This is a genomic window from Terriglobia bacterium (assembly GCA_020072815.1).
Taxonomy (GTDB): Bacteria; Acidobacteriota; Terriglobia; order Terriglobales; family Acidobacteriaceae; genus Angelobacter.
Window position 1 is genome coordinate 1 of the sequence record JAIQGE010000013.1, and the last position, 56,577, is coordinate 56,577.

The window sequence follows — 56,577 nt, forward strand, 5'->3', positions numbered from 1 at the left end:
CTACCACCCCGACTTCGCCGCTTTCCGGCAGCGTTTGCGCGCTGCGGGAAAACCCAAAAAGGTCATCCGCATCGCTCTGGCCCATAAGCTTCTGGTCCGCCTCAACGCCAAAGCCCGTGAAGTACGCAATCAGTTCCCGAGGTGGCTCCCTGCGTTCTCGCTCTGAGTTAAATATCGCCAGCCGTAGTTGGGATGGTGGGGAAAGTGGGAAACGCGCCAGCGTTTTCCAAGGCGGCCTTGCCGCCGTCTTTTCCACCATCCGCTTTCCCTTGGCCCTTGACAAACCAGACAGTCGCTCCCCCTTCATCCCAATATCTAAATGACTTACGCGATTCATCCCAATAGAAACTCTTTTTCGAGCGCAGGCGCCCCCGCCTGCGATGTCCAAGTCTAAATTCCATATAAACATAAGCAAACAAACAGCTTACATTACCACAACCACAAGCGAAAGTCAAGCGAATTCGGCTCCTGTTCGGGCCAAACAGCCCGCAATCCAACATCTTGGGATGGCTCACCTTAGATCAATCCAACATCTTGTGGTTTTGCTGGAAGAGCCTTCCAGGGCCGCGTGGAGGACTCTAAAAAGAGAGTCCCCGATGAAACCCGATGACCCCGATGACCCCGATGTCCCGATGTCCCGATCTACCCCACCCTCACCGCCGCTCCTTCATCCTTCAGCACTTCCGTCGCCGATGTGTACCGTCCCAGCGGCGCGGCCACCTGCGCTCCCTGGACCAGGCCGCGGACTTGTCGCAGCATCTCACGGGCGATCTGGATGCCCTCCGCACGGGCGGCGTCCGCGTTGGGCGCGCGGGCCATGCGATCAATGATGGCGTCCGGCACGGAGACCCGCAGTTCGTTCTTCATAAACTCAGCGTTGCGGACGCTGGTCAGCGGCCATATGCCGGCCAGAACGGGGATGCGGCAGTGCTCGATGCGTCGCAGGAATTGCTCCAGCAGGGTGATGTCGAATACCGGCTGGGTTACGGCGAAGTCGGCGCCGGCTTCCACTTTGTATTCGAAGCGGCGGACCTCCTCGTCAATGTTGCCGATGCCGGGATTGGCGCCCACGCCGATCACGAATTTCGTCCCGCTGCCGATGGGGTTGCCGCCAATGTCCAGCCCGAAATTCAGGTTGTGCACAATGTTGACCAGCCCAATGGCGTCCACATCGAACACCGCAGTGGCGTCAGGGTAATTGCCCAGCTTGGGCGGATCACCGGTAATGCAGATCAGGTTGTGGATGCCCATGGTGTCGCAACCCAGCAGCTCTGATTGCATGCTGAGCACGTTGCGGTCGCGGCAAGTGAAATGAAGAACGGTTTCTATCTCCGCCTGCTGCTGGACCAGCGTGCATAAGGCCAGGTTGCTCATACGGGCTGAGGCCCGCGGGCTGTCCGGGATATTGATGGCGTCAATGCCTGCGGCTTTCAGGTACTTGGCGCCTTCCACTTCCTTGCGGAAGTCAACGCCTTTGGGCGGTACGATCTCGACCAGGGTGACGAACTCTCCACCGGCCAGTTTGCGACCGAGGCTGGAACGCTGGCCCAGGGGCGGAGGTTCAATGCTGGATTCGCGCTTGCGCTCGGTGACCACGGCGAACGCTCCGCCGCTTTTGCCTTTGGCGTCACTCATGCGCAGGGCGGACTTCATGGCCTTGATATGCTCCGGCGTGGTCCCGCAGCAGCCGCCCACCAGACCCACGCCGGCGTTGACGAACTTGCGGGCGTAGCTGGCCATGTATTCCGGCGAACAGAGATAGATGTTGCGTCCTTCAATGCTGCGCGGGATGCCGGCGTTGGGCTGGGCTGACAGGGGTTTGTCCGTCTGGCGGCGTATGCGTTCCACCGCCTCCAGCATGGCCACCGGGCCTACGCTGCAATTGCAGCCGATCACGTCCGCGCCCCACTCATCCAGCTTGGCGACAAAGGTTTCCGGGCTGGCGCCGTCCAGACAGTTGCCGTCTTCGTCAATGGTGACCTGGGCGACAACCTGCGTTTGTGGCGAGACGTCGCGCGCGGCCAGCAGGGCCTGATGCAGCTCTTCCAGATAGCCGAAGGTCTCCAGCATGATTACGTCCACGCCACCTTCAATCAACGCTCTTATCTGCTGACGAAAAGATTCGCGGGCTTCTTCGCGGGACGTTTTGCCCAGCGGTTCGATCCTCACGCCCAGCGGGCCTACCGATCCGGCCACCAACACGGCGACCGCCTTCTTCAGATTGAAGGCGTCAGCAGCTTCGCGGGCCAACTGTGCGCCGCGCAGGTTGATTTCGCGTACTTTGTCGGCCAGTCCATGGTGGGCCAGGCGAAACGAGTTGCCGCCAAAGGTATTGGTCTCAATCACTTCAGCGCCGGCGTTGAGGTATTCCTGATGCACTCCGCGAATCAGGTCGGGCTGCGTGAGGTTCAGCTCGTCGTAACACTTATTAATGAAGACGCCTTTTGCGTAGAGCAGCATGCCCATGGCTCCGTCACAAAGTACGGGGCCTTGCTTCAAACGGCTTACAAGGTCTTGTGGCATGGTGCAGTGACTTCAGAATACCCCAGCCCAGCCGTTCTGGCCATGCCGGGCAAAAATTTGCCGCAAAAAGACGGCAATAGACGCGTTCTAGTTCCACGGCGAGGTGTGCCGGTCCCATAGGCCTGGGAGCGAGGACTTCTAGCGCCGGCGGGGGTTCGCGGGTGCGCAGAGCGTCGCCGCGAAATTTGCTCTGCTATAATTTCGGATTCATTCCAAAAGGGATAAGGGTCATCAATCAAGAATGGACGGAAAGAAGTATGTCCGGGAAGCACTCATCATTCTGCTGGCGTGCACGCTGGCAGGTTGTGGTTCAAACTCGTCCACTAACAACACGCCTCCGCCCACCGGAATCACCAAGCGCGTGCTGATTTCCAACACGTCAACCAACACGGTGAACATGCTTGACGCCCAAAAAGACAAGCCGGCCACCAAGACTTTCGGGGCATCCGCCCCCACCAAGATGGTGACCGCGGGCGGCAAGACCATTGTCCTAAACAGCAATGCGGCTGAGATCTCGATCATTGACAACGCCACGGAAGCTGTAACTTTTACTCCTCTCCTGGCCGACCTTCCCTTTGATATTGCCATTACGCCGGACGGAAAGACGGCGTGGGTCGCAGTGCGAAATCCGGGGTTTGTGCAGGCCGTGGACACCGCCACCGGAGCCGTCACGCACAGCGTGATCGTGCCCAGTGTGAGCCGGCTGGCAATGAGTCCCAGCGGCAGCAAGCTGCTGGCCTTCAGCGATGACCCCCAAAATCTTCCCACCAACGCCAATTCTTTCTTTGCGATTGATACCGCCAATCCTCCCGCCAACGGGACGCCATTCGCAATGACCGCTGGCGACCAGCCGATTACAGGCGTCTTTGGCAGCAGTGAGACGCAGGTTTTTGTTTTGAACTGTGGCGCCGAGTGCGGCGGAACCAAGGCGCCCAGCGTGGTGCGCGTGGACCTGACCGGCGCCACTCCGAACGCCGCGGTTACCGGGACCATCAAAGGCGCCACCGTGGGACTCCTGAACACCGGGAAGCTGTTTATTGCAGGGACCCCCGTCGGCAGCCCCACGGGAACTTTGCAGGTGATTGACACAGCGTCGTTGACCGCCGGACCCGACATCGCCATTACCGACGGGCGCCACACCATCATGTCTCTGGCCAGCAACAATCACCTTTACATCGGAGCATCCGGATGCACCCCGGGGCCAATCAACGCGCAAAACCTGGTGCAAGGATGCCTGAGTATCTTTAATACAGGCGCGGCGGCTGGCCCGGGCAATCCGGTTCTTCCGCTGGAGTCAGCTTTCCGCCAGAACTTTGACGTCACGGCCTTCCAGCCCATCTCCGGGCGCAACGTCCTGTACGTCTGCCAAGGCGCGGAACTGGACATCTTCGACATCACTGCAGACGCGCCCGCCGCCAGCATCCAGCAGATTGACATTGTGGGCAAAGCGTATGGCGTTGTGCAGATCGATCCCTAGGGCTTTTTCAAATTCCCTCTCATTGATCCAGTCTCGTTAAGCGAAGCGCACTGCGCTTGCGGTGATGATGGAATGCTTTTTGAATTTCACATCATCGTGGGCGGGATAGTCCGTGCGGTAGTGGGCCCCGCGGCTTTCCAGGCGGGCCAGCGCCGAGCGGGTGATGAGGGTCGCCGCAGTGTGGATGTTTCCGGCTTCGCAATGGCGGCGTGAGACCGGAGGCGGCACTCGCTGGGACGCAGCTTGCAACTGCTCCAAAGCTTCCGTCATGCCCTTGCGCGTTCGCACAATGCCTACTTTGTTCCACATCAACTGCTGGACTTCGCTGATCAAGGCTTCCGCGTCCGCAGTCGGGTTGCCGGCAGAAGCAGAGGCTGTCGTTCCGTTGGAAGCCGTGCTGGTTTCGCCGGTGTCCCTCCGCATCGCGGTTGCTGCCCGCGCGCCGAACACCAAGCCCTCCAAAAGGGAATTGCTGGCCAGACGATTCGCGCCGTGGACGCCGGTGCACGCGGTTTCTCCCGCGGCGTAGAGTCCGGGCAGGCTGCTGCGTCCGTAAAGGTCCGTGCGCACGCCGCCCATCAGATAGTGGGCTGCCGGACGGATGGGGATCAGGTCCACGGTGATGTCCACGTTGTACTGCAGGCAAGTCTGGTAAATGCGCGGGAAACGGGCCTTGATGTGGTCTTCTTTCAAATGGGTCAGGTCCAGGTAGACCACAGGTTCTTTCAGGGGGCTGACTTCCAGTTCGTGAGCGATGGCGCGGGCCACCACGTCCCGCGGGGCCAGTTCGCCCATTTCATGATATTTCGGCAGAAAGCGGTGCAGCTCAGCGTTGCGCAGCACCGCGCCTTCACCGCGCAGGGCTTCAGACAGCAGGAAGCGCGGCGCCTTCTTGACGTAAAGCGCCGTGGGATGGAACTGCACGAACTCCATGTCACTGATTTCCGCTCCGGCCCGGTAGGCCATGGCCACGCCGTCGGCCGTGGCCACCGCCGGGTTGGTGGTGTTGCTGTAGACGTTGCCGGCCCCGCCGGTGGCCAGCAGAATTGCGGCGCAGCGCACCAAGTGTTGCGGCCCCTTGGTGGAAATCAGGCTGACCCCGCAAACCCGGCCGTCTTCCATGTGCAGGCCGGAGGAGAACTCATACTCGCAAAAAGAAATGTTTTTGAGAGTGGAGGCCTTGGCATGCAGGGCGCGGCCGATCTCACGGCCCGTGGAGTCGCCGTGCGCATGCAGGATGCGGTCACGGCTGTGGGCCGCTTCGCGGGTAAACGTCAGCTTGGTCCCTTTGCGGTCAAACTCCGTGCCCCAGTCAATCAGTTCCTGGATCCGGTGCGGACCTTCTTCCACCAGGGTATGGGCCGCGTCGGTGTTCACAATTCCGTCGCCAGCGCTCACGGTGTCCTGAAAGTGCAGGCTGATTTCATCTTCGTCGCTCAGCGCCACGGCGATGCCGCCTTGCGCGTACTGGGTGGCAGACTCGGTCAACTCCTGCTTGGCCAGGACCAGTACTTTGCCCCCTTCCGCCAGCGTAATGGCCGCACGCAGGCCGGCCACGCCCGACCCGACCACGATGAAATCCACGTGCTGTGGAAGTTTATTCATGAATCGGCAATGGTAACAAAGGGAGGGAACGATTGAGAAATTGCCCAGCCTAAAAGACAGTTCCTTGGGACCGCAGAACAACACAGATTTCAATTGCATTTGGTCCTGCCGTCTATTAATTTCGTGAAAATTGCCGGAGTTTTCTGCTCTGGCAAGAAAGCAACTTGAGTGAAGATGCCTGCCAGGTCCTACGACTGCTCATGGCATCCTCAACCTTGAATCCCTTCCGGGAGGCGACATGACCGCACGACAACTGCATCTCGGGCTCTGTTTGATTTGCTTTTCCTTGTTAAGTTCCAGTTTGGTTTTCGCTCAGGCCCCAGCCTCCCTGGGCGAGTACGTGTACGCCTTACCGCCAGGATGGAATGCCACGCAGTATTCAGACGGAATTGTGCTCATGTCGCCTCCCTCGGTGACCAACGAGCGGTGTGTGGTCACCCTCTGGCCCATGCGACCGGCTGGCGCCAACCTGCTAAGCGATGCTTACAACCTCTTTAGCGACATATACAAAACTTATGAGCTGCGAAACCAAACCAACCGCGGCTCTCCCATGCCGTCATCCGTCGTGCGTGGCACTTCAGGGCAGGGGTGGGACTATGTGGTCGTAAGGAAGGGCGTTGCTCCTCCGGGCTCGCCTGAGTCCCGCCTGGCTTTTGTTTTCGTCGCGAAGCTCAATAATCGCCTGGCGGTTATCTCAGGGGTTTCCAAAGATCCCCTGGTGAGCACTTGTTTTGGGGAACTCGCCTACAACGCGTGGCCCCGGTTCTTCTATAGCTTGAGGTTCAAGACCTGGACCCCGGTTGATCAGGCTCCCGCGCTGCGCAAGAAACTGGCGGGAGTTTGGACCATTGCGACGGGGAGCGTCGCCGACCAATTCACCTTTGCCGCCAACGGCCGCTATGCTGGCGCGTCCGCCCGCCAGACTTACGGCAGGATCTCCAATTCAGAAGTGGTGACGACCACGCAAGGGTTCTTCGGCAACGGAGCGTACACGCTCAAAGAGGACACCATCACGCTTACGCCGGACGACCACAGCCGCCGGCCGGAAAGCGGGCTCATCCGCGTGGAGGAAGAAAGCAAAGACGACGGGAGAAGCTGGGTTGAAATTCTCTACCTGTTGAGGACGAGTTCGGTTGACGGCAAGGACTACGAGGTTCGCTATCAAAAGAAATAATCCCGCATCTGGTTAGGGAAGCCTGGCCGGTCTGCCAGTTCGATGGAATTGTCTTCTCCCCTGGCTGCTTCATTTATCATCAGAAGCAGCGTGAAGAGAATCAAAGTCAGGCTGAAATCCCAAAGTTACGACGTGCTGATCGCCTCCGGATTGCTGCGGCATGCCGGACGCGAGGTGCGCCGCTTGCTGCCGTCGCGGGAGAGCCGCGTGTTTGTGGTCACGTCGCCGAACGTGCGGCGGCGCTGGGGAGGTCCGCTGGAGAAATCTTTGCAGCAGGCCAAGTTGCACTATCTGGTCCTGGAGATGAATGACGGCGAGCCGTCTAAGCATCTGGCCACCGTGGAGCAACTGGCCGAACAGATGGTGCGCGCCGGCGCGGACCGCAAATCGCTGGTGGTGGCTTTTGGCGGAGGCGTGGTGGGCGACAGCGCCGGATTTCTCGCCGCCATCTTCCTGCGCGGCGTTCCTGTGGTGCAAATTCCCACCACGCTTCTGGCGCAAGTGGACGCCAGCATCGGCGGCAAAACCGGCGTGAATTTGCGCGCGGGCAAAAACCTGATTGGCGCGTTTCATCAGCCGCGGGCCGTGCTGGTGGACCCGGAAGTGCTGAGCACGCTGAGCGACCGCGAATTTCGCGCGGGGCTGTTTGAGTCGCTCAAGTGCGGCGTGATCCGCGATAAGAAGCTCTTTGATTTCATGGTCAGCCGAGCGCCGCAGATATTGAAGCGCGATAGCACGGCGCTGCGGCGGATCATCACGGATTCTATTCAGGTGAAGGCTCAGGTGGTTGCTGCCGATGAAAAAGAATCCGATCTTCGCCGTATCTTGAATTTTGGACATACCGTTGGCCACGCGCTGGAGGCCGCGACCGGGTACTCGCATCTTCTCCACGGCGAAGCGGTGGCCTGGGGCATGATTGCGGCGGCGATTATCGCCAGTGACGCCGGTGTTTGTTCGGAAGAAACTGCAAAGCAGATCAAGTCCGCCGTGCTGGCTTACGGACCGTTGCCGCCGGTCACCTGCGCGACGGACGAAGTGCTGGACCGCATGGCCGCGGACAAGAAGACCGTGGCGGGTTCGGTGCACTTTGTGCTGCCGCAGAAGATTGGCAAAGTGAAGATTAGCAGTGACATTCCTGCCGAAATCGTCAGGCACGCCGTGGAGCAAATCACAAGTCATGCCTGAGGCCAAGACATCCATGGAAGAAACGGGAACGGTCCGCCCAGGCGGAGCCGCAGGCGAAACGCAAACCGGAGTGGGCGGAACGCAGTCTGCAACGGGCACAACGCCTGTTGGAACCGCAGGCGCAAAGCCTGCTGGAATTGAAGACGAGCGCGCCGCGGCGCAGGCCGTGCGCCAGATGTTTGACGAAATCGCTCCCCGCTACGACTTTGCCAACCACACGCTCTCCCTGAACGTGGACCGTCTATGGTGGCGGCGCACCGCGCGGACTTTTTCGCATATCCTCAAGCGCGATGACGCGCGGGTGCTGGATCTTTGTGCCGGCACCGGAGACATGGCCGTGGCTTTGCGCTCGGCCGCGAGTCGCGAAAAGAGTTCTACCGCCATCTGCGCGCTGGATTTCTCCCACCAGATGCTGCAGCACGGCCTGGACAAATACGCCAGGAACCAGATTCAGCCGGTGGAAGCCGACGCGCTCCGGCTTCCGTTGAGCGATGCCAGCGTGGACCTGGTGGTTTCAGCGTTCGGGTTCCGTAATCTCGCCAACTACGACGCTGGTTTGCGCGAGATCTTTCGCGTGCTCAAGCCCGGCGGGGAAGTAGGCATCCTGGACTTCGGCGAGCCGGGCGGCTTGCTCGGCAAACTCTATGGTTTCTATTTCCGCAAAATCCTGCCGCGCATCGGCACGTTCATCTCCGGTGTGCGCGGGCCGTACGAATACCTGCCTGCATCGGTCAAGAAATTTCCCGCTCCCCAGCAGATGCTCGGCCGCATGGAGTCCGCGGGCTTCCAAGACGTGAGTTGGACGCCCTACACATTTGGGATTGCCGGTCTCTATCGCGGGAAAAGATGATTCTCACCGCGGAGGCGCGGAGACGCTGAGAAGAGCGAAACTCTGCGGACGGCTAGGCACCCAGTGCGCCAGTGTAAATCGCCATTCCGACCACGGCGTCCGCGCCGATTTTATCCAGCGCATTGATTTCCTCCATGGAGCGAATCCCGCCGGCGACAATCAGTTGGCGGGTTGTGCTTGCACGAAGCCTGCGCGCAACGTCCATGGGAAAGCCGCTCATGGTGCCTTCCGTATCAATGTGTGTGTAGAGAAACGCGTTGCAATAATCCTCCAGCGCGCGCATCACGTCCAGCGGAGCAATGCGGGTGCTTTCCTTCCAGCCTTGAATCGCCACTTTGCCTCCGCGGGAATCAATCGCAAACGTCAGGTGCTCCGCGCCTAGCGCCTGCGAGCACTCTTCAGCAAGAGCGGTATTGATGGCGCCGTCCTTGATCAGCGCAGACCCGAAGATCACGCGGCGCGCGCCGAGCACCAGCAGCTCGCGAGCGCGGTCCACGGTGCGAACGCCGCCGCCAACCTGACAGCCGAGCCGCTTGCAGATCATGGCGATCAGGTCGTGGTTGCTGCCATTGTTCATGGCCGCGTCGAGGTCTATCAGTTGGACCAGCGGGTATTTTGCGAAGCGCTCAATCCAGTAATTGAAGTCGTCAAACTCCAGGGCCTTCTTCTCGCCCTGGACCAACTGCACGATCTTGCCGCCCATGAGGTCAATGGATGGGATCAGCATGGCCACCTCATGGGAATGCCTGCGGCCAGCAACGCTTTCTTGAGTTCGGCAATGGGATTCGCGCCGGACTGCTGCTTTGACGAGGGAAGATTTGGAAAATGAAAGATGGAAGCAGCCAGCGCAGCGTCAGCCTTGCCGGCGGTGAAGACTTCAATGAAATGCTCTGCGTTGCCCGCGCCTCCGGAAGCGATCACCGGAATGGAAACCGTCCGGGCGACCGCAGCAGTGAGTTCGCAGTCAAAGCCCAGCCCAGTGCCGTCGCGGTCCATGGAGGTAAGAAGGATTTCGCCGGCCCCGTGCTCTTCGGCTTCCCGCGCCCACTGCAAGGCCTTGCGTCCTGTCGGTTTGCGTCCGCCGGCGACGAAGACTTCGGCCGCGTCCGGCGGGCCCGCGCCGCGCTTGGCGTCAATCGCTACGATCACCGCCTGCGAACCAAAGCGTCCGGCGATTTGCGTGATCAAGGCGGGATCGGCCACGGCGGCTGAGTTAACGCTGACTTTGTCAGCGCCGGCGTCAAAGACCTTGGCCGCGTCGTCCAGTGTGCGTATGCCGCCGCCCACCGTGAACGGAATAAAGAGTTGCCGGGCGGCGCGGCTCACGGTGTCAAGGAGAGTTTTGCGGCCGCCGGAAGTCGCCGTGATATCGAGCATCACGATCTCGTCGGCGCCGGCGTCGGCGTGCATGCGGGCGAGCGCCGCGGGATCTCCGACATCGCGCAGTTGCTGAAACTGAATGCCTTTCACCACGCGTCCGGCATCCACGTCCAGGCAGGCGATGATCCGCTTGGTGAGCCGGCCGTTTCTCGACGAATCAGAGGGCACAGAAGTTCTCCAGGACCTTCAAGCCGGCGGCGCCTGATTTTTCCGGATGAAACTGCACCCCGAATACGTTGTCGTGTTCCACAGCAGCAGAAAACTCGCCACCGTATTCGCTGGTGGCGACGGTGCCCTCCGTGACTGGCGCGCGATAGGAATGGGTGTAATAGACGAACGACCCGCTGGCGACTCCGCGCAGCAGGCGCGAGCCGTTGCGGACGTCAATCTGGTTCCAGCCCACGTGCGGCGACTTCACCGAAGCAGGGAAGCGTTCGCACTCGCCGGGGAATAGCTTGGCGCCGGGAGTCTCCGGCGATTCCGTGCTGCCGGCAAACAGCCACTGCATGCCAACGCATATGCCCAGGAACGGCTTGCCTTGGGCGATGGCGTCCAGCACGGGCCGGCGCAGGTTCTGGTTCAGCAGCTTGCAACGGGAGAAATGCCCGACGCCGGGGACAATGATCTTTTCCGCCGCAGCGATGACCGCGGGATCGGCGGTGACTTGTGATTCCACGCCCAGATGCGTCAGGGCCTTTTTTACGGAGCTGATGTTGCCCGCGCCGTAGTCAACAATGGCGATCATAGCAATCCCTTGGTGCTGGGAAGCATTTTGGCCAGTTGACGGTCGCGCGAGCAGGCCACGCGCACGGCGCGCGCGAAGGCTTTGAACAGGGCTTCGACTTTGTGGTGGTTGGAGCGGCCATACATGGTCTTGAGATGAACGTTGGCATGGGCGCCGCGGGCAAAACCTTCAAAGAAGTCGTGGACCAGTTCAGATTGCAGGTCGCCAACCTTGGTGGAACGGACCCCGGTCTGGATGACCCAGGCGGCGCGTCCGCTGAAGTCCACGGCGGCGATTCCCAGAGTTTCGTCCATGGGCATCAGGAAATATCCGGCGCGCATGATCCCCCGTTTGTTGCCTAATGCCGAATGAAAAGCTTCGCCCAGGGCGATGCCCACGTCTTCCACGGTGTGGTGCTGGTCCACGTCCAGGTCGCCCTTGGCGCGCAGCTTCAGGTCGAAGGCGCCGTGGCGGGCAAAAAGCTCCAGCATGTGGTCGAGAAAGCGGATGCCGGTGGCAACGTCATAGCGTCCCTGGCCTTCAATGGTGAGCGCCAATTCGATGTCCGTCTCCGTGGTGGAGCGGTGAAGCTTGGCCTTTCTCACGGCTCAGCCTCAGGCGCGGCTTCAGGCCCAGGGGTAGCCTGCGGCTCGGTCGTGGATTCGGAGGCGGGTGTGGACTCGGTCTCGGGAGCGGCCTGCAATTCGGGATGCTCAACGGCGGTGATGCGCGAAGTAATTTCCTTGAGCAGGTAGAGCACGTGCTCCATTTCCTTCTGCGTGCCAATGGAGATGCGGACGCAGCCTTCGCAGTCCGGGCGGTCGCGCAGGGAGACGCCGCATTCCAGCATGGTCTCCAGAATGGCGGCTTTGTGTTCGCCCAAGCGGCAGAGAACAAAGTTGCCCTGGCTGGGCCAGCACTTGAAGCCGAGTTCCTCCAGTTGTTTCTGCGTCCACTCGCGGGTTTCGCGCACCTGCTTGACGTAGTCGGCGACAAACTGCCGGTCAGTGACGGCTTCCCGCAGGCACTCCAGTGCGCAGGCGTTCACGTTGAAGGGCGGGCACATCCGCCGCAGCACGCCGATGTGTTCATGCGCGCCGGCCAGGACCCCCAGCCGCATTCCCGCCATGCCGAACGCCTTGGAAAACGTCCGCAGGACAAAAATATTCTTGATCTTGCCCACCTGGTCGAGCACGCTCTGGCCGCAAAATTCGAAATAGGCTTCATCCACCAGGATGGCGGCGTCGGGCGCAGACGTAGCGATTCGAACAATGGCGAATTTGTTCACCGTGACGCCGGTGGGATTGTTCGGGTTGGTGATAAAGATGATGCGGGTCTTGGGCGTGACTGCCTGGATTACTTCTTCCACAGGAAAAGCGAAGTCCTCTCCGGCGGGTATGCGGACTACGTTGGCGCCCGCAGCCCGGGCGAGGACTTCATACATGGCGAATGTGGGCGGAACGATGATGACGTCATCGCCGGTTTCCAGATAGCCGCGGCACACCAGATCAATGCCTTCGTCGGCGCCATTGGTGAGGATGACCTGGGACGCGCCCACGCCAAGAAACGCGGCGACAAGTTTTTCTCCGGGCTCACGCGGAGGATAAAGCGCCAGCTTCTTGGCGTCCATGGATTGCAGCCTGGCGAGCACCCGCGGAGAACAGCCGGTGGTGCTCTCATTCATGTCCAAACGCAATTTGACCTCAGAGCCCAGCGGGGAATGATATTCGCGGATTTCCAGGAGACATTTTCGGGGCTTAAGCAATCGGGCACCTCACTCGGATGGATTCGGCATGGGCGGCGAGCCCTTCGGCTCCGGCAAGCGTGATCACGGCGGGAGCAATGCGCTCCAGGCCGTCACGCGAAAGCTGCTGTACAGAGATGATTTTCACAAAGTCCAGGACGCTGAGCCCGCCGCGCGAGCGGGCCATGGCCCCGGTGGGCAGAACATGGTTGGGCCCGGAAGCATAGTCGCCGGCAGCCTGCGGGGAATAGTCGCCGATGAAAATTGACCCGGCATTGCGGATGGCGGGCAGGTCCTCTTCATTCACCGTGATGTGCTCCGCTGCGATGCGGTTGGCGAAGTCCACAGCCTGGGTGTGCGAGGCGGCCAGAAGGACAGCGCCGTTCTCCTTTAAAGATGTTCGCGCAATGGCGTTGCCGGCTGCGGCGGAAACAACTTCGCGCGCGACGGCAGCAGCAAGCTCGGAAGACGACGTCACAAATACCGCCAGCGCGTCAGGATCATGTTCCGCCTGAGCCACCAGATCAGCGGCGATGAAGCGGGCTTCGCCGTGATCGGCGAGAACGACCACTTCGGTCGGGCCGGCAAGAAAATCAATGCTGCAATCGAAAGCCACCATCTTCTTGGCAGCGGTGACAAAGAGATTGCCGGGGCCGACGATTTTGTCCACGCGCGGGACGGATTTGGTCCCGTAAGCGAGCGCGGCAACGGCTTGCGCGCCGCCGATGCGATAGAACTCGTCGATTCCCAGAAAATGCGCGCAGGCCAGAGTCTCAGGCGCGGGTCGCGGAGATACCACGCGGATGCTTTGCACGCCGGCCACCTGCGCGGGAATCACGGTCATGAGAACAGTGGAGGGAAGCGGGTAGCGTCCGCCGGGCACATAACATCCGGCTGACTCCAGCGGCCGCACCACTTGCCCGACCCGGATGCCTTCCAGCGGAGTCTGCCGCCATTCATGGGGTTTCTGCCACTCGCAATAGCGGCGAATGTTTTCCGCGGCAACCTTCAAGGCTTGCTTGAAGTCCTGGGAAACCGCATTCCATGCCTGTTCAAGTTCTACTTGAGGTACGCGCAGCGGCTGCCGCGGACGAAGGCCGTCCCATTTTTCGGCGTAGCGGCGCAAGGCGCGGTCGCCATTCTTGCGAACATCGGTGACGATGCGGCGCACGGCCTTTTCCACGCGCGCCAGGTCACTGGCTCCGCGCTGCTCCAGCTTGCGGACGAAGGCTTCCGCGCCGCGGCCTTGCAGAACGCGGAAGCGCATTACACAACCACCTTGTTTAACGGGTACTCCACGATTCCTTCCGCCCGCGCGGCCTTGAGCTGCGGCATGATCCTCCAGGCTGTGGTCTCTTCAATGATTGTATTCACGGCGACCCAATTTTCGTCACTGAGTTGGGAGATGGTGGGTTTCTGCAACGCCGGCAATACCGCCAGCACCGCGGGCAGGTCGGCCTTGCGGACGTTGAGCATCAGGCCGACGCGGCCCTGGGCGTAGATGGCGCCGCGGAGCATGAGGCTGAGATTTTCAATCTTGTTGCGCTTTTCTTTGTTGTCCCACGCCTGCTTGTTGGCGATGAGCTGCGTCCATGATTCCATGACGGTTTCCATAATGCGCAGTCGGTTGGCGCGGAGAGAACTGCCGGTTTCGGTGATTTCCACGATGGCGTCGGCCATCATCGGCGGCTTGACTTCCGTGGCGCCCCAGGAGAAATCCACTTGCACGGGGACCTTGCGGGCGGCAAAGTAATTGCGGGTCACGTTGACCAGTTCGGTGGCGACAATCTTTCCTGCCAGGTCTTCGGCTTTCTGAAACGGAGAATCTTCGGGCACAGCGAGCACCCAGCGGACTTTGCCCAGGCTCTGCTTGGCATACACCAGATCAGCAGCGGCAACCACATCCAGGCCGCTTTCCACCACCCAATCCTTGCCGGTGAGGCCGCAATCGAGCACCCCGTGCTCCACGTAGCGCGCCATTTCCTGCGCGCGGATCAGCATGCATTCGATCTCAGGATCGTCGGTGCCGGCGAAGTACGAGCGGCTGCTGGTGTAAACGGTAAGCCCGGCGCGCTTGAGCAAGGCGATGGTGGAATCCTGCAGGCTGCCCTTGGGAACGCCAACGCGCAGCTTCATTGCCGCACCTCCGGCGTCTTCACCGCCAGCGGCTCGGTGAAGCACGATTTTGTGCCGGTGTGGCAGACCAGGCCATCGCCTTCCACAAACACGCGGAAGAGGAGCGTGTCGCGGTCACAATCGGTCATGGCGGAGAGCACGCGCAGGCGATTGCCGGACGTCTCGCCTTTCATCCACAGCTTCTGCCGGGTGCGGGAATAAAAGGTGACATAGCCGGTTTCGGCGGTCTTGCTCCAGGCCTCGGCGTTCATGAAGCCGACCATCAGCACTTCGCCGGTCGAGTCTTCCTGAACGATGGCCGGAGCCAAGCCGTCCATTTTGTCAAAGTCAATCTGCATAAGTCCCTCTCGCAGGCCATTCAAGTTTAGGGCAAAAACCGCGCACAACAAAAAAGAGCCCGCCGATTTTTGTGTTTCGCGCCGGCGGGCTCTCAATTTCTTATGATTGCTTGAGTTAGCTGCTGCAGGCCGCTGCTGACACGTTCGCCGCGTGATGATGATGGTGGCGGTGATGCGTCCGGCAGGGCATTTCGTTGTTCATCGTAGCCAACGGGCCTTTGTCTGTCAAATGAAAACCTGAGCTGCCGATCTAAGAAGCCAGCGCGCGATTCGCCATCGGTTCCGCTTCCGGGACGACGATACAGACCGAAGGATTGGATTCACGGAGGAGGCTGATGAAGCTCCGGCCGTAGAGGGTGGTCATGCTGGCGGCCACGACAATGATAGAAGGCTGGTACTTCTTGGCCATCTCCAGCGCTCCGGTCTGCGATCGCGCGACCAGGATCTGGGTTGGCTGGCTGCCAACCAGACGAAGGGCAAAGTCGAACAACGCAGGGCTGTGATCGTGCACGATAAGCAGGCGTTTTTGCGGAAGCAGCAGCATATCTAGCCAATGTATTTCCCAGTCGCCGGCCTGGTCTGTGAGATTTGTCACAGGTCTTTACCGGGGAGGCAGCGGCCCCAACCCTTGATCGGCCGCGCGGGTGTGCTTAAATCAATAGATGCTGCACGTTCGCGAAATTCGCCAGGAGTTCGGTCCCATGCTGCGTCTGGCGGCGCCCATGGCGCTGACTGAACTGGGCTGGCTGACCATGGCGTTCATTGACACCGTGATGGTGGGGCGGCTGCCGGACAGCGCGACGGCCATCGGTGCGGTCAGCCTGGGCAGCACGCTGTTTTACACCATTGGCATCTTCGGCAGCGGCATCATGCTGGGCCTGGACACGCTGGTGGCCCAGGCTTACGGCGCAGGCAATCTGGAAGAATGCCATCACACCCTGTGGAACGCGCTCTACCTGGCGGGCATGATTTCCCCGCTGGTGATGGGCGCGGCGCTGCTGTGTGTGCCGTTTTTTCCTTATTTCGGACTGGCGCCGGCGCTGGTGGCGCAGACCGTCCCGTTCCTGAAAGCGCTGGTGTGGAGCACGTTTCCACTGGCGCTGTACTTTGTGTTTCGCCGCTATTTGCAGGCCATGGGAATCGTGAAGCCGGTGGTCTTCACGCTGATCTCGGCGAACCTGGTTAACCTGGCGGGAAACTGGGCGCTGGTCTACGGCCACTTGGGACTCCCGCGCATGGGCGTGGTGGGCGCAGGCTGGGCGACGTGCGCTTCGCGCGCGTACATGGCCGCGGCGCTGGCTGTGGCCGTGGTGTACTACGACCGCAAGCGCAACAGCGGATTCTGGCTGGCATCGCGACGGCTGGAGCTGAGACGGCTTCGCCTGATTCTGCACCTGGGATTCCCGGCGGCGCTGCAGCTCCTGATGGAGATTGGCGCATTCATGTTTGCCACCTTCCTGATCGGCCAACTCGGGCCGATACAGCTCGCCGGGCACCAGATCGCGCTGAATGTCGCCAGTTTCACCTACATGGTGCCTCTGGGGATCGGTGGCGCGGCCGCGATCCGCGTGGGATACGCCATTGGCGCGCGCGACGTTGCCGGCGCAGCCCGCGCAGGGTGGACTGCGTTGTTCTTGGGCGTTTGTTTTATGTCTTGCGCCGGCTTAGGGTTGCTGCTTTTTTCCCATCCGATTGCGCGAATTTATTCGCCGCAAATCCAGGTCGTGAACGCCGGCGCGACTCTGCTGCTGGTGGCGGCGGTGTTCCAGTTGTTCGATGGTCTGCAAGTGGTGGCCACGGGCGCTCTCCGCGGCGCCGGTAACACGCGCACGCCTTTTCTGGCGAACCTGGTGGGCTACTGGGCCATCGGGCTGCCGCTGGGCGGCTGGCTGTGTTTCAAGATGAAGCTGGGCGCATTGGGGATGTGGATCGGGCTGTGCCTGGCGTTGGTCCTGATTGGCAGCGTGCTGGCGTTGGTCTGGCAGTTGACCATCAAGAACATGTCTGCTCCTGACGGTCCTGCGGCGGAGCTGGATCCAAGTCCGGAGCAATAAGGAAGGCGGGTCCGGAGACCCGCCTTTCAGGTTAAACGCGCGTTGCTTAGAAGCGCGCGTGGAATGAGAGTTGCAGTTTCCTCGGACCGATGCTGCCATCCACCGACGCCGGATCGCCGAGCAGCCCGAACTTCGGATTAGTAAAGTCCGAACTGACTTTGCCGCTCCGCAGGTCCTGGATCTTCAGGATCTGGCCGCTGTTGCCGGCGAAGGTGCCATTGGTTCGCTGGCAGTTGGTGCAATTCGGATCGAGCGATAACGGCAGGAGCGTGAGCACGTCATTGCTGTTGAAGGACGCCCAGTTGCTATGGTTGAAAACGTTGAAGGCGTCAAACCGCAACTCCAGCTTCACGTTTTCGTACCTGGGCATGGTGAATGATTTGTGTACCGAGGAGTCAAACCTGACGAAGGCCGATCCCCGTCCTGCATTCCGTTCCAGGCTGCCGTTGGCCAGCTTGAAGTCAACAACATCAGACGGGTTGAGAGCATCCACGGGACCAAATGGCGAGGCTGAGGCCGGCGCCAGGAACGTGTTCTGCAGTGAATTGCAGAACGCTGCTGGATTGCCGCCGGCGATGCAGGCTGCAACTCCACCAGGACCAATGTTCCCGATGCTGCCGAAAGCGGAACCGATGCCGGCCACTGAGATGGTGCCGTCAGACAGCACGTTAGGCCGTTGTTGGGTTTCGCTACCGGCGCCGAAGAAACGGCTGCCGTTGGCGAAGGACGAGTCGCCGGTGGATAGCGGATAAGGCCGCCCGGACTGGAGCTGGCCAACCCAGCTCAGACCCAGGTTGTTGCCCACCCATCCCATGAACTGATTGGTGAACATCTTGCCGGAATCCAGCACCACTCCCATATTCACGGCGTGGCGAACGTCGTTATAGGCCGGCCCCATCTCCGCGCCGATATTGCGGAAATCGCCGGGCTCAGAGATGCCAAAGAAGTCCTCTGAAGAAGCGAGGGCGTGGGACCAAGTGTAGCTGGCGTTGAACTGAATATGGTTGGACAGCATCTTGTTGGCGCTGACCACCAGGCCGTTGTAATGCGAGGTGCGGGAGTTCTCGTTGGTGCGGATAGCTCCGAACCGGGGGTTCGGCCGATCACCATAGAAGAAGAATCCCGGGTGTGCAGGATCAGGAAGGACCGGAGGAGCATTGGTATCGCGCTCGCCGAATAGGCCGAAACCCCATTGACCGATGTACTGGATTTCGCCCTTAAAGGTTTTGGTGAACTGGTGCTCGATGCCAAAGTTGGCCATGCGGACTTCTGGATTCCGCAGATGGTCAGAAATGGGACGGATGCGCCCAAAGTTTGTGGGGTTGGCAGGAGCAAAGGCGGCCAACGCTCCGGCCGGTGGTGTGCCGGGGAAAGCTGCAAAGATTGCTGCCCTTTGTGCCGCCAATGGATCCGGCCCCACAACGGTCCTGGGAATGGTCACCGTAAACAGCGTAGTGCCGTCAAAGTTGAGCGAGTCGAGGACCACGTTGTTAAAAGCCAGCATGGTAGTCTCGGCGAACCCTGCGTGGATCAAGGTCTTGTCCCCAACAGCATAGGTGAAGCCCAGGCGGGGTTGCCAGTTGTTCTTATCAGAACTGCAGGCAGGGATCAGACCGTTGCCCATCAGGCAGGTGCCGTTGGGGCCGGGGATTTTTCCGCCCTTGAACGCGCCTGCTTCGTAGTCGTAACGCACGCCGTAGTTCACGGTCAGCTTCTTGCCGAGCTTCCAGGTATCCTGAAAATAGAAGCCATAAATATTGTCCTTGGACGTGACCTCGCCCGGACCAAAAGCGATGGTAAAGCTTTCAGGCGTGTCGGGACCGTTGGTGTTGCTGTTCTGGAACTGCCCGAAGTGGAATTGCGGAAAGAGCGAGTTCCAGGGGTAGTAGCTGATGTTGAACCCGGTCTTCCAGGTGTGCTTGCCGCGGGTCCAAGTGACGTTGTCAATGTATTGATACCGCTTCTGCAATCCGCCCTGGGGGCAACAGAAGTCGGCGCCTGTTTGCGTGCCGTCCGCGTGTATGACTCCCGGCTGGTCGGTGGCGTCCGAGGTGGTCGTCACAAAACGGTAGAACACGAACCGTGCTTCGTTCACCAGGGTTGGCGTCAAGGAAGAAACCAGGCCCAGGTTGAGGCTGGCGTTGTTGATCGTGCTGCTGGTGAGGTCATCGGGAGTGACGTTGAGTCCGGTCTGCACGATGACGTTGCTGGTCCGGAAGCGGTCTACGGCGTAGCGCGCCGTGAAGTCATGGTTTTGTGAGATTTTGTATTCAACTTTGCCGGAATAGAGCAGGTTGTTATTGGGCGACTGTACGGTCACGGCGGGCTGGCCCAGGGAGGCAAACGGGGTCAGCGTCAGGGGAACGCCCTGGCCGCTCTTTTCAAAGCTGGTGAACCAGAACAGCTTGTTCTTCTGGAAAGGACCACCAACCGTGAAACCGTATTCCTTGCGATGGAAGGGAGCGCGGTCGCAACCTTCCAGGCTGGTCAGGGTCGCGCCGGTAAAATCCCCGTCTGGGCAGTGTGGCTGAGTGCTTGAGGGGACCGATCGAGGAAGCGCATTTGCAAACAAGCTATCTTTGTAAAACGGATCAGAAGCCGACAAATTGCGTCCGCGGAAGTACATATGGCCTTCACCGTGCACCTGGTTCGTGCCTGACTTGGTGACCACGTTCATGACCAGGCCGCTGGCTTGCCCGTACTCGGCGTTGTAATTGTTGGTGATGACCTGGAATTCCTGGACTTCATCAATGGATGCGCCGGTGCTGTCACGTCCGGAAACCAACTGGTCCGTGATGTTGGCGCCGTCAACGTTGTAAAGATTGCCGCGGTTATTAATCGAGCCGGGAGCAATCAGGTCCGTGGTCAGGCCGCTGGTATCCGCCTTTACGCCGGGTGCGGTCAATGCCAACTGGGCATAATCATTCACCACCCCACCGGCGCCGCCCAGCGTTGGCAACCGCTCCATATCCATGCTGGTTACGGAGCTGGATACGTCGGTCTTGGTGGTCTCAATCAGGGGAGCGGTCGTGGTCACTTCCACGCTTTCCGCGGAGCCGGCAATGTTCAGCTTGAAACCGAGGTCTCGCTGGTCTCCCACATTCAGTGTGATGTCTTTCACTTCGCCGGCTTTGAAGCTCTTGGCCTCAACTTTCACGTTGTAGGTCCCCGGGGCAAGATTGGGGATGGTGTAATTACCGCTGGAAGTGGTCTTTACGGAACGGGATGTCCCGGTACCTGTATTGGTAGCCGTGACTTTTGCATCGGGAACCACGGCGCCCTGGGGATCAACGACCGTTCCAACGATCGTTGCGCTGGAAGCACTCTGCGCGGCTGCAATCGTCGCAAGACAGCAGCAACACAGGAGTGTTAAAAGACAAAGCATAGCCAACCGCTTCATAGGGGAGGATCCTCCATTTCAGTTCAACGTCCGACTTTCAGCCAGTTAAGTAGCACTGGAAGGGCCAGATCGCAAGCGGCAAGAAGTTTAGCCTCATACAGTTGAAGCAGTAAACAATAATCGCTGTTTTGCCCAAAATGGGAAGGAAACCGCTCCCGGGAAAACCAAATCCACAAGCGAATTGAAGAGATTTGATTCCAATCTTCATATTCGACCGCCCCAATGATCCAGAGAATGGAAGCGTCGCACGAGGTGACAATCACAACGCAAATCCCGTTTGTTCGCGTTCCAGGGAGGCCAAGATTGGAATCCATTCATGCGCCGGTCTGCGGATAATATCCAGAATTTGCAGGATATCTCCGGCTTTTGATGGTGTTTCCTGGCGAGAGCCAGCGACCGCAGAGCATTCCGGTCAGAAGTGCATGGACCATTGGTACATCCGCTTAGGGTAAAGAGCTGAACTTACGTACCTGCCATCTCGATGACAATAGACCAGTTGTGGACCGCATTCGAGTTTCCGGGGAGGCGTTAGAAAACAATGACCAATATCTATGACGCGATCAAAGAGAAAGAAAATCAAATCGCGATCTTTCAGGCGCAGATCTCAGGGTTGCAAGCTGAGATCGAAGCGCTCCGTGTAGCTGCCCGCATTCTGGAGGGTGGAGCCGGCAGTACCAACGTAGCATCGCCGGAGACAGCACGTCCGGTAGCGGTCCAGTCAGCGCCAGTAGGCGTAGTCGCCGACAAGAGCAAGCGAGTCTGGCCGTAAGAGCAACCCGCCGCGTCGCCCGAGTCCCCCGCAGCGCGAGGCGTGTAGTCGAGCATTTGCAAGACAACTTGTTCGCCGATCCACAACGCTGAAGTTGCCGCTAGCCCAGGCCGGAACGAAAGCGATCTACGGGGGCAAACCAGCGCCGTTCGGCGCAACAGGTTTTGTGCCAGCGTACTTCTCCCAGGGAGTGCGCGGATCATAAGGGAGAGAAGAGGCATTTCATGGACGGCGTCACCATGGCAACACAATCAACCGAATCAGGAAAGCAACCAAGGACGCGCGCGGCGGCAGGCGACGATCTGGCCATCATCGCCCAGCGTGCACAGGCATTTACCAACGCTTCCGGTGTGGCAATTGCCCTGGCTGAGGGCGACAGCACTGACGAAATCGTTTGCCGGGCGCGCAGCGGCGCCAGCGCCCCGGACGTGGGGGCAGCCCTGCGCGTGCAAGGCACCTTCACCGGACTGTGCATCCAGACCGGCAAAGAGCTGCGCTGCGATGACGCGGAGACTGACACTCGCGTGGACATGACCGCCATCCGCGCGCTGGGAATCCGCTCCATGGTGGTGACCCCGATCCGCGAAGACAACAAAGTGATTGGCGTGTTGGCCGTGTTTGCGCCTTCCGCCCACGCGTTCACCATTACCCACGTTGCGGTGTTGAAGACCATGGCGGACCAAATCTCCGCCGCGGTGCTGAGGGAGCGGCGCGCCAGGGAAGATGGGGCTTCCGCCGAACCAGCGCCACAATATGCGCCCGTGGCCATGGCCAAACCGGCGGTTTCCGTCCCGGCTGCTCCCGCGCCGGTGTTAATCAAACCGGCAGCTTCAGCGAACTCTGCCCCTGCGGTGCGTACGCCAGTTCCGCCGGCGGCAAAAGTCGAGCCCATCAAGGTCAGACCGGCGGCTTCCGATAGCGTGTCTCCCGTTCCGTTTCCGAAGCGGGAAGAGCGGCCGGAGGTGCGGGCGAGCTTTGGGACTTTCGACGCTGTCGCTGGCGAAGAGAAGCAGTCCGGTGGAAGCCGGATGATCGTTGGCGCCGCGGTGGTCCTGGTGATTGCGGCTGTTTCCGTCTTTGGCGTGATGAAAATGCGCAAGCCTTCGCAGGGCGCGACTCAGCAGACGCCGGTGGTCAACCCCGCGCCGCAAGGCCAGCCGGGTGACTCTGCGCCGCTCGCTGGAACCTCAGTTCCAGTCATCCAGCCCTCAGCCGGCAATTCAACCGGCAATGCAAATACAGTTGCCGCTGTTCCATCGCGTTCGGCTGCGGATTCCGTGGCAGTCGCGGCCAAGAAAAACGACAACGGCGCCGCTAAGCCCGGCGACAAACCGAATGCCATTGACAAGACGGTGGCCCCGGACAAGACGGAGAAAGTTGCCCCGAAGACCGTAGCGCTGGCCTCCGGTCCTTCACACATTGCGGGCGCAACCAGCGGCGCGCAGGGGAGCGCAGAGGTTTCGACTACGCTTTCCGTGGGCGGAAACTCCAGCGCAGGAACTCTGAGCGCGCTGGCCCAACCCGCCAGTGAATCGCGACCGACCGCGGTGATGGCGCAATCCACTCTTGAACCGCTGGTGGTGGTGAGAAGCGTGCCGCCGGTGTATCCGGCCATCGCCAAAGCGCGGAGCCTGACCACCACGGTGGTGGTGGAAGTGAAAGTGGGCAAGGACGGCAAAGTATCCAATCCCAAGCTGATCAGCGGCCTGCCCATTTTCCGGGATGCGGCCTTTGACGCGGTGAAACAGTGGGTCTTCAAACCGGCAAAGCTCAACGGCCAGCCCATTGAACAGACCACGCAAATCAGCTTGAAGTTCAATCCGTAAGATTCACAGTTCGCAACAGGGCGCGTCGCGCAGGATCGCGATGCGCCTTTTTTCTTGTCCGGTGAACGTGCGCGCCAAGCGGCGAGAGCTTCGCTCAGGGAGTTGGCTGCGCGTCAGGCGCTGCCGGTCACGGCGACGGGAGTCTGCGTCCGCGACTTGGCACGCGCCATCAGCCAGGCGACTGCGCGGTAAGCCAGCAGCGCTGCCAGAATCGCTCCGTAGGTAAGCGGGCGGCGAAGATCGGCTTTTACCAGCCAGATGAAATGCACTACGCCGGCGGCCGCGCTGAAGTAGATCAAGCGGTGCAGCTTCTGCCAGCGCTTGCCGCCCATGCGGCGTATCCAGCCCGTGGTTGAGGTCAGCGCCAGGGGCAGCATCAGCGACCACGCCGTCATCCCGGCGGTGATGAATCTGCGCTTGTAGATATCGTGCAGCATGGCGTGCACGTCAAAGAATTTGTCCAGCCAAATGTACGTCGTCAGGTGCAGGCAGCCGTAGAAAAAAGCAAACAGCCCCAGCATGCGGCGAAAACGGATCAGCCACGCCAGCCGGGCGAGCTTGCGCAACGGGGTAACGCTCAGCGTGATCAGCAAAAAAGTGAGCGTCCATTTGCCGGTGGAGCGAGTGATTACGTCCACCTGATTTGGGCCGAGGTCCTGGTGGAACCCCTTCCACGCGAGAACACCGAGCGGTGCCAGGCAGGCGACGAACGCCAGTAGCTTGAGCCCGCGCACGAATTTTTCAGGAAGCGGCTTCATGGTTGCTAAGGATTCAAATAGTCCATCGACGAAGTACTGTGCTTAAAATCTTCTCCTATCAGTGTTATCAGCGTTCATCAGCGGTGAGATTTTTGCTTTTTGCCGATGCTAGTAATCCTTCTGCAGGTCCATGCCCGAATACAAGCCGGCCACCTGGTCGCCATAGCCGTTGAACATCTGTGTGGGAATTTTTGCGGCAAACAGACTTCCGCCAATGCGGCGTTCCGTTTTCTGGCTCCAGCGCGGATGGTCCTTGTTGGGGTTCACGTTGGAATAGAAACCGTACTCGTCGGACGCCATGATGTTCCAGGTGGTGGGCGGCATCTTGTCAGTGAAACTGATTTTCACGATGGCCTTTGCGCCTTTGAACCCGTACTTCCAGGGGACCACCAGACGCAGCGGAGCGCCGTCCACGTTGGGCAGGACTTCGTCGTACAAGCCGACGGCAAGAATCGTCAGCGGATGCAAGGCTTCATCCATGCGCAAGCCTTCCACGTAAGGCCATTGCAGCACGGAGCGCTTCTGGTTGGGCATCTGGTCCGGCGCGGTCACCGTCTCAAACGCCACAAACTTGGCGCTGGGCAGCGGATCAGCCTGCTTGATCAACGCGCTCAAGGGAATTCCCACCCAGGGAATCACCATGGACCAGCCTTCCACGCAGCGATGGCGATAAATGCGTTCTTCCAGGGCTGACAGCTTCAGAACGGCGTCAATGTCCATGCGCTTGGGCTTTTTGACCAGCCCCTCAATGGCCACCGTCCAGGGACGCGTGCGGAAGTTCGCCGACAACCCGTTGGGCTCGTACTTGTCCGTGCTGAACTCGTAGTAGTTGTTGTAGGTGGTGATGTCCTTGAAGGAGTTTGGTTTCTCGGTGGTGCTGAACGGACTCTTGACGATGCCCGTTAGCTTTGCCCCGGCGGCTTGCACGGTTGAGGGAAGGTCCACTGACGCGCCGCTGTTGCGCAGATAGAGGCCTCCAGCCAGGGCCGCTCCAGCCGCGGCCACCGCGCCGGTAAGGAACGTCCGGCGATTGACGTAGGAAGACTTAGGAGTAATTTCAGAAGAAGGAATATCGTTCGGTTTCTTGATCAGCATTTTTGCTCCGGGGGCAGCTTCCCTGATTCTTTACTATTTTAGCCGCCAGGGGAATTTCAGGAACGGCTTTCCCTGCTTCCTTAAGATGTACAAACCCTGAAAAGGCTACATCTGTTGTACGAAAAAGCCGGCCGGGTGGATTTAGGGGCGTAAACCATGTGGAGACAAGGCCGTACACTGAACCCCACTCTTGTAGGAAAATAGTGCAATGGCCTCCGTGCGCATGGACAAATGGCTTTGGGCAGCCCGGTTCTTCAAAACGCGGTCCCTGGCCGGACGCGCGTGCGAGCTGGGCAGGGTTCAATCCAACGGGCAGCCTGCCAAGCCGGCACGCGAAGTGAAGATCGGCGACATGCTGCGCGTAACCAACGAAGGCGGCGAGTTTCACGTGGAAGTCCTGCTGTTGAGCGAAGTGCGCGGCCCTGCGTCGGTGGCGCAAACCTTGTACCGCGAGACGGAAGAGAGCCGGGAGCTGCGTCTCAAAGTCGCGGCCGAACGCAAGGCGACGATGCAGTTTGAAACCTTGCCGTCAGGGAGACCATCGAAACGCGATCGCCGCAGGATCATCCAGTTCCGGGGTAGAGGGTGAAGTGATGGCGAGCATTTCCTCTGCGTCCTCCGCGGTGAATCATTCCGTCGGAAATCCCACAAAGACCGGCTCAGGCTGCAGTCGCACTCCCCAAACGTCGAAGACTTTCTTCTGGATTTCCTCTTTAAGCGCAAGAATATCTCGTGCCAAAGCCCCGCCGCGATTCACAATGGCCAAAGCATGTTTGCGCGAGATGCCCACCGGCCCGCGCGTGTAGCCTTTGTGAAAACCTGCGTGCTCGACGAGCCAGGCCGCCGAGAGCTTGACCAGCCCGTCCTCTTGAGGATAACGCGGCAGCTTGGCGTCCGGCACGCGTTGCAGCGCGAGGGCCTCCACGCGCTTCGCTTCTGCTTGGCTGACCAGCGGGTTCTTGAAGAACGACCCGGCGCTGCGGCAGTCTTCGTCGCCGCGGACAAGCAGCATGGCTTTGCTCTGGCGGATGCTACGGACGGCGTCGCGCACCTGCTGCAGCGTGGGTGACTGGCCGCCGGGTTTGTCCGCAAAGAAAGTTTTCAAATCGGCATATTCGACGTGCGGCTTGCCGCCCTGCCGCAACCGGTAGCCGACTTCCAGCACAATATATTTGCCGCGCTGGCTGGTGTTGAAGATGCTGGTGCGGTAAGCAAAGCCGCACGCGGCGTTGCTAAGTTCGCTCACCTGGCCGGTAGAAATTTCCAGCACGCGCACGCGGGTGATGGTCTGCGAGACTTCCTGTCCGTAAGCTCCGACGTTCTGCACCGGCGTGCCACCCGCGGTGCCGGGAATCCCGCTCAGGCATTCCAGACCAGCGCACTTCTGGTTGACGGTGCGGGCGACAAGGTCGTCCCAATTCTCGCCGGAGCCAGCGTAGAACAGCGTGTTGCCGCCTTCGCTTTCAAACTCCACGCCGGGCAAGGCGATCTTGAGGACGAGGCCGGGCCAGCCCTCGTCGGCGACCAGCAGGTTGCTGCCGCCGCCCAGGACGAACAGCGGCCAGCGGCGCTCCGCGGCCAGGCTGACGGCGTCGCGCACCTCGGCTTCCGAGCGTGCTTCAAGGAAGTAGCGCGCAGGTCCGCCCACTTGAAACGTGGTCAGCGGCGCCAGTGAAATGTTTTCCTGGATAGTCAAGCGTGGAAGTAAGAGTACAAGAGTTTATGGGATTGCCAAAATTGTCAGAATTGCAAAATATCGCCGAAATTGCCGGAAGCAAGATTTGTCGTAAAAGATGATAGACAATCCACGGGTAACCTTCTTGCTTTAGTCCAATTCTTCGCCAGATTGTGCACGGTGTCGGAAGTCGCCACAATTTTGGCAATTCCGGCGATTTTGGCAATCTTGGCAATCTTGGCAATCTACCTCCTGTCCGCATGCCGTTTGTCGCGTGATAAAATACGGCCTTACAAACAAACTTGGAGGGAACCCCAGAATGTATCCGGAAATGATGATTGCGCCCATGCGCCAGGAACTCACCTCAGCCGGCATTGCCGAAACGCGCACCGCCGCGGAAGTGGAAGATGCGGTGAAGCAGAAAGGCACGCTGATGGTGGTGGTGAACTCGGTGTGCGGGTGCGCCGCGGGCAGGATGCGTCCTGGAGTGCGGGCCGCGGTGCGGCAGAGCGTGCGCCCGGAGCGCATGATCACCGTTTTCGCCGGACAGGACAAAGAAGCCACCGACGCCGCGCGCAGCCACTTTACCGGATATCCGCCCACTTCGCCCTCCATCGGCATTCTGCGCGACGGCCAACTGGTGTACATGATGCAGCGCAGTGACATCGAAACCGCCAGCCCGGAAATGATCGCCACCGCCCTGGCGCGGGCGTTTGAAAAGTACTGCGGCGAAACCGTCAGCAAATAGCTATCCAGCAGCTAGCAATTGCCAACTGGCAATTATCCCAGGCATTCAAGAGGAGGCGCGGACGTCGCGCCTCCTAAGTCATGCCCTGACATTTGTCTCGTTTGCTCCAAGCATCCACCATCGTTCGGATACCAGTTCCAGGCAAATTGCTATGTTGACAGTGGAGCAAATGCCAGTCGCTAGATTCCAAATGCCAGATGCTAGATGCTAGATGCTAGTTGCTAGATGCTAGTTGCCATTTGCTATTTGCTATTTGCTTCCTTCGCCTGCGGGATCGCGAGATCAATCACCGTCACTTTGCCAAAGGTCGCCAGGTCGCGATCAAAGTCCTTAACGTGTCCCACCACCAGCACCGCCAGCTTTTCCGGATGGATGTATTTACGCGCGACGCGGTCCACGTCCGCGGCGGTGACTTTTTCAATGGCCGCGCGGTAACGTCTCAGCCAGTCCGTGGGGTAGCCATAGAACTCATAGCGCATGCGCTCCGCCATGACTTTATCTTTGGAATCAAACTCAAAGATAAATGAATTGAGGATGGCGTCCTTGGCCTTCTTCAATTCGGTTTGCGTGACGCGTCCTTTGATCAGCCGGTTGATCTCATGATTGAGGGCGTCAATCGCTTTGGCGGTGGCCCCGCTGCGCGTGCCCACGGAAATGTGGACGGCGCCGGGATGATCAAACGCCGTGCCCACGCCTCCGCCCACAGCGTACGCCAGCCCCTGTTTGCTGCGGATGCTGGAAAACAAGCGTGACGAGAAGCCGCCTCCGAACAACTCATTCATCACTTCAATGGCGTAGTAGTCAGGATTGTGGCGGTCGGTTCCCAGCGCAACCATGCTGATGTCACTCTGGTTGACGTCGCTTTTCTCGATCAGGTAGATGCCGGGCCGCGGTTCGTGAAAGTCAACCTTGGCGATGACGAACGGCTCGCCCCGCGGCAAGCCGCCGAAGGTCTCGAGCAACTTGCGCTCCATCACGGCGGAATCAAAGTCGCCGAAAACTCCCACGATCATGTTGCTGGCGGCCACCGTCCGCGCGTGCCAGGCGAGCAGGTCTTCGCGGGAGACAGCAGCAATGGTCGAGTATTCCGGCGTGCGAGCGTAAGGGCTGTCCGCGCCGTATACCAGCTTATTGGATTCGCGATGGGCAATTTCGTCCACATCATCATTGCGGCGGGAGATCAGGCTGGCGACTTCTTTTTTGGCCAGTTCAATTTTGTCGGCGCGAAACTCCGGGTCCTCCAGCAAGTCCACAATCACGGGGAAAACGGAATCAAAATCCTTGCGGAGCGACGACCAGCTCAGAAAAGTTGAATCAAGGCTGCTGCCGGTTTCCACCAGGGCGGCGCGCGACTCCAGAAAATCGTCGAGCAGGTCGCCGGACTTGCTCCTGGTTCCTCCGGTGCGCCAGACTTCGCCGTAGATTTCCGTCAAGCCGGTCTTGGCGCCGGGTTCATCGCGCGAGCCGCCGCGTACGCGCACCACGCCGTTGATCAGCGGCAGCTCGTGGTCCTCCTGCAGAAAAATCACCAGGCCGTTGGGCAGTTGCAGGCGGCGCGGCTCCTGCGGCTGGAACGGACGCAGCGGCGGAATCGGGACCTGCTTCCAACTGGAAGGAATCCCTTGCCTTGTATGCCCAGCCGCCTGGGTCTGCGGCGACGCCGGCGGTGCTTCAGGCTTGGGGCTTAGTGAAGCACCATTGACGTCTTGCGCAGCCGCCTTAACGCCCGGCGACGCAGGATCTGTGCCCTGCGACAGAGCGAGCATTGGCGCCGCGGCAAAAGCGGCGGCAAGAATAAAGAGTGCAACGTAACGCTGCCAACGACTCATTGCGGCACTCCTTTCTCCTGCGGCTTGCTGTCGTCAGGCGGCGCAGTTTCCATGATGCCCGCCGTGCGATTGTCTTCCCGGAAAGTCTTGATGGCCACGCGGCGTATGTCCGCCTTGTTCACGGCCTCAATGCGCGCGATCTGGTGAAACAGTTCACGCCAGTCGCCATAGAAGGCCTGATACTCGCCCAGTTGCTGGGCCAGACCGGAATTGTCACCCAGGCTGCGGATCAGGTCGGCCATGGCGCGGGTCTTTACCGACTGCAATTCTTCGTCGCTCACGTCTTCCTTCTTCAGGCGTTCAATTTCTTCGTGGATGGGCGCGGCCATCTCGCGCGCGGTGTGGCCCTGGCTGGGCGTGACGAAGAAACAAAACAGTGACGGATACTTGTTGCCGGGAAACGTGCCGCCCTGGGCGGAAATCGCAATTTGTTTATCGCGCACCAGCGTGCGGTACAGCCGCGACGTCCGTCCTTTGGAAAGCAAGTCTGACAGCACGTCAAACACGGCGTCATCAGGATCGCGGAAATTTCCCCGATGGTAGCCTTCCACGTATATCGGCTGGCTTTGGTCATGCATCAGGATCTCGCGCCGGCCCATCTGCGGAGGTTCCTTGGTGCGCAGAGGATCGGACGCGGGCGCGGCCGGGATGCGTCCAAAATATTTTTCCAGGATAGGCATGGCCCGCGCGGCCTTCACGTCGCCCACCACGGACACCACGATGTTGGCGGGGACGTAAAACTTGCGGAAGAACTCGGCCGCGTCCGTGGCGGAAAACCCCTGCAAGTCTGAAGCCCAACCCACCACCGGATGCCCGTACGGATGCGCCACGTACGCGGCCGCCAGAAACTGCTCCATCAAACGGCCCTGGGCTGAACTGTCGGTGCGCATGCGGCGCTCTTCCATCACCACGTCGCGCTCTTTGTAAAACTCGCGCATCACCGGATGCAGGAAGCGCTCTGATTCCAGGTAGGCCCACAGTTCCAGGCGGTTTTCCGGGAAGGAATAGAAGTACGTGGTGTCGTCCAGGTCAGTGTTGGCGTTCATGCCGGCGCCGCCGTGGCTCTCCACGATCTCGCCAAACTCGTTGGGCTTGACGAACTCATTGGCCTTTTCCACCGCATCTTTCCAGGCTTTCTCCACTTGCTCGACCTTCGCCGGATCGCGGCCACCTTCCTTGAGGTTCTCCCGCTGGTAGGCGGCGAAAGCGGACTCCACTTTGGCCAGCGCCAGCTTTTCCGCCGCATAGTTTGTGGTGCCGATCTCGTTGGTGCCTTTGAACGCCATGTGCTCAAACATGTGCGCCAACCCGGTGATGCCCGGCCCTTCTTGCGCGGATCCCGCGTCCACGTGGGTGAAGAACGAGACCACCGGGGCCTCCGGGCGCTCCATGATGAGCACGGTGAGGCCGTTGGGCAGCTTTTTTACAGTGATGGCCTTCTCAAACGACGCAACGTCCTGCGCGCCGGCGGCGACAGCGATAAAGAAAAGCAGCGGAAAGAGCAGGGAACGGGGGATAAGAGTGCGCATAGCAGTCTGGTTTAGGGTAGCGCAGGGGCGAAGTGGTTTACAAACGGGGGCGAACTGCGTGGAGCCGGCTGGCTCTCAATTATCAATTTTGGCAATTCCGGCAATTTTGGCAATCTCTTGTTTCTGATTCAGTCGCTCCGGTGCGTACTTTCCTTTGTGCCCTCTGCGTCCTCTGCGGTTAAGATTTTCCTCGCGCCCCATGCACTCAACTCTTGAAGCCGCACCAAACTATGCCCTTTGACCTCCAACCCACGTTGACCGGCGAACTGCTCACGCTCCGACCGCTTCGTCCGGACGACTTTCAAGATCTCTACGCGGTCGCCTCCGACCCGCTCATATGGGAGCAGCATCCGGCCAGAGATCGCTACAAGGAAGAGGTCTTCAAGGAACTGTTTCGCGAGTCGCTGGCATCCGGCGGAGCGTTGGTCGCCACAGAGATAAAAGATGGCCACATCATCGGCTCGTCGCGCTTTCACGGATACGATCCGGCGAAGAGCGAGATCGAAATCGGCTGGTCGTTTCTGGCCCGGTCCTATTGGGGCGGTGTTTACAACCGGGAAATGAAGCGTTTGATGTTGCGGCACGCGTTTCAGTTCGTCAACAGCGTGGTCTTTCTTGTTGGTCCGCAGAATCTCCGTTCACAGCGGGCCATGGAGAAGATCGGCGGAGTTCGCGCGGGATCACGGACTGACGCCAATGCCCGCGACAGTCTTGTCTATGAAATCACGCGGGAGAATTGGTCGTAGATCGTGTAGAACCTGGATCGTGTAGAACCTGGATCGTGCAAACCCTGGCCGTGACGTATACTCCAATCACCGCTTGGCGCGGACGGAACGACGCGACGGCGCATGAATCGCGCCACGGCCGTTGAGGGGTACTGAATGTTTTATCCGATTCGTCGTGCCGCGTCCGCGCTGGTGTTTCTGCTGGCTCTGGCCGCTTCCGCCCAGGTGCAAAAGCTCGACAACCTTTCTTTCGCCGTCCCCGCAGGCTGGACATACGAACTCGCCGGCGGCGGCAATGCCGATATGGTCTGGACCAACGCCAACAAAGCGTACTGCATCATCGTCCTCAGCAAGCCGGTCCCGTCCAGCGGCAACGTGGACCAGGACTTTGCCGTGGCCTGGCGCTCCGGAGTGGAACACAATCCTCAGGCTACGCTGCCCACGCCTCTCTATGACATCCGCGGCTACATGGGATATCCCGGCAAATGGTCCGGCTCAGAGATTGACCATCGCACCAAGTACGCTTTTCTCTACGTGCTGGAAACCGGCAAGAGTTTTGTGCCGGTGGTGGTGCTTGCTCCCAATCGTAGTGTTCTTGACGCGCTGCAGGAGACGTTGCGCGCGGTGATCGGCAGCATTCGTGTGGCCCCGCTGATGGCCGCGCCCATCAAGGCGACGGTGAGCGTCGCTGACCTGGTTGGCGATTGGAAGTACGGCGACGCCAGCGTGGTGTCCTACGTGAACAGCACCACCGGTAGCTACGCGGGAACGTCCACCACTTTTTCCGGCGAGTTCTACACCATCACAGCCGACGGCCGCTACACCTACAACTTTCAGGGCATGACCGGCGGCCACATCGTCCGGGAGAAATCCGCGGGCATGCTGGAGTTCAGCGGAGAGTTTATTGTCTTTCACGAGAAACCCAGCAACAAGCTCAAACGCTACCGCTTTATCTCCTACGAGCAGGGACTCGGCGGCGGAACGCTGCTGACGCTGCTGCCGGAATCCTATGAGGTGAGTTCATCGAATATCGCCATGTACGCGGCGAGGTTTGCGCGGGAGCCGGCGAAGAAGTGATGGTCAAAGAAGCCCCCTATCCGCCCCCGTGGTTCATATCGCCAATGAAAAGAGTCTTCTAGCGCGCTAGCGGGCTTTCCCAGACGCGAATCAGCAGGGCTGGCTGCCCCAGGCATTGTCTTTTCTCCGATGAACGTGAAGGATCGGGTTTCCGTGCTTTTCACAGTCCCTGAGCACAAGGGTGGGAGACGATGAACACCGCACCCTATTCTGCCGGCTATTTTACTAGCCCACCCTTTTTCGACAACCGCTCACTCGCACAAAAAGCAGCGCAAGATCGAGTCGAAAAACGATGGGGTACCCGGCGTTCAATTTTCACGGCAATGCGCCGGTTTTTCAGCGAGCAAACCAATGCGGGACCTGCATATTCTTTCCCTCGCGCAGATTGTGGAGCATGTAGCCGCAGAATTCGTTTGCAGCTTGAAACGCGGTCCTGTCGTGCGGGATACGGTCGCTGGCGCGGATTGCCTCGTCTGCCAAGATCAAAACACCGGACGCTGAATAATCCGTGCGATATTTCTCTGCGAGTGGCGGTTGTGTTGCCAAATTGATTCCGTTGGCCAAAATGGTGGTCTGTACGATCCAAAGAAACTGCTCTTGCTTTGTCATGATCCGAGCATGCCACATTTTCGCGAAACCTGTAAATCCGACCCGAGGGCGGGTGGCCCACGCTTTCGCCCGGTGTTGGCGAAGCGTGGGACAAAGGAATCCTCAAGAACTCAACTTGCTCTCTCCCGCGCCACCAGCCCGCTCATCGCCCAGATACCCAGCAATGGTCCGACGGTCATGCTGGCCAGGGCCAGTGGCCATCCGAAGTGTCCGGCGATTGCCGCCATGGAGCGAATGGCAAACGCGGTGAGCATGAAGCCCAGCGCGGTTTGCAGAGTGAGCGCCGTGCCCACGTAACTCTTGTCAGAAACTTCACTGATGATGGTGGAAAATTGTGCGGAGTCGGCGATGACGGCTATGCCCCAGACCAGCGAGAGGCCAACAAGAACCAGCGGATGGCGAAAGACCAGAGCAGCCACCACGCAACATGCCGCGCTCGCCGCCATGGCGATGATGGTGACCCAGGCGCGCTGGCTGACGCGCTGAGATTCAGACTGGTCTTGCAGCCGGTCACTGGCCGCGCCGGCCCATATGCAGCCAACGGCGCCAATGGCGATCGCCAGCGCCGCGCCCACTTCATATTGCGCGCGCGTCCAGCCCGCGGACGCGATGCCGGAGGCCGCAGCGATGGAGGATGCAGAGAAGATCACGGCAATCCATCCCCAGAAGCTATACAGCTCCCACATGTGGCCGAGGTAGCCAAGATTCGCCAGGCGCAGACGCCGGTTGCGGACGATCTCAAAAACCTGCGACACGTCGAGTCGCGATTGCGGCATGGCAAACGGGCCTTCATGTACCCAGAACGACACAATCACGACCGCCACCACGGCTTGGACGCTGCCCAGCAGCATCACGCTGCGCCAGGGAATGCCGCCGAAGGAGTTCACCGCATGCGGCACCGCCGAGCCGACGGTCAATGCGCCGATCATGATGCCCAGTGCCAGTCCGCGTCCGCGCTGGAACCAGCCGGCGATGATCTTCATACCGACTGGATAAACGCCGGCCAGAAAGAAACCGGTCGCGCCGCGAAGAAGAATCGCCGTCAGGGGATCTTGTGCCGCGAAAGCAAACGCCGCGTTCGCCGCCGCGGCCAGCAATCCGGAAAGAACAAAAACCTTGATCGGGCTGAAGACGTCAGAAATGTTGAACAGAGCAAAAGTAATTGCGCCCAGAGAAAAACCAATCTGCACGGCGATGGTGAGCCACGACCCCAGCGCAATGCCCGAGTGCCACATCGCTGTGACTTGCGGCAGCACGGCCGTCCCGGTGAACCACAGCGTCATGGCCAGCAGTTCGGCGGCAGATAACAAAAGAAGAACCCGCCACGAAGATGGTTCGCGGCGGGTCGCAATGTCGGAGGTAGTGTTGCTCAGTTCTTCAGTTTGCGGCGCTCGCATGCGTCCACGATCTTAGTCGGGTCAATGGCTTCGCTGTCAAGCTGCACTTCAGCGATCTTGCCTTCTTTGTCGATCAGGTAGTTGATGCGGCGGCCTATCTTGATCTTGGGATTGTAGAGGCCGTACTCTTTGGTGGTGTCGCCACCCCAGTCACTCAACAGCGGGAAGGTGACGTTGATTTTTTCGGCCCACGCTTTGTTGCTGAACGGGCTGTCCATGCTGATACCCAGAACCTGGGTGTCTGCAGCCTCCAGTTTCGCTAACTGCGCCTGGAAGGCCTGCATTTGCTTGGTTCAACCACCGGTGAAAGCAAAAATATAAAACGCCAGTGCGACGTTCTTTTTGCCGCGAAAACTGCTTAGCTTGACTTGGTTCCCGTTCTGGTCCCGCAGGGTGAAGTCCGGGGCCACGTCGCCGACCTTGAACTTCGGTTCGGGCGGGGCTTCTTTCTTGTCGCCCTGGGCGGCCAGCCGCATCGCGGGCTGGATCGCCAGAGTTAAGATCCATAACAGCATGACAGCGGTTCTTCTGCGCATTGCTTGCGTTCCTCCGCAGTTTTGAGTGACTGCTGCCAGCTATTCTACGCGCTACAGGCGCTTCCGAAAAGGGCTCCCAAGCGCAGGTATGGGATACAGCGGAGCAAGCCAGGCCGGGATGCATGAGTTTCCACTTTGCCCGGTGTTACTATGCAAAAAGGAAGTTTCGTGAAAGCGAAGGGCAGATTATGAAGCAGATCGTAAGAACAATTTTCCTCGCGTTGTTGCCGGCGCTGACCGTTCCGGCGTTGTTGCTGCATCCCGCGGCGGCCCAGACCCCAACTGCGGTGCAACTCAACACCGTCTACGCCGGAGCGGACGGCAAGTTTGAAGCCGCACCGGACACCGCGGTGCTCAGCCTGAACGTTTCTTCGCAGCAGAACACGGCGCGCGAAGCCAACGACAAGATTGCCGCGGCCGCCGAGCGCGTTCGTACCGTTCTGCGCAACAACGGCCTTGACCCCAAGGCAGCCCAGGTCGGTTATTACGCTGTCCAGCCGGTGTATGACTGGAAGAACCCCAAGCACAAAGTGATCGCTTTCGTTGTCAATACGTCCATCACGCTCAAGCTGCGCGACTTCACCAAGATCGGCCCCATCACTGACCAGCTCGCGGACATCGAAGAGGCGCAAAACCAGTCGCTCAGTTACGTCCTTGACGATATGGAGCAGGCCAAAGCCAAGGCCGCCGAAGACGCGATCAAGAAAGCCCGCCACCAAGCCAGCGCCGTGGCCGTGGCCGGCGGCCGCACCCTGGGCGATCTGCTCTACGCCTCCGTGGACTTAAGCCAGCAGTCCATCATTCCTGTACCGGTGCAGCGCATGTCGGCGATGGCCACCGCAGGCGCCACGCCCGCGCCGACGGCCGAATTTTCGCCGCAAAGCGTCATCGTCAACGCCCACGTAAACGCGCTGTTCGCGCTCAAGTAACCGCGCGCAGATCTGTCTTCGCCGAAAGCGTACGCATTGCTGCTTTCGCGAATCGCTTATTGCGACAACACCAGCGGTAGCCCGTTCTTGGTGTTGCCGATGATAATGATCTTGCTGTTGGGGCTCTTGGCCAGCGTCTCGGTGGCCTCAATGCCTTTCCACTGCAACAACTGCGGGCTGATGCCCTGGGCCACAATCTGCTGGAAGTCGTGTATGCCCTGGGCTTCAATGCGCTTGCGGTCGGCTTCCTGCCGCTCTTTCTGCAGCCGGAAATTCATGGCCAGCGACTCCTGCTCGGCCTGCTGTTTGGTTTCAATCGAGGCCTTGAGAGCGTGGGGAAGCTGAATGTCGCGCAGCAGCACGTTTTCAACCACGATTCCTCGCGGCTCCAACTCGGCCTTCAACCCCGTTTTGATTTCGTCTTCCACCTGTTTGCGCTGGCTTGAATACATGGTGTTGGCGGAATGCCCGGCTGTAGTGTCGCGAATAATGGACCGCAGGTTGGGCTCAATGATGGTGTGGGCGTACTCCGGACCCAGCGTGCTGTAAACATCGGCCGCGCGATTGTGGTCCAGATGATAGATGAGTGAGGTGTCAATCTCCAGGTTCAGGCCTTCCATGGAAGGCGTGGACGTGTGTTCTTCCTGTGCTTGCGTGCGTATGGAGAAGACATGATTGACCTTGAAAGGGGAAACAAAATGGGTTCCTGCATCCAACGTATCGGGCAGCACCTTGCCGAACCACGTAAGCACGCCAACGTATCCGGGAGGAACGTAAGCCAGCGAAGCCCACATCAAAATGACTATTACGCCGGCGACAAATGCGATCAGGATGAGCCGGGAAACTGTACCTGGGTTTGCGTCAACGACGCGGATCGGACCGCCAAAATGCGACATGGTGAACTCTCCTTGGTTGTTTCTTTATGAGTGCATATGAAATTGCGGCGTCAAGAGTGCAGTCTGGCACACGTGGCGGTTATTTGGCGATTCGCGCGCCTCGGCACTGACAGTCGTTTTCTTTGTCAAAGTTATTGCTAGCCAGCAGTTTTCGCACAAGAACTGGTGCAAGACCTTGGCCTTTACCCGCCCCCATCCCCAGGGACGAACCGTGCCTGCCAGAGTTCCAGAGTTTACATGGAAAATTTTTCAGTGTCAGGGAATAACTACCAAGCCCAACTCCGAATCGCCCTTTATAAGTCTTTTATTATCAACGGCTGGAGATTGGCATCGGGGATGCACTAACACATGCCAGACGAAGTGGCGCGCATCGGGGCGCTTTCGAGGATCTAACGGCCAGAGATCCTTCGAAAGTGCCTCGTTGCCTTTTGGGGTGAATATACCGCGTGAATCGGCCGGACAAAGTCATCCTTGCCGCATCCTTTCCTATACCAGTTGCACTTTTCCCTGCAGGTCCATCCCCGCGCGGCGCAGGATGCCGGCGATCTCGCCATCGTTCAAGCGGCTGGCGTCATACTCCACCCGGATGGTGTGTTCTTTTTCGTCAAATTTGATCTTACGAACGCCATAAACTTCCCAGGCGTTGTTCAGCGCCTGCATCTGTTTTTCGCCCGGCGGCATGCCGTATTTGAAAACCACGTCCAGCAGGGTCATGTTGGGTCCTTTGGAAAACATTCTAATGATAGAACAAACGCGGCCCAATAGGGACGGAGCGGGCATCGCTTGCGACAGAAATCTTGAACATAGATCGCTGACTTTATTAGCTCTCCGGGATTCACGACGCCCTTTTGGATTTGTCATCCTGAGGAGTCCGAATCCCGGTTGCGGGATGAGGGCGAGTCGAAGTTGAGCCGATATGCGGGCGTCTGAGCCCGCAGGCGAAATCCCGAGCGAAGTCGAGGGAGCCCTGAAGGACCCCGAAGGTCTGTACCTCGCCATGCAGCTTCAGTGAGTTCTCACCAAGCACCCCTGCCTACACCCAAGGGCAGTGCTCAGCAATTTGAAAAAACATTGACATCCACACACCCCATAGGGGTATAGTGTATATGTATGCAGAAGCCAGCCAAAAAGAAGCCAGTTCGCCACGCCGTCCACGTGGACAGCGCCGCCAAGCAGGACGTGCTCCTGCGCTTGCGGCGGGTAGAAGGCCAGGTGCGCGGCGTACAGAAGATGGTCGAAGACGAGCGCTATTGTCCCGACGTGCTCACCCAGATGTCGGCCATCCATGAATCCCTGCGCGCGGTGGAGCGCATTCTGATGAAGAACCACCTGGAGCACTGCGCCACCGAAGCCCTGCGCTCCGGCGACGACAAGAAAGCCCAGCGCACCTACCACGAATTGACGGAACTGTTTTATAAGCACGCTCGTTGAGCGCGAGGGGACCATGGAAACCGGAAAGACGCTCGTCCGCGACGTTGTCTGCAATATGCAGGTAGACCCGGCAACAGCACGCGGCAAAGCCGAATACAAAGGCCAAACGTATTACTTCTGCTGTGCCGGCTGCGAAGCCAAATTCAAGGCCCAGCCGGAAAAATATCTGTCGCCACAATCGCCGCAATCGTCGGTATCGGGTTTGGTCCAGCTTGGCAAACCATCGTCCGCGACGCCAGCTTCGGGTCTGGTCCAACTCGGCGGGATTGCGCCCGCCCAATCACAACACCAGCACCATCATCACGCAACCTTGACCCAGACCGCGCCGGCCGCCACGTCTGCTCCTCAATCCGCCAACGCAACCTACATCTGCCCCATGGACCCCGAAGTCCGTGAGCCGAAACCCGGCGCGTGTCCCAAGTGCGGCATGGCGCTTGAGCTGGAGACGCCGCTGGTGCAGAGCAAGGTGCAATACACCTGCCCCATGCATCCGGAGATTGTCCGCGACGCGCCGGGCAACTGCCCGATTTGCGGTATGGCTTTGGAACCGCGCGTGGTAGCGGGCGCGCATCAAGAAGATGATTCTGAGTTGCGCAGTATGTCGCTTCGCTTCGAGGTCAGTGCGGCGCTGAGCGCGCCCTTGCTGGTCCTGTCCATGGCCGGCATGTTCGACCCCAATCTGAAGCACGCGCTTCCCGCCGGCTGGCTTGACTGGCTCCAGTTCGCGCTCGCCACCCCGGTTGTTCTGTGGGGAGGATGGCCTTTTTTTCAACGCGGTTGGGCATCTCTAGTCAACCGCCACTTGAACATGTTTACGCTCATCGCCATTGGCACCGGCACAGCGTACCTGTACAGCGTTGCCGCCGTGGCTTTCCCTGGAATTTTTCCCGACACGTTTCGCATGCACGGCCGGGTTGAAGGCTACTTTGAGACTAGCGCCATTATCGTCACGCTGGTGCTGATGGGCCAGGTGCTGGAGCTGCGCGCGCGCCGTCATACCAGTTCAGCGATTCGCGCTTTGCTCGATTTGAGCCCCAAGACCGCGCGGCGCGTCCGTCTGAATGACGCCGCCGCCGACGAAGAAATTCCTCTCGAGCAAATCCATGCCGGCGACCACCTGCGCGTCCGTCCCGGAGAACGCGTTCCTGCCGACGGCACGATTGAACATGGCAGCAGCAGCGTGGACGAATCCATGATCACCGGCGAATCCATTCCGGTGGAGAAAACCGCCGGCGCCAAAGTAATCGGCGGGACCGTTAACCAGACCGGAGCCTTCGTCATGAAAGCCGAGCGGCTGGGATCGGAGACGCTGCTGGCGCAGATCGTCCGCATGGTGGCCGAGGCGCAGCGCAGCCGCGCGCCCATCCAATCGCTGGCGGACAAAGTCTCTGGCTATTTTGTGCCGGCCGTAGTGATCGTCGCTGCGTTGGCTTTTGTGGTCTGGGCAGTTTGGGGACCCGACCCACGCCTGGCTCACGCTCTGGTCAATGCCGTGGCGGTGCTGATCATCGCCTGCCCCTGCGCTCTGGGTCTGGCCACGCCCATGGCCATCATGGTCGGCACCGGACGCGGAGCCGCCGCCGGCGTCCTGGTCAAGAACGCCGCAGCCCTGGAGACCATGGAAAAAGTGGACACGCTGGTGGTGGACAAGACCGGCACGCTCACCGAAGGCCGGCCGCGCGTGACCCATGTGATCAGCGCCGGTGGCTTCGATGAAAACGAATTGCTGCGGCTCGCGGCGTCGCTGGAGCGCTCCAGTGAACATCCTCTGGCCGCCGCCATGGTCAAAGGCGCTGAAGAACGAAGCCTGCAGCTGACCGTCGCAACCGGATTCGAGTACGTGACCGGGAAGGGCGTGATCGGCCAGGTTGACGGTCATGCCGTGGTCGCCGGGAACTCGGCGTTGCTGGATTCGCGCAACATCAAAGCTGGCGACCTCGCCGACCCAGCGGAAGCTCTGCGCCGCCAGGGCCAGACGGTGATGCTGGTCGCGGTGGATGGCAAGGCCGCCGGCATAATCGCCGTTGCCGATCCAGTCAAAGTCAGCACGCGCGAAGCGCTGAGCGCATTGCGTGAAAGCGGACTCAAACTCGTGATGCTCACCGGCGACAACCGCGCGACGGCCGCGGCCATCGCCAGCGAACTTGGCATTGAAGAATTTGAAGCCGAGGTCCTACCCGACAAAAAGGCTGACGTCATCAAGCGGATGCAAGCGCAAGGCCGCATCGTGGCCATGGCGGGAGACGGCGTGAACGACGCCCCGGCGCTGGCCCAAGCCAACGTAGGCATCGCCATGGGGACGGGGACGGACATCGCTATCGAGAGCGCCGACATCGCCCTGGTGAAAGGCGACCTGCGGGCCATCGTCCGCGCACGCAACCTCAGCCGGGCCACCATGCGCAACATCCGCCAGAACCTGTTCTTTGCCTTTATCTACAACCTGCTGGGCGTGCCCGTAGCCGCCGGGATTCTGTATCCTTTTTTCGGACTGCTCTTGCAACCCGTCTTCGCCGCCGCCGCGATGAGCTTCAGCTCAGTCTCGGTGATCGGCAATGCGCTGCGCTTGCGGCGTGTGAAGCTGTAAGTGCAACCCTACTTCCCCACGTACAACTCCGGCAACATCTCCTTCAGGTGCTCGACCTTGGGCAAATCATTGATGGCGATGTAAGGCTCGTTGGGATGATGCTCGGCGTAATCCTGGTGGTAGTCTTCCGCCGGATAAAACGCCGACAACGCTGAAAGCTGCGTCACAATGCGCGACGAAAAGATCTTCGCGCGATCAAGCTGCTCGATGTACGCCTGCGCAATGCGTTTTTGTTCGTCGTTGGAATAGAAAATCACTGAGCGATATTGCGTCCCGGTGTCCGGTCCCTGGCGGTTCAACTCTGTTGGATTGTGGGCCACGGAGAAGAAGACTTTGAGCAACTGCCCAAACGAAACTTTTGACGGATCGTACGTGATGCGCACCGATTCGGCGTGGCCCGTCGCGCCGCTGCTGACGATCTCATAGTGCGCCGTGGCGGCGCTGCCTCCGGCGTATCCCGCCGTCGCCGACGTTACCCCTTTCACGTGCTCAAACACGGCCTGAATGCCCCAGAAGCATCCGCCGGCCACCACCACAGTCGCCGACCCGCTGGTCTTGGCCAACGGAATGTCCTGCGCTGGGTCGGGTATTTTCACAGCCGCGCTGGAACTACTGCAGGCCACAGTGAACATCAGCGTAAATGCGGCCAGGCCGCGGAGCAGGGAACTAAACATGGAATCTTTCCTCAAACTGATTTCACCAGACGCAATGAAGCCGAGTTGATGCAGTAACGCAAGCCGGTGGGTTTGGGACCGTCTTCGAAAACGTGGCCCAGGTGCGCGTCGCAGCGATGACAAGCCACGGCGACTCGCCGCATGCCAAAGGTGCGGTCTTCAATGCTCTCGACATTTTCCTGCGCAACGGGCTGCCAGAAACTGGGCCATCCCGTACCGGATTCAAACTTGGTGTCAGAGCTGAACAGGGCGGTGTCACAGCAGATGCAGCGATAGAGTCCTTTCGCATGCTCGTTCCAATATTTCCCGCTGAAGGCCATCTCGGTGTCGTCATGGCGCGTGATGGCGAAGGCGTTGGGCGCCAGTTGCTGCCGCCATTCGCTTTCTGCCTTCACGTTCTTCGGCACGTGCACGGTCTGCTTGCGCTCGCCTGAGTCAGTAAATTCCACAATGGTGACTTCCTGCGGCTGTTGTGCAGCGTGCCCCGCAGGACCGGCTTCGGCGGATGGTGATTTCTTCATAGACCAAAAGTATAAACCTGCGCCGATCAGCGCTGCTGAAGACAGGAACGCTCTGCGGGTGGTTTTGCGGGAGGCGGGATCGTTATTGACGTTGGGAGAAAACATGGGCCATGCCGATGCAGACGATACAGCGCGCCACGCAACTCAAAGCCGCCGTTTCGGGTACATAGTTTGCCAACTGTCCTTTGCTGGGCAAAAGGAGATAATACAACGCATCGGGCCCAATGGATTATGCCAATGGACGGAGCTGCGGCCATGATGAACGTACAGTCTCCCAACCGGAACGACTCCGCCACAACCATGCGTGAGATCCAAGCGAGTTTGGCGCGCTTGGAGCGGCGGGATTGGTGGCGATGGGGCACCGCCCTGGCGATCATGCTGTTGCTCACCCTGGGCCTGTTCTCGCTTTCTCTTGCCGGCATAAGAAAAGAGACCTTCGACCTGCTTCAACTGGACGTGGCGGTGCGCGGACTGCTGGCCCTGGTCCTGGTGTTTGATGTCTTCGTGATCTACCAGCAGATGATGATTTCCCGCTTGCGGCGGCAACTGTCCAGTCAAATCGGCATGATGGCCGCCCTGGAGGTCTTGAAGCCGGCTTCAGAGGAAGAACAGGCTACACGCAAGGAGCGGCGCCGCACGGAGCGCTGTCCTTTTGACCGCCGCCTCGAGGTCAAAACCATTGTGGACGGAAAATGGACGGTCTGCTTTGGACGCGTCATTGATCTCAGCGAGCTGGGATTGGGAGCCGTGGTTTCCGGGTCGCTGGCGCGCGGCGATAAAGTATCACTCGAATTCAACGCCGGCCCCGGCGACTTGAAGCTGACGCTCCCGGCAACTGTGCGTTACGTCCACGGCTTTCGCCACGGATTCGAATTCGCCGGCGTGCGCGCGGAACAAGTGGACGTTCTGCGGCGAGCGTGCCGTCCAGGGCCTTCCAAAACGGCGTAGATCGCTTTGCCACGAATGAGGATTTCATCGATCCGTTCCTGTGCGCTCGCATGGCGCTGATGGTCAGCGAGCCAAGCCACGATCAAGCCAAAGATCACCGCTGTTCTATAATCCTGCGCGAGGATTCCCACCGATGAAAACTGCTGTCGCCGTATTTACGTTGTTCGTTGCCGCGCTCGCGCCAAGTGCTTCCTTCGCGCAAACTTCAAGCGAAGAAGGCAAAGTGGTGCGCTATGAGCTGAAGCCCAGCGAGCTGAAGTACACGTTTGCTTCGTCGTACGCGCCGGTGGCGCGGCTCAAGTCCGGCAACATTCTGGAAACCAACACCGTGGACTGCTTCGGCAACGCCGTCAAGAAGCCGGGTGACACGCTCAGCCTGGCCCCCGGCGACAACCCGCTGAGCGGGCCGTTTTACGTTGAAGGCGCCGAGCCGGGCGACACGCTGGCGGTGAAGATCCTGGAGATCAACATTGACGGCAACCAGGGCATCGGCGCGCTGGCGCCGGGGTTTGGCGCGCTCAACTCCACCAACTACACGCCCATGCTCAATCCGGCCATTAAAGAGAAGATATGGTTTTATCCTATAGATCACGCCACCAACACGGCAACTTTCCAGGCGCTCGATTCGAAGTACTCGGTGAAGATTCCGCTGCATCCTTTCTTCGGCTGCATCGGTGTGGCGCCGGCCGGTGGCGAAGCCCGCAGTTCGGTGGTGCCGGAAGCGTTTGGCGGCAACATGGATTCTCCCGAAGCCAGCGTGGGCAACACAGTTTATTTTCCCGTGAACACGCCGGGCGCAATGCTCTTCCTGGGCGACGGCCACGCCGCCATGGGTGACGGTGAAATCGCCGGCACTGCCATTGAAGTCCCCTTGCGGAGCCGCGTGCAAGTGCGGGTGATCAAGGGCAAGAAAATCAACTGGCCGCGCTTTGAAAATGACGAATACATCATGGCCGTGGGCGCGTACCGTCCGCTGGACGACGCGCTGCGCATTGCCTTCACCGAGCTGGTCGGCTGGATCCATGACGACTACGGGCTATCGGAGATGGACGCCTACCAGTTGCTGTCACAGGTCGGCGAAATTCATTTGAATGAAATGGTGGATCCCAATTACGTGATTGTCGCGAAGGTGAAGAAGAAGTTCTTGCCGAAGGGGAAGTAGTCGCCTGCGTCACTTCTGCAAAAACGGATTGCTCTCCCGCTCCTCGCCAATCGTGGTCATCGGCCCATGTCCGGGTACCACGATCGTATCGTCAGGTAGCGCCAACACCTGGCCGTGGATTGATTTCATGATCTTCTCAAACGATCCGCCGGGCAGGTCGGTGCGTCCGATGCTCCCGGCAAACAGCGTGTCGCCGGCGATCAGCGTCTTTTCCTGCGGCAGGTAGAGGCAGATGCTGCCTTCGGTGTGTCCCGGCGTGTGGATCACGCTGCCGGAAATGTTTCCAATCTTGAGAACGCTGCCTTCGCCGACGGTTTCATCCACCTTCACCGCGCCCGGCGGACGCATGCCCACCCAACTGGCCTGCACGTCCAGCATCTTGAGCAGGGCCTGATCATTCTGGTTCATCAGGATGGGTGCGCCGGTGGCGGCTTTGAGTTTCATGGCTCCGCCCACGTGATCAATGTGCGCGTGGGTGATGACGATTTGCTTCAGCGTGAGGTTTTCCTGGCGCAGGATGTCCAGGATGTCGTCAATCTGGTCGCCCGGATCGATCACCATGGCTTCGCGGGTTTGTTCGTCGCCGATGACCGAGCAGTTGCACTGCAATGGGCCGACAGGGAAGACTTTGTGGATCATAAAAAACCAGCCATGAGCACTTAGCCGCTAGCACTTAGCCTTTGTTTCGTGGGCAAGATGGTTTTGCAAAGCGCCCGACGGAAAAAGCATCAAAAGAGAAAACAGAATCGGGGAAAAACCTTGTCCGGGTTTGTACCTCGTCGGTGACGAGATGATTGCGTAGTCTTCGAAAATCCTGGTTCAGCCAAAGGCTAATGGCTAATGGCTAGCTCGCTATTTTGGCGACTGCGCCGGAGCCGGCTGTACTGGTGCTGACTGCTGAGCAGGCGCTGCCGGGGACGGACTCGCCGGCGCTGTCTGGCTGGCGGGCACTTTGTCCAACACTGACGTTGAGGCGCCCCTCCGGCTGCCAAAGTAGGTCAGCGCGATGGAACTCACCATAAAGATGATGGCGCACCAGGTCGTGAGCCGGGAGAGCACGGTCGCCGTGCCGCGCGGACCAAAAGCCGTCTGGCTGCCCATGCCGCCGAAGGTGGCGGCGATGTCCGCGCTCTTGCCGTGCTGCAGCAGCACAACAATGATCAGTACAGCGCTCACAAACAAGTGGACCACGGTAATCAGACCGGTAATCATTCGTTTCTCAGCAATCCTTTCAAACTTATGGTGCGGAAGGGGGGATTTGAACCCCCACGCCTTTCGGCGCCACCCCCTCAAGATGGTGTGTCTGCCAGTTCCACCACTTCCGCACTGGCTTTCCTGTACTCCCTGTTTCTTGGCTGCAGGTAAGCGGGAACTTCCCAGATGACGAGAGGGAAACTTATTATAACAAACACCTTCCGTTTTCCGCGTTGCAGTGGCTTTCCCGGGCCGTTGAAGGCGCCTCGGTAACAACTCGCCAATTTGCGTGGAATTACTCCCGCAGCGCCCTGATGGGATCGGTCCGCGAGGCCCGCCGGGCAGGCAAAAAGCACGCCACCAGAGAGGCGATCATCATCACCATGAATGCCAAGCCGAACGCCAGCGGATCGCGCGGGTTCACCTGGTAAAGCAGGTTTTCTATCAGCCGAGTCAGGGCCAGCGCCGCTAATGCGCCAAGAGCAACGCCGCCGGCGGTCAGCGCGAGACCATGGGACATCACCAGCTGCTGCACGTCGAAGCGCGCGCGCGCCGAGCGCCATGCGCAGCGCCATTTCGCGCCTGCCCTGCGAGACCGCGTAAGACATCACTCCGTACAGCCCGATTGCGGCAAGCAGCAGCGCCACGCTGCCGAAGATAGTCAACAGTGTCACGGCGATCTGTTGCGCAGATAACGCGGTCCGCAAAATGTGTTCTCGAATCGTGATCGACGGGGCGGGGACCAGGTTCGCATCCAGCGCGTGGACTTCGCTCGCCAACGCCGCCATGAACGTCCCGCGCTCTTGCGATGTCCGCACAATCAGGCTCGGTCCTCGGGAAAAATCCTGGCGCTGGGGTACATAGAAGAAAGGTTTGGGCGCTTCGCCCAACGTCTGATATTTCGCAAGTCTGGCCACGCCCACAACCCGCATCGTTTGCCCTTTGACTTGAAGGCGTTTGCCCACGGGGTCCTGGCCGTGCCAGTACTGAGCGACCATTTTTTCGTTCACGATCGCCACCCGTGAAGACGTTTCGTTATCAGCATTGGTGAACTCGCGGCCCGCCACGATCGGTATGCCCATGGTGGCGAAATATCCAGGCCCTACCTGGTTGTAATCAGCTTCCGGTTGCTCATCCGGCGCGGGATTGTAACCGTCAACCGAGATGGGTGCCGAGAAATACGGCAGGTAGCTGAACGGCAGGATGCGCACAAAAGCCGCCGATTCCACGCCGTTAAGCGCTCGCACTCGTTCGATCAGGGCATCCTGAAAAGCCTTGGCGCGCTCCATGCTGTAGCCGGCATTCACCAGGTCCACGCCTGTTGCCAGCACATTGTCGGTGGAGAATCCCGGATCAGCCGTTTGAATCCGCCGCAAACTCTTCAGAAGCAGGACGGCCCCAACCACCAAAACAAAGCTTAGCGAGACCTGGACTAAGACCAAACTCGAGCGGACCCGAGATTTTCCCCGGCCGCCTACAGCCGCCGACGATTCCGCCTTGAGGGCTCCGTAGGGTTGGACTCTGCTGGTCTGCAAGGCTGGCACCAGCCCGAACAGCAAGGTCGAAACCAGGCATACTGAGGCGCTGAACAGGAACACGCGCCAATCCAGAGAGCCTTTCAAGTTGACGGCGAGGGTCGCGCCCGGCTTGAAGATGGGGGCCAGCGCGTTACGGCACCAGTACGCGACCAATAGTCCACCGGTCGCGCCTAGCGTTGACAGGATCAAGCCTTCCGTCAGAAGCTGTTTCACCAGCCGGGCGCGCCTGGCGCCTACTGCCAGACGCACGGCCATTTCGTGGCGGCGGGCCAAGGACCGCACCAGCAGTAGGCTGCTCACGTTGGCACAGGCAATCAACAGCACAAGAAACACCACGGCCTGCGTGATCTCCAGAGTTGGGCGCAGATTACCGGCCTGGCTGAACGGAGTTTCCTGCAGAGGAAACAGCTTCACCCCGCGACCGCGGTTGGTCGAGAGATGTTCGGATTCCAGCCGTTTCGTGACCGCTGAAATCTCCTGCTGCGCCTGCGCAATCGTCACGCCCGGTTTGAGCCAGGCGTAGCCTTCAATCCACAGCGCGCCCCGGTCCTCGAGCTGGTATCCACCGGGGACAAAGGTTTCCTGCATTGACGTCGGGACCCAGAACCCGACCGGGTACCCGACAAAGGTGCCGTAGAAGCCTTCCGGCGCTACTCCGATAATGGTGTGCGGCACGGCATTGAGCAGTTGAGTTTTCCCGACTATGTCCGGATCGCCGCGATAGCGTTCTTTCCACGTCCAATAACTGATCACGGTCACTGGATGGGCGTTGCGTCCGTAGTCTTCGTCCGGCTGGAACCCGCGTCCAAGAACGGGACGAACCCCCAGCGCTTCAAAATAATTCGACGAGACCACGCTTCCCGTCACATGCTCCGCGCGCTCTCCAATGCTGAGCGTGGTGCCCATGATGCGCGACACGATGAAAGCGTCAATTAGCTTGCAATTGCGCTCAAAGTCATGCCAGTCAGGTGAGGAGAGATCGTCGTATCCGGACTCGGCCGTGGTCCGATTGCCCGCCGGTTTCGTGGCTGCCACCGCCACTAATCGTTCCTGGTGGGCCACCGCCGGGAATGGTCGCAACAGGATCCCTTCAATCCAGCTGAACACAGCTGCGTTGGCGCCAATCCCCAGCGTCAGGCACAGGACTGCCAGGATGGAAAAGCCCGGACTGCGCCGCAATTGCCGAAGGCCATACCGCATGTCGTGCGAAAAGTCTTCAAGATAGCTGCCCCAGCGTTTTTCGCGGCACGCCTCTTCAATCTGGGCCACGTTGCCCAACGCGCGCAAGGCCGCATAGCGGGCCTCTTCGGGCGACATGCCTGCGGCCATGTTTTCATTGATTTGCTGCTCCAGATGGCCTTGAATCTCGTCTTGCAGGTCCTGGTCCATTTGAGCGCGGCGGAATAGCAACCGCACCCGCAACGGCAGCGCATGAAACCAGCGTTCAAATTGCATGTTCAGGCTTCCTTGAGCTTTACGATGCTGGAGATGGCCACAGACAGACGGTCCCAGTTGGCCGCCTCTTTTTCGAGTTGTCTGCGTCCCGCCCGCGTGAGGGAGTAAAACTTCGCCCGGCGGTTGTTCTCGCTCGGCTTCCACTCGGCCGTGATCCAGCCTTCCTGTTCCAGCTTGTGCAGTGCGGGATAAAGTGATCCATCGCTCACCTGTAAAACATCGCTGGAAATCTGTTTCAAACGCTGGCTGATGGCCCAGCCATTGAGCGGCTGCAATGCCAGAATCTTCAGGACCAGCAAATCAAGCGTCCCTTGTACAAGGTCTGACGGCTTACTCACGCAGCCTCCTCTCGGTTACCGAGTTTGACGAGGCTAGCACCTCTCGGTAAGCAAGGGGAAGCAAAAAAATCCTAGAAAATCGAGGCCAACTTGGAACTCACCACCGCCAAAATTTGGTCTTGCTTCTATGGCCCCAAGGGTTGAAAATCCAGGCACGTTTTTGCACGCCACTTGATTCAACCAAATACATTTTGTTGATGAGGACACTGGTGTCCGACCCCAAACCAAGTCTCGACCAGTTGACCGACCAGCTCCAGCAAGCGGAGTCCGCTGGCGACCCCAGCCGGCAAGGGGTCGCGCTCAACAACCTGGGCAGCTATTACAAAGACCGCCGCGAAACCGCGCGGGCCCTGGAATGCTTCCAGAAGGCGCTGCAATATTTCGTCGCCCTGGACGACAAGGAAAAGAAGGCCACCGTCCTCAACAATTTGGGCGGCACGCTGCTTGACGCCCGGCAATACCCGGCTGCTCTGGAACACTTTGCCATGGCGCTGGGCACTTATGGCGGGCTCAACCAGGCTTTTGGCCAGGGCATGGCGCTCAACAACATGGGCGGAGTGCACCTGCTGCTGCGCCGCTATGAGGACGCGCGCAAGCAATTCAACATGGCGGCGTCGTTCTTCCGCTCCGCCCAGGCGCCGGCCTGGGAAGGTCAAGCGCTGGAAAACCTGGCCGCCGCGGAAGCCGGGCTGGGCAGTCCCAAGTCCGCCATTGAAACCTACGGCCGCGCGCTGGAGATATGGCAGCGGCTTGACCAGGCGGACCGCCAAGCCATGATCTTCAACCGCATTGCCGGCATGCATTCCACCGCCGGCGACCACCAGCGCGCCATTGATCTGCACAACCGCGCCGTCACCCTGGCCGGCAAGGCCCGCAACAGCGCACTGGAAGCAACCACCCATGCCAGCCTGGGCCGCATCCTCACGGAGACCGGCAACGCCAATGCGGCCCGCGCGGAATTTCAGGCCGCCTTGTTGCTCTTTGAACAACTGGGCGACAAGCGCGGCCAGGCGCACGCGCTGCTCAACTTGGGCAAGCTGGAGATCGGCTTTGGCCGGGACCTGGTCCGCTCCGCCGCGGTTTTGTTCCACGAGATCGGCGACAAAACAGGAGAACAGGCGGCCAACGATCTGCTGCCTTCCATGGAAGAAGAACAACCCGCCGACGATCAGCCAATGGCGAAGAGCAAGCCGGCGTAGGCTCGTCTTTTCCCGATGTCGGCGATGGTGTGCAATCACTCCGGTCACTCCGTTTCTCACTCTTGGCAATTTTGGCAATTCTGGCAATCGTGTACTGCCTGCCCCCTCCCTGTCCATCCCAAGATCTAAAAGACTTACACAACACATCCCAATTTGGCGTGGGTTTGCCGATACTCGTGGACCGCAGGCGCCCCCCGCATGCGCTTTACGATTCCTGTCACCCGATGAACCGATCACCGGATCACCCGATTCTTCATGGCCCGCCTACCCCGGCTATCTTCAGACGATTATATACTTGACGAAGGAAGCCTTGGGGGTGAACAATGAACCCTAAGCCGCTCGTTAAGTCTAAACCCCGGCGGCTTCCAGAGAGGAAATACGTGACCCTCATTGTTAGCTTGCGTATGAATTATGGAGCTTTGATACTTGCGGACTCTCAGGAGACGGCAAAGGATAGGGATGAAAATGAATTTAAGTATGGCGTATTAAAAAGCGAGCCGGAGGTCATAAGGGGCTTCCAATACGTAATTGCTGGTGGCGGAGATGGAGATTACATTGATAGTCTGTGCGAAGAATTCAAGCGTGCTCTCGTTAAGTCGAAATGCCATACACTAAAAGATTTCAGGAATTTGCTTCAGCGTCGTATGAAAATCCTTAGCAAGCAAGCTCCCGTCTCAGAGATAGGGCTAATCGTCGCTGCCTCGAAAGATAACACTTGGGATGTGTGGAGAAGTACACAGCACAATACTCTAATTCCAACAATAAACAATCAGCCCACTCTAGTCGGTTTTGCCACGCAGCTCTACCAACATATTGCGAACACACTATTTGCTCACGCAAATAGCACTGCGCAGGCTGTACTTGTTGGCCTGAGAATATTGGAGCTGGCTCGCCAAACTTCCACATGCGTGGACGCGCCATTTTCGGGTGTAATAGTAAATGCCGATTATGTAGCGAAGGTGAATAATGGCACATTGTCAGAATTGACCGATAGTCTGACGACGTTTGGGGCCAATATGGACAAGTTGCTGCTGTCATCGGCTGACACTTCAATCCCGCCAGAAGAATTTGTACAACAGCTTGATACGTTTAAGGAACACGCATTACACATGCGTAAGGAATATCTAGAGGCACTTGCAGAAGCAGAGGACATGGAAGGAATAGCGCTGATTCCTCTTTTCCCGGCTGGAACGACGGTAACTAAATTTGTTGATTCCTCTGGCAAGATTATGACAAGCGTTAAAGATGACCCAGAGTATAGAGAGACGTTGAAGACATTATTCGAAGAGGCAAGAAAGAAAAGAGGCCTTTAAATGTCACAGTTCCTATTCCGCTGTCAGGTTTTCAAAAGTGAGAGGATCAGCCGTAATCATATGGCGAAGAGTATCAACCCAAAGCGTAGGCGATTTGCGGCGATTAAACCGGAACTCCATTTCCTCAAGGTAAGCGGACAGATGTTTCGCGCTGATCCTGTGCCATGTTCCCATGATGCCGCGCTTGAGCAAGGAGAATGCGGACTCAACCGTGTTTGTGTAAACGTCCCCCTGCACGTAAACCTTTTTGGAATGATTGATGGTCTTGTGCTTTGCCGCGTCCTGTCCGGCCCTCTTGAATGCGTTGGGGTATGCGCCAAAGTCATCGGTCATAATCACGTCAACATCAGTGCTCACGTTCTCCTGAATATACTTCGCCAGGGTGCCGGACTTCACATCTTCCGCGTGGAAGAAACGAAGATCACCGCCGCGCTGACGGATGCCGATAACGATTTCTTTGTTGCCCTTAGCGCGTCCACCGTAACCGCCGCGCTGCTTTCCGCCGACATAGGTTTCGTCCATTTCAATCGTTCCGTCCAGCATCGGTTTGTGCGCTCCGGCCATTGCCTTACGGATGCGGTGACAGAGATACCATGCGGTCTTGTAACTGATTCCAAGAGTCCGCTTTATCTGATTTGCGCTCATGCCCTTACGCGCTTCTACCAAAAGCAGGACAGCAAGGAACCAAGTTTCCAGCGGAAGATGAGTGTCATTGAAGATCGTTTGCGTCAGAGCGGAAAACTGATAGTTGCATTCTCCGCATTCAAACTTCTTTTGCGTTGGCAGTTCGTAAACTTTCTTACTCTTACAGCGCAAGCACTCGACACCCAATGGCCAGCGGAGTTTTACCAGCAGTTCGCGGCAACGTTCGTCCGTGGAATACATGTGATTAATTTCAAGGAGTGTCATGGCTAAAAGGCCCCCGAAACGCGCAAAGAGTCCATTGCAGAGAGTCCCGATGCGAAAACTGGCATCCGGACTGAGAAAAGAACTTTTGCAGAAATTGAGGGAGAGAAATGCTCCACTGGATTCTGATAAACCGAAGAATCTATAGGCTTTAACTCTACCATGACTAAAGGATAGCAGAATGAGTTACCTTCGTCAAGTAAATAATCATCTATCTTCAACTAAGATTCCAAAAGGCTTACGCGACTCATCCCAGTTTGGCGCGGGTTCCAGAAGGGATGTGGACCGCAGGCGCCCTCGCCTGCGCTTCTGCCTTTTGACCATTCTGTAAATCCATATAAGCTATTGCAATAAAACGACTTAGAGTATCACAGGCGCCCCGAAAACGCAAGCAAAATCTGCCTGTCATGAGGAGAAAAAAGTACGAATACAAGATATTGGGTTGATGCACCTTAGATCATCCCAAAATATTGTGGTGTTGGTTATTTCGGGCCCGGTCGACCGTGAGCGAGGCCGAACCCGCCACCAAGGCCGCGCGATTATCAGCGTAAAATAGTTCTTGTTCCTTGTATCGGCGGAGCGACCATGACCAATCCAATTTCTTCAGCAGCCAAGCTCGTTGCGTTTTCTTGCTTCGCCCTGGGCGCCCTCACGCAGGCAACGTCGCAGCAATCTTCGCCACCAGCATCGCAATCCCCGTCGCCGGCCGACGCCAAAACAGCAACCCCCTCTGCCACAGAATCGCCACTGCTCCGCCTCAAGACTGCCCGCACCGTGTGGGTCACACGCGCGCACGGCAGCAACATCCCGTTTGACACCATTAAGTCCACGCTGGAAGGCTGGATACGGTTCGCCGTGGTGGACTCGCCGGACAAAGCCGACATTGTGGTCAGCGTGGAGTCCTCCGGCGACAGCGACGTGCAGATTTCCACTTCCGCTGCGCCGAACGAAAAGACCGGCCACATGGACCAGTCCTCCAAGACCAGCAAGGACCTCTCCGCCACGGACATCAAGATGACGGTGCTGGACGCCAAGAGCAAGCGCGTGCTATGGACGTCGACGGAAAAGGTCAAGTTTGCGGTGAAGAAGACCTCCCGCGAAAACAACTTGGTGGAGGCCGCCGAGCGCTTGGCGACGCGCTTCCATGACCGGCTGGAGCCTCCGCCCCCGCCTCCGCGCTAAGCCTGCTCGCTCTTGCTACGCGCCGCTGCTCATCGCGCCCACCTGCCGCTAAAATTACCCGCGGCCCGGCAGGCGGTCCGCTAGCGTGCTCATGCTGGCTCAGACCTCGCGTAAATTGCTCCCAGCCGCTCCCCAAACGCCCTCCGACACGCGCCATGCGCATTCGCCGCCCCTCCCCCGGCTTGTCTGGTGTGATTAAGATCACAGCGCAATCTCTCATACCGCATTACAGTTACGCCTGTGAGTTCAGTGGATTCTGTGGCGAAATCGGAGCATCCCGTGATCGCAACCTCTCACCGCGCGGCGACTCTGCAAGACCTGCAAACCCTGGCTGGTTTTCACGACCCGGCCGGCAATGCAGTCTCTTTCTATTTCAAGCCGGGACAAGGCGAGGCAGCTGAACGCGACGCCATGATCGCTCAACTGCGCGCGCGCAGCATCATCAGTGACAGCTTTGGCCAGGAAAAGCCCCACAGCGGCCTGCTCCGCGACCTGGACGCGGTGATGAAGATTTCCGAAGAGACTGAAGCCGGTGCCCCTATGAAAGTGGTCTTTGCCTGCCATGATCAGGGCGTTTGGGAAGAGTTTGATCTGCCTTCAGGCCAGCGGATCGTCCGCATTGAAGCGGGCAAACAGTTTGATCTGGCGCCGTTGCAGCGGTTGCTGCAGCAAGGCGCGCCGGGCGGTCCCGTACATTAGTCCGCCGGCAGTCGCCGCCCTGAGGCGGCGTGCAAGCACAAGTTGCGCCGTAGTCGAAGAAACTCTCTTTTCTCTGTACGGATCTTCCGGGAGGAAAGAGAGTTTTCTTTTGTGTGGACTTGAGACGCGACCCGGCACGCGCGGAGTTGAACATCTTCTCGCCGAAAACAACCAGCCTGAAGAAACAGCTTTGCCGCAAAATAAAAGCAGCTCTTCATGTGGCTTGTGGCCTAGAAGAGCTGCTGCCCGATTAAAACGCCCGCAAACTTTTTAAACTGCCAGTTGCTCAAGAGCCGCTGGCTGAAGCACGGTGAGTGATACACCTTTAATGGAGATGAGTTTGTCGCGTTGGAACTGCTGCAGGACGCGGCTTACCGTTTCGCGTGACGTCGCGGTCATGCCGGCGATTTCTTCCTGCGTGAGGGTCATGGTGACGCGGGACGTCTGTCCCGGCTGCGGGCGTGTGTGTACCCAGTCCAGCAGCAGGTTCGCTAGCCGGCCGGCCACCGTCGTGGGCAAGCCCAGGCGGCACACGTCTTTGAACATCATTTTGTATTCACGCAAGATGCATTGCGTGGCGATCATGGCGGCATCAGGGTACTTCTTCAGGAACTCGATAAAGTCTTGCGCGCGGACGGCCTTGATGCGGCAGAATTCGAATGCCTGGGCGCTGACTTCATAATCAGCGGCATTCATGGCCGCGCTCAATCCCAGCACGTCGCCGGCTTCGGCGATGCGGACAATCATCGTCTTGCCGTCGCGTGAGGTGACCGACAGTTTCACTCGCCCGCTGAGCACGATATATACGCACTGTGAGGGTTGGCCTTCTACGAACAGCGCGTCACCGCGGGAGAAGTCAACTTCGGTTCCCAGTGCGTTGTAGCGCAAGCGCGCTTCGGGGCTGAGATTGGAAAAAGCGTTGGTGCGATTCATGGTGTTTGCTGCTGCAGTGTCGTTATAAGTTCCAGCGTTTGATAAATGCATTTCCATGCTCCTGATTCTTTTCGTCCTTCAGTTATCGTCGTCCTTGGTTAAAGCAAGCCCCGTGCCAAATGTGAAATCCTTTGTTTTCAGTGACGAATATCACACTGCGCCGGTGACTTGCGGCCCTTGGCGCAGCCGGCTGCGCGCGATTGCGCGATATGACGCACAGGGCCCAACTATCTGCTTTATAATGAATGTTTTAGAGTGGCAATCCAGATGCAACGGAAACAGAAGCCCGAAAAGTCACTTGGGGGCAGCGTCCGGCCCAACGAAAGGCACGCTGGCCAGCGCAAGGACCCGATGAGTCAGACAAACAGCTCCGTTTCACTGGTCATTATTGACGACAACCCGCGCAGCCTGGAGTTTGTCTCCACCGCCCTGGCGCGCGATGGCGTGGAGATTTTTTCCGCCTCCGATCCCGAAGAAGGCCTGGATCTGGTCTACAGCCACCACCCGCAAATCGTGATGACCGACCTGGTCATGCCTAACATGACGGGACTGGACGTGCTGGACCGCATCATGGAATTTGACCCGGCCATTGACGTCATCCTGATGACCGCGCACTACACCACGGAGACCGCGGTGGAAGCCATCCGCAAAGGCGCGGCGGACTATCTCAACAAACCAATTTCGCTCGCCCTGTTGCGCGAGCGCGTGGGCCGCTTGCTGGATAACGCCCTGCAGCGCCAGCGCATCGTGAAAGTTGACGACGACCTGGCCCAGGCGGCGCAGTTTGAGGGCATTGTCGGACGCAGCCCGCAGATGTGGGAAGTGTTCTCCCGCTTGCGGCGCATCGCTCCCCACTACCGCGCGGCGCTCATCACCGGCGAAACTGGCACAGGCAAAGACCTGGCCGCCCAGGCGTTGCACAAGCTAAGCAAAGTGCAAGGCAAATATGTTGTGCTGAACTGTTCCGCCGTGGTGGAGACCTTGTTTGAAAGCGAACTGTTCGGGCACGTCCGCGGCGCCTTTACTGGAGCGGACCGCGACAAGCCCGGCCTTTTTGAATACGCCAACGGCGGCACGCTGTTTCTGGACGAGATCGGCGACATGCCGCTGGCCACCCAGGCCAAGCTGCTGCGCGTCCTGCAGAACCAGGAGGTCCAGCGCGTGGGATCACTCACCGCCCAGAAAATTGACGTGCGCGTGGTGGCCGCCACCAACAAAGACCTGCGCAAGGCCATCGCCCACCAGCAATTTCGCGAAGACCTGTTCTACCGGCTGTCCATGGTGGAGATTAACGTTCCGCCGCTGCGTGAGCGCATGGAGGACCTGCCGCTGCTCACCCGGCATTTTGTGGAGAAGTTTGCGCGCCAGTACGCCAAACCCGTGCGCGGGCTCACGCAAAGAGCGCAAATCCTGTTGAACCGTTACCATTGGCCGGGCAACGTCCGCGAACTGGAGAACGTGATTGGCCACGCCTGCATGATGGCCATGGGAGACGTGATTGACGTTGCTGAC

At 59.2% G+C, this 56,577-nt stretch carries 53 protein-coding genes and 1 tRNA gene (1 of these 54 only partly in view); 21 read left to right on the forward strand and 33 right to left on the reverse strand.

Annotated elements, in window-relative coordinates; translation table 11 throughout:
- Positions 1-167: 167 nt before the first annotated feature.
- Both LAO20_16835 and LAO20_16840 read right to left on the reverse strand, forming a co-directional pair.
- Complete coding sequence (locus tag LAO20_16835; protein ID MBZ5533098.1) at positions 168-515, reverse strand: hypothetical protein; 348 nt, start codon at positions 513-515, stop codon at positions 168-170.
- A 127-nt stretch (positions 516-642) separates the two neighbouring features.
- Positions 643-2,523, reverse strand: coding sequence for a bifunctional homocysteine S-methyltransferase/methylenetetrahydrofolate reductase (locus LAO20_16840; GenBank protein ID MBZ5533099.1), 1,881 nt, complete (start codon positions 2,521-2,523; stop codon positions 643-645).
- Positions 2,524-2,764: 241 nt separating this feature from the next.
- Here LAO20_16840 and LAO20_16845 point away from each other — a divergent pair, with 241 nt between their 5' ends.
- Positions 2,765-4,000, forward strand: a complete 1,236-nt coding sequence (locus LAO20_16845; protein MBZ5533100.1) for a hypothetical protein — start codon at positions 2,765-2,767, stop codon at positions 3,998-4,000.
- Between the two features lie 36 nt (positions 4,001-4,036).
- Here the strand turns inward: LAO20_16845 and nadB are convergent, their stop codons facing one another.
- On the reverse strand, positions 4,037-5,605 hold the full coding sequence (nadB, locus tag LAO20_16850; protein MBZ5533101.1) for an L-aspartate oxidase: 1,569 nt from the start codon (positions 5,603-5,605) through the stop codon (positions 4,037-4,039).
- A gap of 238 nt (positions 5,606-5,843) precedes the next feature.
- Between nadB and LAO20_16855 the strand changes: the two genes are divergently transcribed.
- The 3 genes from LAO20_16855 (at position 5,844) to LAO20_16865 (ending at position 8,814) form a co-directional block, all read left to right on the forward strand.
- A complete protein-coding gene (locus tag LAO20_16855) occupies positions 5,844-6,779 on the forward strand; it encodes a hypothetical protein (GenBank protein ID MBZ5533102.1) in 936 nt (311 codons plus the stop codon).
- A gap of 90 nt (positions 6,780-6,869) precedes the next feature.
- Positions 6,870-7,964, forward strand: a complete 1,095-nt coding sequence (aroB, locus tag LAO20_16860) for a 3-dehydroquinate synthase (protein ID MBZ5533103.1) — start codon at positions 6,870-6,872, stop codon at positions 7,962-7,964.
- A gap of 13 nt (positions 7,965-7,977) precedes the next feature.
- Entirely contained in the window at positions 7,978-8,814 is an 837-nt protein-coding gene (locus LAO20_16865; protein MBZ5533104.1) for a ubiquinone/menaquinone biosynthesis methyltransferase, read from the forward strand.
- Between the two features lie 52 nt (positions 8,815-8,866).
- On the opposite strand, the gene LAO20_16870 is transcribed toward LAO20_16865, so the two are convergent.
- From LAO20_16870 to LAO20_16910, 9 genes are all read right to left on the reverse strand, one after another.
- Positions 8,867-9,541 (reverse strand): 1-(5-phosphoribosyl)-5-[(5-phosphoribosylamino)methylideneamino] imidazole-4-carboxamide isomerase, encoded by a 675-nt coding sequence (locus LAO20_16870; GenBank protein MBZ5533105.1) that lies wholly within the window; start codon positions 9,539-9,541, stop codon positions 8,867-8,869.
- Positions 9,535-10,362 (reverse strand): imidazole glycerol phosphate synthase subunit HisF, encoded by an 828-nt coding sequence (gene hisF / locus LAO20_16875; GenBank protein ID MBZ5533106.1) that lies wholly within the window; start codon positions 10,360-10,362, stop codon positions 9,535-9,537. The genes LAO20_16870 and hisF overlap by 7 nt, the downstream gene beginning before the upstream one ends.
- A complete protein-coding gene (hisH, locus tag LAO20_16880) occupies positions 10,352-10,939 on the reverse strand; it encodes an imidazole glycerol phosphate synthase subunit HisH (GenBank protein ID MBZ5533107.1) in 588 nt (195 codons plus the stop codon). The genes hisF and hisH overlap by 11 nt, the downstream gene beginning before the upstream one ends.
- Positions 10,936-11,523, reverse strand: coding sequence for an imidazoleglycerol-phosphate dehydratase HisB (gene hisB, locus LAO20_16885; protein ID MBZ5533108.1), 588 nt, complete (start codon positions 11,521-11,523; stop codon positions 10,936-10,938). The genes hisH and hisB overlap by 4 nt, the downstream gene beginning before the upstream one ends.
- Complete coding sequence (gene hisC / locus LAO20_16890; GenBank protein MBZ5533109.1) at positions 11,520-12,683, reverse strand: histidinol-phosphate transaminase; 1,164 nt, start codon at positions 12,681-12,683, stop codon at positions 11,520-11,522. Before hisC ends, hisB begins: the two co-directional genes overlap by 4 nt.
- Positions 12,676-13,929, reverse strand: a complete 1,254-nt coding sequence (hisD, locus tag LAO20_16895; GenBank protein ID MBZ5533110.1) for a histidinol dehydrogenase — start codon at positions 13,927-13,929, stop codon at positions 12,676-12,678. The genes hisC and hisD overlap by 8 nt, the downstream gene beginning before the upstream one ends.
- Positions 13,929-14,798 carry an ATP phosphoribosyltransferase gene (hisG, locus tag LAO20_16900; protein ID MBZ5533111.1) on the reverse strand — a complete coding sequence of 290 codons (870 nt, stop codon included), beginning with the start codon at positions 14,796-14,798 and terminating at the stop codon, positions 13,929-13,931. Before hisG ends, hisD begins: the two co-directional genes overlap by 1 nt.
- Positions 14,795-15,136: a phosphoribosyl-AMP cyclohydrolase gene (hisI, locus tag LAO20_16905; protein ID MBZ5533112.1), complete on the reverse strand. Its 342-nt coding sequence runs from the start codon at positions 15,134-15,136 to the stop codon at positions 14,795-14,797. The genes hisG and hisI overlap by 4 nt, the downstream gene beginning before the upstream one ends.
- Positions 15,137-15,386: 250 nt before the next feature.
- A complete protein-coding gene (locus tag LAO20_16910) occupies positions 15,387-15,680 on the reverse strand; it encodes a hypothetical protein (GenBank protein MBZ5533113.1) in 294 nt (97 codons plus the stop codon).
- Between the two features lie 118 nt (positions 15,681-15,798).
- Between LAO20_16910 and LAO20_16915 the strand changes: the two genes are divergently transcribed.
- Entirely contained in the window at positions 15,799-17,190 is a 1,392-nt protein-coding gene (locus LAO20_16915) for an MATE family efflux transporter (GenBank protein MBZ5533114.1), read from the forward strand.
- Positions 17,191-17,236: 46 nt separating this feature from the next.
- On the opposite strand, the gene LAO20_16920 is transcribed toward LAO20_16915, so the two are convergent.
- The gene (locus tag LAO20_16920; GenBank protein MBZ5533115.1) at positions 17,237-20,590 is read right to left on the reverse strand and encodes a TonB-dependent receptor; all 3,354 of its coding nucleotides are present in this window, start codon (positions 20,588-20,590) and stop codon (positions 17,237-17,239) included.
- A 538-nt stretch (positions 20,591-21,128) separates the two neighbouring features.
- Between LAO20_16920 and LAO20_16925 the strand changes: the two genes are divergently transcribed.
- Together LAO20_16925 and LAO20_16930 are read left to right on the forward strand one after the other, a co-directional pair.
- On the forward strand, positions 21,129-21,359 hold the full coding sequence (locus LAO20_16925) for a hypothetical protein (protein MBZ5533116.1): 231 nt from the start codon (positions 21,129-21,131) through the stop codon (positions 21,357-21,359).
- Between the two features lie 224 nt (positions 21,360-21,583).
- A complete protein-coding gene (locus tag LAO20_16930) occupies positions 21,584-23,185 on the forward strand; it encodes a TonB family protein (protein MBZ5533117.1) in 1,602 nt (533 codons plus the stop codon).
- A 113-nt stretch (positions 23,186-23,298) separates the two neighbouring features.
- On the opposite strand, the gene LAO20_16935 is transcribed toward LAO20_16930, so the two are convergent.
- Together LAO20_16935 and msrP are read right to left on the reverse strand one after the other, a co-directional pair.
- Positions 23,299-23,943 carry a sulfoxide reductase heme-binding subunit YedZ gene (locus LAO20_16935; GenBank protein ID MBZ5533118.1) on the reverse strand — a complete coding sequence of 215 codons (645 nt, stop codon included), beginning with the start codon at positions 23,941-23,943 and terminating at the stop codon, positions 23,299-23,301.
- A 108-nt stretch (positions 23,944-24,051) separates the two neighbouring features.
- Positions 24,052-25,038, reverse strand: a complete 987-nt coding sequence (gene msrP, locus LAO20_16940) for a protein-methionine-sulfoxide reductase catalytic subunit MsrP (protein ID MBZ5533119.1) — start codon at positions 25,036-25,038, stop codon at positions 24,052-24,054.
- 208 nt (positions 25,039-25,246) lie between these two features.
- On the opposite strand from msrP, the gene LAO20_16945 reads away from it, so the two are divergent.
- Positions 25,247-25,627: an RNA-binding S4 domain-containing protein gene (locus LAO20_16945; GenBank protein MBZ5533120.1), complete on the forward strand. Its 381-nt coding sequence runs from the start codon at positions 25,247-25,249 to the stop codon at positions 25,625-25,627.
- Between the two features lie 39 nt (positions 25,628-25,666).
- On the opposite strand, the gene LAO20_16950 is transcribed toward LAO20_16945, so the two are convergent.
- A complete protein-coding gene (locus LAO20_16950) occupies positions 25,667-26,734 on the reverse strand; it encodes a UDP-N-acetylmuramate dehydrogenase (protein ID MBZ5533121.1) in 1,068 nt (355 codons plus the stop codon).
- A 298-nt stretch (positions 26,735-27,032) separates the two neighbouring features.
- Here LAO20_16950 and LAO20_16955 point away from each other — a divergent pair, with 298 nt between their 5' ends.
- Positions 27,033-27,461, forward strand: coding sequence for a BrxA/BrxB family bacilliredoxin (locus tag LAO20_16955; protein ID MBZ5533122.1), 429 nt, complete (start codon positions 27,033-27,035; stop codon positions 27,459-27,461).
- 242 nt (positions 27,462-27,703) lie between these two features.
- Here the strand turns inward: LAO20_16955 and LAO20_16960 are convergent, their stop codons facing one another.
- Positions 27,704-29,290 carry an insulinase family protein gene (locus tag LAO20_16960; protein MBZ5533123.1) on the reverse strand — a complete coding sequence of 529 codons (1,587 nt, stop codon included), beginning with the start codon at positions 29,288-29,290 and terminating at the stop codon, positions 27,704-27,706.
- Positions 29,287-30,819: an insulinase family protein gene (locus tag LAO20_16965; GenBank protein ID MBZ5533124.1), complete on the reverse strand. Its 1,533-nt coding sequence runs from the start codon at positions 30,817-30,819 to the stop codon at positions 29,287-29,289. Before LAO20_16965 ends, LAO20_16960 begins: the two co-directional genes overlap by 4 nt.
- 230 nt (positions 30,820-31,049) lie before the next feature.
- Here LAO20_16965 and LAO20_16970 point away from each other — a divergent pair, with 230 nt between their 5' ends.
- Both LAO20_16970 and LAO20_16975 read left to right on the forward strand, forming a co-directional pair.
- Positions 31,050-31,565, forward strand: a complete 516-nt coding sequence (locus LAO20_16970) for a GNAT family N-acetyltransferase (protein ID MBZ5533125.1) — start codon at positions 31,050-31,052, stop codon at positions 31,563-31,565.
- A gap of 135 nt (positions 31,566-31,700) precedes the next feature.
- Entirely contained in the window at positions 31,701-32,621 is a 921-nt protein-coding gene (locus LAO20_16975) for a hypothetical protein (GenBank protein MBZ5533126.1), read from the forward strand.
- A gap of 336 nt (positions 32,622-32,957) precedes the next feature.
- On the opposite strand, the gene LAO20_16980 is transcribed toward LAO20_16975, so the two are convergent.
- The 4 genes from LAO20_16980 to LAO20_16995 form a co-directional block, all read right to left on the reverse strand.
- Positions 32,958-33,230 carry a hypothetical protein gene (locus LAO20_16980; protein MBZ5533127.1) on the reverse strand — a complete coding sequence of 91 codons (273 nt, stop codon included), beginning with the start codon at positions 33,228-33,230 and terminating at the stop codon, positions 32,958-32,960.
- Between the two features lie 110 nt (positions 33,231-33,340).
- Positions 33,341-34,627 carry an MFS transporter gene (locus LAO20_16985; protein MBZ5533128.1) on the reverse strand — a complete coding sequence of 429 codons (1,287 nt, stop codon included), beginning with the start codon at positions 34,625-34,627 and terminating at the stop codon, positions 33,341-33,343.
- A complete protein-coding gene (locus LAO20_16990; GenBank protein MBZ5533129.1) occupies positions 34,600-34,911 on the reverse strand; it encodes a peroxiredoxin family protein in 312 nt (103 codons plus the stop codon). The genes LAO20_16985 and LAO20_16990 overlap by 28 nt, the downstream gene beginning before the upstream one ends.
- Before the next feature lie 9 nt (positions 34,912-34,920).
- Positions 34,921-35,103, reverse strand: coding sequence for a redoxin domain-containing protein (locus LAO20_16995; protein ID MBZ5533130.1), 183 nt, complete (start codon positions 35,101-35,103; stop codon positions 34,921-34,923).
- Between the two features lie 248 nt (positions 35,104-35,351).
- Between LAO20_16995 and LAO20_17000 the strand changes: the two genes are divergently transcribed.
- The gene (locus LAO20_17000) at positions 35,352-36,092 is read left to right on the forward strand and encodes an SIMPL domain-containing protein (GenBank protein MBZ5533131.1); all 741 of its coding nucleotides are present in this window, start codon (positions 35,352-35,354) and stop codon (positions 36,090-36,092) included.
- Between the two features lie 56 nt (positions 36,093-36,148).
- Here LAO20_17000 and LAO20_17005 read toward each other — a convergent pair whose 3' ends face one another.
- Positions 36,149-36,988 carry a prohibitin family protein gene (locus LAO20_17005; protein MBZ5533132.1) on the reverse strand — a complete coding sequence of 280 codons (840 nt, stop codon included), beginning with the start codon at positions 36,986-36,988 and terminating at the stop codon, positions 36,149-36,151.
- Positions 36,989-37,474: 486 nt separating this feature from the next.
- Entirely contained in the window at positions 37,475-37,702 is a 228-nt protein-coding gene (locus tag LAO20_17010; protein MBZ5533133.1) for a hypothetical protein, read from the reverse strand.
- Positions 37,703-38,098: 396 nt separating this feature from the next.
- On the opposite strand from LAO20_17010, the gene LAO20_17015 reads away from it, so the two are divergent.
- Positions 38,099-38,419: a metal-sensitive transcriptional regulator gene (locus LAO20_17015; GenBank protein ID MBZ5533134.1), complete on the forward strand. Its 321-nt coding sequence runs from the start codon at positions 38,099-38,101 to the stop codon at positions 38,417-38,419.
- A gap of 13 nt (positions 38,420-38,432) precedes the next feature.
- Positions 38,433-41,003: a heavy metal translocating P-type ATPase gene (locus LAO20_17020; GenBank protein MBZ5533135.1), complete on the forward strand. Its 2,571-nt coding sequence runs from the start codon at positions 38,433-38,435 to the stop codon at positions 41,001-41,003.
- A gap of 8 nt (positions 41,004-41,011) precedes the next feature.
- Here LAO20_17020 and msrA read toward each other — a convergent pair whose 3' ends face one another.
- Positions 41,012-41,677, reverse strand: coding sequence for a peptide-methionine (S)-S-oxide reductase MsrA (gene msrA, locus LAO20_17025; GenBank protein ID MBZ5533136.1), 666 nt, complete (start codon positions 41,675-41,677; stop codon positions 41,012-41,014).
- A gap of 11 nt (positions 41,678-41,688) precedes the next feature.
- Positions 41,689-42,303, reverse strand: coding sequence for a peptide-methionine (R)-S-oxide reductase MsrB (gene msrB / locus LAO20_17030; GenBank protein ID MBZ5533137.1), 615 nt, complete (start codon positions 42,301-42,303; stop codon positions 41,689-41,691).
- Between the two features lie 150 nt (positions 42,304-42,453).
- Between msrB and LAO20_17035 the strand changes: the two genes are divergently transcribed.
- Together LAO20_17035 and LAO20_17040 are read left to right on the forward strand one after the other, a co-directional pair.
- The gene (locus tag LAO20_17035; GenBank protein ID MBZ5533138.1) at positions 42,454-43,146 is read left to right on the forward strand and encodes a PilZ domain-containing protein; all 693 of its coding nucleotides are present in this window, start codon (positions 42,454-42,456) and stop codon (positions 43,144-43,146) included.
- A gap of 133 nt (positions 43,147-43,279) precedes the next feature.
- On the forward strand, positions 43,280-44,308 hold the full coding sequence (locus tag LAO20_17040; GenBank protein ID MBZ5533139.1) for an acetamidase/formamidase family protein: 1,029 nt from the start codon (positions 43,280-43,282) through the stop codon (positions 44,306-44,308).
- A 9-nt stretch (positions 44,309-44,317) separates the two neighbouring features.
- Here the strand turns inward: LAO20_17040 and LAO20_17045 are convergent, their stop codons facing one another.
- The 5 genes from LAO20_17045 to LAO20_17065 form a co-directional block, all read right to left on the reverse strand.
- Positions 44,318-44,947, reverse strand: coding sequence for an MBL fold metallo-hydrolase (locus LAO20_17045; protein MBZ5533140.1), 630 nt, complete (start codon positions 44,945-44,947; stop codon positions 44,318-44,320).
- Between the two features lie 213 nt (positions 44,948-45,160).
- Positions 45,161-45,520 (reverse strand): preprotein translocase subunit SecG, encoded by a 360-nt coding sequence (secG, locus tag LAO20_17050; protein MBZ5533141.1) that lies wholly within the window; start codon positions 45,518-45,520, stop codon positions 45,161-45,163.
- A gap of 28 nt (positions 45,521-45,548) precedes the next feature.
- Positions 45,549-45,633: transfer RNA gene (locus LAO20_17055), tRNA-Leu, on the reverse strand.
- Positions 45,598-48,495 (reverse strand): ABC transporter permease, encoded by a 2,898-nt coding sequence (locus LAO20_17060; protein ID MBZ5533142.1) that lies wholly within the window; start codon positions 48,493-48,495, stop codon positions 45,598-45,600. Before LAO20_17060 ends, LAO20_17055 begins: the two co-directional genes overlap by 36 nt.
- A 2-nt stretch (positions 48,496-48,497) precedes the next feature.
- On the reverse strand, positions 48,498-48,833 hold the full coding sequence (locus LAO20_17065) for a PadR family transcriptional regulator (GenBank protein ID MBZ5533143.1): 336 nt from the start codon (positions 48,831-48,833) through the stop codon (positions 48,498-48,500).
- A 209-nt stretch (positions 48,834-49,042) separates the two neighbouring features.
- Here LAO20_17065 and LAO20_17070 point away from each other — a divergent pair, with 209 nt between their 5' ends.
- Together LAO20_17070 and LAO20_17075 are read left to right on the forward strand one after the other, a co-directional pair.
- Positions 49,043-50,032, forward strand: a complete 990-nt coding sequence (locus tag LAO20_17070) for a tetratricopeptide repeat protein (protein ID MBZ5533144.1) — start codon at positions 49,043-49,045, stop codon at positions 50,030-50,032.
- A gap of 380 nt (positions 50,033-50,412) precedes the next feature.
- Entirely contained in the window at positions 50,413-51,345 is a 933-nt protein-coding gene (locus LAO20_17075) for a hypothetical protein (protein ID MBZ5533145.1), read from the forward strand.
- A 12-nt stretch (positions 51,346-51,357) separates the two neighbouring features.
- On the opposite strand, the gene LAO20_17080 is transcribed toward LAO20_17075, so the two are convergent.
- Positions 51,358-52,254 (reverse strand): IS1595 family transposase, encoded by an 897-nt coding sequence (locus tag LAO20_17080; GenBank protein MBZ5533146.1) that lies wholly within the window; start codon positions 52,252-52,254, stop codon positions 51,358-51,360.
- A gap of 582 nt (positions 52,255-52,836) precedes the next feature.
- Between LAO20_17080 and LAO20_17085 the strand changes: the two genes are divergently transcribed.
- Entirely contained in the window at positions 52,837-53,433 is a 597-nt protein-coding gene (locus LAO20_17085) for a hypothetical protein (protein ID MBZ5533147.1), read from the forward strand.
- A 279-nt stretch (positions 53,434-53,712) separates the two neighbouring features.
- Positions 53,713-54,132: a hypothetical protein gene (locus LAO20_17090; protein MBZ5533148.1), complete on the forward strand. Its 420-nt coding sequence runs from the start codon at positions 53,713-53,715 to the stop codon at positions 54,130-54,132.
- 270 nt (positions 54,133-54,402) lie between these two features.
- Here LAO20_17090 and LAO20_17095 read toward each other — a convergent pair whose 3' ends face one another.
- On the reverse strand, positions 54,403-55,116 hold the full coding sequence (locus tag LAO20_17095) for a Crp/Fnr family transcriptional regulator (protein ID MBZ5533149.1): 714 nt from the start codon (positions 55,114-55,116) through the stop codon (positions 54,403-54,405).
- A gap of 300 nt (positions 55,117-55,416) precedes the next feature.
- Between LAO20_17095 and LAO20_17100 the strand changes: the two genes are divergently transcribed.
- Positions 55,417-56,577 carry the 5' portion of a sigma-54 dependent transcriptional regulator gene (locus LAO20_17100; protein MBZ5533150.1) on the forward strand. It continues 246 nt past the right edge of the window, so only the first 1,161 of its 1,407 coding nucleotides appear in the window; the start codon lies at positions 55,417-55,419; its stop codon lies beyond the right edge, outside the window.

Bases quoted from the DNA above. Each gene is read 5' to 3' on its own strand.
- LAO20_16865 (MBZ5533104.1), top strand. From the start codon at position 7,978: ATGGAAGAAACGGGAACGGTCCGCCCAGGCGGAGCCGCAGGCGAAACG.
- LAO20_16960 (MBZ5533123.1), bottom strand. From the start codon at position 29,290: ATGAGTCGTTGGCAGCGTTACGTTGCACTCTTTATTCTTGCCGCCGCT.
- LAO20_16915 (MBZ5533114.1), top strand. From the start codon at position 15,799: ATGCTGCACGTTCGCGAAATTCGCCAGGAGTTCGGTCCCATGCTGCGT.
- hisH (MBZ5533107.1), bottom strand. From the start codon at position 10,939: ATGATCGCCATTGTTGACTACGGCGCGGGCAACATCAGCTCCGTAAAA.
- LAO20_16980 (MBZ5533127.1), bottom strand. From the start codon at position 33,230: ATGACAAAGCAAGAGCAGTTTCTTTGGATCGTACAGACCACCATTTTG.
- LAO20_16970 (MBZ5533125.1), top strand. From the start codon at position 31,050: ATGCCCTTTGACCTCCAACCCACGTTGACCGGCGAACTGCTCACGCTC.
- msrA (MBZ5533136.1), bottom strand. From the start codon at position 41,677: ATGTTTAGTTCCCTGCTCCGCGGCCTGGCCGCATTTACGCTGATGTTC.
- LAO20_16840 (MBZ5533099.1), bottom strand. From the start codon at position 2,523: ATGCCACAAGACCTTGTAAGCCGTTTGAAGCAAGGCCCCGTACTTTGT.
- LAO20_17005 (MBZ5533132.1), bottom strand. From the start codon at position 36,988: ATGTCGCATTTTGGCGGTCCGATCCGCGTCGTTGACGCAAACCCAGGT.
- LAO20_16985 (MBZ5533128.1), bottom strand. From the start codon at position 34,627: ATGCGAGCGCCGCAAACTGAAGAACTGAGCAACACTACCTCCGACATT.
- LAO20_17080 (MBZ5533146.1), bottom strand. From the start codon at position 52,254: ATGACACTCCTTGAAATTAATCACATGTATTCCACGGACGAACGTTGC.
- LAO20_17035 (MBZ5533138.1), top strand. From the start codon at position 42,454: ATGATGAACGTACAGTCTCCCAACCGGAACGACTCCGCCACAACCATG.
- LAO20_16930 (MBZ5533117.1), top strand. From the start codon at position 21,584: ATGGACGGCGTCACCATGGCAACACAATCAACCGAATCAGGAAAGCAA.
- LAO20_17000 (MBZ5533131.1), top strand. From the start codon at position 35,352: ATGAAGCAGATCGTAAGAACAATTTTCCTCGCGTTGTTGCCGGCGCTG.
- LAO20_17060 (MBZ5533142.1), bottom strand. From the start codon at position 48,495: ATGCAATTTGAACGCTGGTTTCATGCGCTGCCGTTGCGGGTGCGGTTG.
- LAO20_16870 (MBZ5533105.1), bottom strand. From the start codon at position 9,541: ATGCTGATCCCATCCATTGACCTCATGGGCGGCAAGATCGTGCAGTTG.
- msrP (MBZ5533119.1), bottom strand. From the start codon at position 25,038: ATGCTGATCAAGAAACCGAACGATATTCCTTCTTCTGAAATTACTCCT.
- LAO20_16995 (MBZ5533130.1), bottom strand. From the start codon at position 35,103: ATGCGGCTGGCCGCCCAGGGCGACAAGAAAGAAGCCCCGCCCGAACCG.
- LAO20_16990 (MBZ5533129.1), bottom strand. From the start codon at position 34,911: ATGCAGGCCTTCCAGGCGCAGTTAGCGAAACTGGAGGCTGCAGACACC.
- LAO20_17045 (MBZ5533140.1), bottom strand. From the start codon at position 44,947: ATGATCCACAAAGTCTTCCCTGTCGGCCCATTGCAGTGCAACTGCTCG.
- secG (MBZ5533141.1), bottom strand. From the start codon at position 45,520: ATGATTACCGGTCTGATTACCGTGGTCCACTTGTTTGTGAGCGCTGTA.
- msrB (MBZ5533137.1), bottom strand. From the start codon at position 42,303: ATGTTTTCTCCCAACGTCAATAACGATCCCGCCTCCCGCAAAACCACC.
- LAO20_17015 (MBZ5533134.1), top strand. From the start codon at position 38,099: ATGCAGAAGCCAGCCAAAAAGAAGCCAGTTCGCCACGCCGTCCACGTG.
- LAO20_17020 (MBZ5533135.1), top strand. From the start codon at position 38,433: ATGGAAACCGGAAAGACGCTCGTCCGCGACGTTGTCTGCAATATGCAG.
- LAO20_16845 (MBZ5533100.1), top strand. From the start codon at position 2,765: ATGGACGGAAAGAAGTATGTCCGGGAAGCACTCATCATTCTGCTGGCG.
- LAO20_17040 (MBZ5533139.1), top strand. From the start codon at position 43,280: ATGAAAACTGCTGTCGCCGTATTTACGTTGTTCGTTGCCGCGCTCGCG.
- hisG (MBZ5533111.1), bottom strand. From the start codon at position 14,798: ATGAAGCTGCGCGTTGGCGTTCCCAAGGGCAGCCTGCAGGATTCCACC.
- LAO20_16925 (MBZ5533116.1), top strand. From the start codon at position 21,129: ATGACCAATATCTATGACGCGATCAAAGAGAAAGAAAATCAAATCGCG.
- LAO20_17095 (MBZ5533149.1), bottom strand. From the start codon at position 55,116: ATGCATTTATCAAACGCTGGAACTTATAACGACACTGCAGCAGCAAAC.
- LAO20_16975 (MBZ5533126.1), top strand. From the start codon at position 31,701: ATGTTTTATCCGATTCGTCGTGCCGCGTCCGCGCTGGTGTTTCTGCTG.
- LAO20_17085 (MBZ5533147.1), top strand. From the start codon at position 52,837: ATGACCAATCCAATTTCTTCAGCAGCCAAGCTCGTTGCGTTTTCTTGC.
- LAO20_16945 (MBZ5533120.1), top strand. From the start codon at position 25,247: ATGGCCTCCGTGCGCATGGACAAATGGCTTTGGGCAGCCCGGTTCTTC.
- LAO20_16965 (MBZ5533124.1), bottom strand. From the start codon at position 30,819: ATGCGCACTCTTATCCCCCGTTCCCTGCTCTTTCCGCTGCTTTTCTTT.
- LAO20_16910 (MBZ5533113.1), bottom strand. From the start codon at position 15,680: ATGCTGCTGCTTCCGCAAAAACGCCTGCTTATCGTGCACGATCACAGC.
- LAO20_16935 (MBZ5533118.1), bottom strand. From the start codon at position 23,943: ATGAAGCCGCTTCCTGAAAAATTCGTGCGCGGGCTCAAGCTACTGGCG.
- LAO20_16855 (MBZ5533102.1), top strand. From the start codon at position 5,844: ATGACCGCACGACAACTGCATCTCGGGCTCTGTTTGATTTGCTTTTCC.
- LAO20_17010 (MBZ5533133.1), bottom strand. From the start codon at position 37,702: ATGACCCTGCTGGACGTGGTTTTCAAATACGGCATGCCGCCGGGCGAA.
- hisD (MBZ5533110.1), bottom strand. From the start codon at position 13,929: ATGCGCTTCCGCGTTCTGCAAGGCCGCGGCGCGGAAGCCTTCGTCCGC.
- hisI (MBZ5533112.1), bottom strand. From the start codon at position 15,136: ATGCAGATTGACTTTGACAAAATGGACGGCTTGGCTCCGGCCATCGTT.
- LAO20_16955 (MBZ5533122.1), top strand. From the start codon at position 27,033: ATGTATCCGGAAATGATGATTGCGCCCATGCGCCAGGAACTCACCTCA.
- LAO20_16920 (MBZ5533115.1), bottom strand. From the start codon at position 20,590: ATGAAGCGGTTGGCTATGCTTTGTCTTTTAACACTCCTGTGTTGCTGC.
- nadB (MBZ5533101.1), bottom strand. From the start codon at position 5,605: ATGAATAAACTTCCACAGCACGTGGATTTCATCGTGGTCGGGTCGGGC.